45 protein-coding genes and 5 pseudogenes are annotated in these 43,293 nt (G+C 51.7%); 36 read left to right on the plus strand and 14 right to left on the minus strand.

Annotation, left to right across the window (positions count from 1 at the left end):
• Positions 1-125: 125 nt before the first annotated feature.
• The gene (locus C814_RS17945) at positions 126-323 is read left to right on the plus strand and encodes a hypothetical protein (protein WP_016315953.1); all 198 of its coding nucleotides are present in this window, start codon (positions 126-128) and stop codon (positions 321-323) included.
• 305 nt (positions 324-628) lie between these two features.
• On the plus strand, positions 629-2,320 hold the full coding sequence (gene mobQ / locus C814_RS17950; protein WP_031219872.1) for a MobQ family relaxase: 1,692 nt from the start codon (positions 629-631) through the stop codon (positions 2,318-2,320).
• A 43-nt stretch (positions 2,321-2,363) separates the two neighbouring features.
• Here the strand turns inward: mobQ and C814_RS17955 are convergent, their stop codons facing one another.
• From C814_RS17955 to C814_RS17965, 3 genes are read right to left on the minus strand one after another with little or no spacing between them, the layout of a single operon-like run.
• On the minus strand, positions 2,364-3,644 hold the full coding sequence (locus C814_RS17955) for an L-cysteine desulfidase family protein (protein WP_016316838.1): 1,281 nt from the start codon (positions 3,642-3,644) through the stop codon (positions 2,364-2,366).
• Between the two features lie 13 nt (positions 3,645-3,657).
• Entirely contained in the window at positions 3,658-4,542 is an 885-nt protein-coding gene (locus C814_RS17960) for a YitT family protein (RefSeq protein ID WP_016316839.1), read from the minus strand.
• Between the two features lie 22 nt (positions 4,543-4,564).
• Entirely contained in the window at positions 4,565-7,459 is a 2,895-nt protein-coding gene (locus C814_RS17965) for an insulinase family protein (protein ID WP_016316840.1), read from the minus strand.
• Positions 7,460-7,767: 308 nt separating this feature from the next.
• Between C814_RS17965 and C814_RS17970 the strand changes: the two genes are divergently transcribed.
• The 14 genes and pseudogenes from C814_RS17970 to C814_RS23135 all read left to right on the plus strand — a co-directional run.
• Positions 7,768-8,622 (plus strand): NAD(P)/FAD-dependent oxidoreductase, encoded by an 855-nt coding sequence (locus tag C814_RS17970; RefSeq protein ID WP_016316841.1) that lies wholly within the window; start codon positions 7,768-7,770, stop codon positions 8,620-8,622.
• A gap of 1 nt (position 8,623) precedes the next feature.
• Positions 8,624-9,544 (plus strand): trigger factor, encoded by a 921-nt coding sequence (locus C814_RS17975; protein WP_016316842.1) that lies wholly within the window; start codon positions 8,624-8,626, stop codon positions 9,542-9,544.
• A 12-nt stretch (positions 9,545-9,556) separates the two neighbouring features.
• Positions 9,557-9,874, plus strand: a complete 318-nt coding sequence (locus C814_RS17980) for a thioredoxin family protein (protein WP_016316843.1) — start codon at positions 9,557-9,559, stop codon at positions 9,872-9,874.
• Between the two features lie 105 nt (positions 9,875-9,979).
• Positions 9,980-10,459 (plus strand): hypothetical protein, encoded by a 480-nt coding sequence (locus C814_RS17985; protein WP_016316844.1) that lies wholly within the window; start codon positions 9,980-9,982, stop codon positions 10,457-10,459.
• 83 nt (positions 10,460-10,542) lie between these two features.
• The gene (locus tag C814_RS17990) at positions 10,543-12,282 is read left to right on the plus strand and encodes an ABC transporter ATP-binding protein (RefSeq protein WP_016316845.1); all 1,740 of its coding nucleotides are present in this window, start codon (positions 10,543-10,545) and stop codon (positions 12,280-12,282) included.
• A gap of 1 nt (position 12,283) precedes the next feature.
• Entirely contained in the window at positions 12,284-14,056 is a 1,773-nt protein-coding gene (locus tag C814_RS17995) for an ABC transporter ATP-binding protein (RefSeq protein WP_016316846.1), read from the plus strand.
• Positions 14,053-14,532: a hypothetical protein gene (locus C814_RS18000; RefSeq protein ID WP_016316847.1), complete on the plus strand. Its 480-nt coding sequence runs from the start codon at positions 14,053-14,055 to the stop codon at positions 14,530-14,532. The genes C814_RS17995 and C814_RS18000 overlap by 4 nt, the downstream gene beginning before the upstream one ends.
• Before the next feature lie 17 nt (positions 14,533-14,549).
• Positions 14,550-15,317 (plus strand): LytR/AlgR family response regulator transcription factor, encoded by a 768-nt coding sequence (locus tag C814_RS18005; RefSeq protein WP_016316848.1) that lies wholly within the window; start codon positions 14,550-14,552, stop codon positions 15,315-15,317.
• 277 nt (positions 15,318-15,594) lie between these two features.
• Positions 15,595-15,765: pseudogene (locus tag C814_RS23130) on the plus strand (recombinase family protein); the annotation flags it as partial.
• Positions 15,766-16,079: 314 nt separating this feature from the next.
• On the plus strand, positions 16,080-16,985 hold the full coding sequence (locus tag C814_RS18010) for a ParB/RepB/Spo0J family partition protein (RefSeq protein WP_016316849.1): 906 nt from the start codon (positions 16,080-16,082) through the stop codon (positions 16,983-16,985).
• Positions 16,986-17,042: 57 nt separating this feature from the next.
• Positions 17,043-17,543 (plus strand): hypothetical protein, encoded by a 501-nt coding sequence (locus C814_RS18015; RefSeq protein WP_016316850.1) that lies wholly within the window; start codon positions 17,043-17,045, stop codon positions 17,541-17,543.
• Between the two features lie 53 nt (positions 17,544-17,596).
• Positions 17,597-18,076, plus strand: coding sequence for a PcfB family protein (locus C814_RS18020; RefSeq protein ID WP_016316851.1), 480 nt, complete (start codon positions 17,597-17,599; stop codon positions 18,074-18,076).
• Positions 18,073-19,824: a VirD4-like conjugal transfer protein, CD1115 family gene (locus C814_RS18025; protein WP_016316852.1), complete on the plus strand. Its 1,752-nt coding sequence runs from the start codon at positions 18,073-18,075 to the stop codon at positions 19,822-19,824. Before C814_RS18020 ends, C814_RS18025 begins: the two co-directional genes overlap by 4 nt.
• Before the next feature lie 236 nt (positions 19,825-20,060).
• Positions 20,061-20,189: pseudogene (locus tag C814_RS23135) on the plus strand (Maff2 family mobile element protein); the annotation flags it as partial.
• Between the two features lie 369 nt (positions 20,190-20,558).
• On the opposite strand, the gene C814_RS18035 reads toward C814_RS23135, so the two are convergent.
• The gene (locus C814_RS18035; RefSeq protein WP_016316854.1) at positions 20,559-21,341 is read right to left on the minus strand and encodes a MerR family transcriptional regulator; all 783 of its coding nucleotides are present in this window, start codon (positions 21,339-21,341) and stop codon (positions 20,559-20,561) included.
• Positions 21,342-21,453: 112 nt separating this feature from the next.
• Between C814_RS18035 and C814_RS18040 the strand changes: the two genes are divergently transcribed.
• The 13 genes from C814_RS18040 (at position 21,454) to C814_RS18100 (ending at position 30,436) form a co-directional block, all read left to right on the plus strand.
• Complete coding sequence (locus tag C814_RS18040) at positions 21,454-22,305, plus strand: ATP-binding cassette domain-containing protein (protein WP_016316855.1); 852 nt, start codon at positions 21,454-21,456, stop codon at positions 22,303-22,305.
• Positions 22,302-22,949: a hypothetical protein gene (locus tag C814_RS18045; protein WP_016316856.1), complete on the plus strand. Its 648-nt coding sequence runs from the start codon at positions 22,302-22,304 to the stop codon at positions 22,947-22,949. The genes C814_RS18040 and C814_RS18045 overlap by 4 nt, the downstream gene beginning before the upstream one ends.
• 10 nt (positions 22,950-22,959) lie before the next feature.
• Entirely contained in the window at positions 22,960-23,409 is a 450-nt protein-coding gene (locus C814_RS18050; RefSeq protein ID WP_016316857.1) for a GNAT family N-acetyltransferase, read from the plus strand.
• 30 nt (positions 23,410-23,439) lie between these two features.
• The gene (locus C814_RS18055) at positions 23,440-24,096 is read left to right on the plus strand and encodes a DUF4097 family beta strand repeat-containing protein (RefSeq protein ID WP_016316858.1); all 657 of its coding nucleotides are present in this window, start codon (positions 23,440-23,442) and stop codon (positions 24,094-24,096) included.
• A gap of 155 nt (positions 24,097-24,251) precedes the next feature.
• Entirely contained in the window at positions 24,252-24,710 is a 459-nt protein-coding gene (locus C814_RS18060) for an RNA polymerase sigma factor (RefSeq protein WP_016316859.1), read from the plus strand.
• Entirely contained in the window at positions 24,685-24,885 is a 201-nt protein-coding gene (locus tag C814_RS18065; RefSeq protein ID WP_016316860.1) for a helix-turn-helix domain-containing protein, read from the plus strand. The genes C814_RS18060 and C814_RS18065 overlap by 26 nt, the downstream gene beginning before the upstream one ends.
• A gap of 653 nt (positions 24,886-25,538) precedes the next feature.
• Positions 25,539-25,934, plus strand: a complete 396-nt coding sequence (locus tag C814_RS18070; protein ID WP_016316861.1) for a plasmid mobilization protein — start codon at positions 25,539-25,541, stop codon at positions 25,932-25,934.
• Positions 25,906-27,537: a relaxase/mobilization nuclease domain-containing protein gene (locus C814_RS18075; RefSeq protein ID WP_016316862.1), complete on the plus strand. Its 1,632-nt coding sequence runs from the start codon at positions 25,906-25,908 to the stop codon at positions 27,535-27,537. Before C814_RS18070 ends, C814_RS18075 begins: the two co-directional genes overlap by 29 nt.
• Before the next feature lie 26 nt (positions 27,538-27,563).
• A complete protein-coding gene (locus tag C814_RS18080) occupies positions 27,564-28,085 on the plus strand; it encodes a DUF5720 family protein (RefSeq protein ID WP_016316863.1) in 522 nt (173 codons plus the stop codon).
• Positions 28,086-28,089: 4 nt separating this feature from the next.
• Positions 28,090-28,476, plus strand: a complete 387-nt coding sequence (locus C814_RS18085) for a cysteine-rich VLP domain-containing protein (RefSeq protein WP_016316864.1) — start codon at positions 28,090-28,092, stop codon at positions 28,474-28,476.
• Positions 28,477-28,615: 139 nt separating this feature from the next.
• Positions 28,616-29,326 carry a replication initiator protein A gene (locus C814_RS18090; RefSeq protein ID WP_016316865.1) on the plus strand — a complete coding sequence of 237 codons (711 nt, stop codon included), beginning with the start codon at positions 28,616-28,618 and terminating at the stop codon, positions 29,324-29,326.
• Positions 29,327-29,390: 64 nt separating this feature from the next.
• On the plus strand, positions 29,391-30,242 hold the full coding sequence (locus C814_RS18095) for an ATP-binding protein (RefSeq protein ID WP_016316866.1): 852 nt from the start codon (positions 29,391-29,393) through the stop codon (positions 30,240-30,242).
• Entirely contained in the window at positions 30,239-30,436 is a 198-nt protein-coding gene (locus C814_RS18100; protein ID WP_016316867.1) for a transposon-encoded TnpW family protein, read from the plus strand. The genes C814_RS18095 and C814_RS18100 overlap by 4 nt, the downstream gene beginning before the upstream one ends.
• 90 nt (positions 30,437-30,526) lie before the next feature.
• On the opposite strand, the gene C814_RS18105 is transcribed toward C814_RS18100, so the two are convergent.
• From C814_RS18105 to C814_RS18115, 3 genes are all read right to left on the minus strand, one after another.
• Complete coding sequence (locus C814_RS18105) at positions 30,527-30,895, minus strand: DUF4180 domain-containing protein (RefSeq protein WP_016316868.1); 369 nt, start codon at positions 30,893-30,895, stop codon at positions 30,527-30,529.
• A 409-nt stretch (positions 30,896-31,304) separates the two neighbouring features.
• Positions 31,305-32,255, minus strand: coding sequence for a DUF3658 domain-containing protein (locus tag C814_RS18110; protein ID WP_016316869.1), 951 nt, complete (start codon positions 32,253-32,255; stop codon positions 31,305-31,307).
• A 127-nt stretch (positions 32,256-32,382) separates the two neighbouring features.
• Positions 32,383-32,670 carry a hypothetical protein gene (locus tag C814_RS18115; RefSeq protein ID WP_016316870.1) on the minus strand — a complete coding sequence of 96 codons (288 nt, stop codon included), beginning with the start codon at positions 32,668-32,670 and terminating at the stop codon, positions 32,383-32,385.
• Between the two features lie 79 nt (positions 32,671-32,749).
• Between C814_RS18115 and C814_RS23140 the strand changes: the two are divergent.
• Positions 32,750-32,977, plus strand: a pseudogene (locus C814_RS23140) (recombinase family protein); the annotation flags it as partial.
• Between the two features lie 557 nt (positions 32,978-33,534).
• Here the strand turns inward: C814_RS23140 and C814_RS18120 are convergent.
• From C814_RS18120 to C814_RS18135, 5 genes are read right to left on the minus strand one after another with little or no spacing between them, the layout of a single operon-like run.
• Entirely contained in the window at positions 33,535-33,981 is a 447-nt protein-coding gene (locus tag C814_RS18120; RefSeq protein WP_016316871.1) for a DUF4624 family lipoprotein, read from the minus strand.
• Between the two features lie 33 nt (positions 33,982-34,014).
• On the minus strand, positions 34,015-34,815 hold the full coding sequence (locus C814_RS18125; protein ID WP_016316872.1) for a helix-turn-helix domain-containing protein: 801 nt from the start codon (positions 34,813-34,815) through the stop codon (positions 34,015-34,017).
• Positions 34,816-34,874: 59 nt separating this feature from the next.
• The gene (locus C814_RS18130; RefSeq protein WP_016316873.1) at positions 34,875-35,381 is read right to left on the minus strand and encodes a YcxB family protein; all 507 of its coding nucleotides are present in this window, start codon (positions 35,379-35,381) and stop codon (positions 34,875-34,877) included.
• Between the two features lie 49 nt (positions 35,382-35,430).
• Complete coding sequence (locus tag C814_RS0105365; protein ID WP_022788523.1) at positions 35,431-35,880, minus strand: DUF6194 family protein; 450 nt, start codon at positions 35,878-35,880, stop codon at positions 35,431-35,433.
• Between the two features lie 59 nt (positions 35,881-35,939).
• The gene (locus C814_RS18135) at positions 35,940-36,839 is read right to left on the minus strand and encodes a helix-turn-helix transcriptional regulator (RefSeq protein WP_016316874.1); all 900 of its coding nucleotides are present in this window, start codon (positions 36,837-36,839) and stop codon (positions 35,940-35,942) included.
• A 371-nt stretch (positions 36,840-37,210) separates the two neighbouring features.
• On the opposite strand from C814_RS18135, the gene C814_RS18140 reads away from it, so the two are divergent.
• The 6 genes and pseudogenes from C814_RS18140 to C814_RS18160 form a co-directional block, all read left to right on the plus strand.
• Positions 37,211-37,624 carry a cysteine-rich VLP domain-containing protein gene (locus tag C814_RS18140; RefSeq protein ID WP_016316875.1) on the plus strand — a complete coding sequence of 138 codons (414 nt, stop codon included), beginning with the start codon at positions 37,211-37,213 and terminating at the stop codon, positions 37,622-37,624.
• Between the two features lie 111 nt (positions 37,625-37,735).
• On the plus strand, positions 37,736-38,131 hold the full coding sequence (locus C814_RS18145) for a replication initiator protein A (RefSeq protein WP_022788524.1): 396 nt from the start codon (positions 37,736-37,738) through the stop codon (positions 38,129-38,131).
• Positions 38,132-38,304: 173 nt separating this feature from the next.
• Complete coding sequence (gene mobV, locus C814_RS18150; protein WP_016316877.1) at positions 38,305-39,246, plus strand: MobV family relaxase; 942 nt, start codon at positions 38,305-38,307, stop codon at positions 39,244-39,246.
• On the plus strand, positions 39,227-39,445 hold the full coding sequence (locus C814_RS24250) for a hypothetical protein (protein ID WP_236940279.1): 219 nt from the start codon (positions 39,227-39,229) through the stop codon (positions 39,443-39,445). The genes mobV and C814_RS24250 overlap by 20 nt, the downstream gene beginning before the upstream one ends.
• A 93-nt stretch (positions 39,446-39,538) precedes the next feature.
• Positions 39,539-41,050: a recombinase family protein gene (locus C814_RS18155; protein ID WP_016316878.1), complete on the plus strand. Its 1,512-nt coding sequence runs from the start codon at positions 39,539-39,541 to the stop codon at positions 41,048-41,050.
• A gap of 48 nt (positions 41,051-41,098) precedes the next feature.
• Positions 41,099-42,418 (plus strand): annotated as a pseudogene (locus C814_RS18160) (recombinase family protein); the annotation flags it as partial.
• A gap of 139 nt (positions 42,419-42,557) precedes the next feature.
• Here C814_RS18160 and C814_RS18165 read toward each other — a convergent pair.
• Together C814_RS18165 and C814_RS18170 are read right to left on the minus strand one after the other, a co-directional pair.
• A pseudogene (locus tag C814_RS18165) lies at positions 42,558-42,980 on the minus strand (recombinase family protein); the annotation flags it as partial.
• Positions 42,964-43,293, minus strand: a 330-nt coding sequence (locus tag C814_RS18170) for a DUF4368 domain-containing protein (protein WP_016316881.1), incomplete at its 5' end; no start/stop codon positions are given. The gene C814_RS18170 and the pseudogene C814_RS18165, both read right to left, overlap by 17 nt.

Below are 43,293 nucleotides of genomic sequence, written 5' to 3' on the forward strand. Positions count from 1 at the left end.
TTTACACAGGGAATTTGTATCTGGTGCTGTTTTTTGCCCTTTATGATACCAACTTGCAGAATTTTGGTGTCAAAATCAGGCGTTTCCAGTGCTAAAAGGCCAGTTAAGGCCGGGAAGGAGTTACTATGACGGATAATGAAAAGAAACTGATCCAGGCCCGACACCGTTTGGAAGAAGCTCAGGCCCGTGACCGTGTGAAGCAGCGCAAAGCCCGGACACGGCGGTTAATCCAGGAGGGGGCTGTTTTGGAAAAGGCTCTGCCGCAGACGGTAAGCATGAGCTTGAACGAGTTGGAAACATATCTGCACGAACTTACAAATTAAGTACGCAAAGCAGGAGCGTCCCGGTTCGCCGGGGCGCTCCGCTTTTCCCGGCCCGAAGGGCGCACTTACTCACCACCCGCTGCGCGGGCGGTGGTACTGCCTTCGGCAGTCGTGCGCTCTGCGAGGCGGATGCGGCCCCTGCGGGGGCCTGCCGGGAATGACTGCGGTCATTCCCGGTGCGTATGGAACAGATCGGCGCGCCGACCTGTTCCATACGCCAGCGAAAACCTGCCACTGGCAGCTTTTCACTGTTTACGGGGGACGTTGGACGAGGGACGGGAGACGAAAGACGGGGGTAATAAAAACTGGCAATTTATCATTTGGAGGCAAAGGTTATCAGCCGAGGTATAGGGCGTTCCGCTGTTGCGGCAGTGGCCTACATGAGCTGTTCCAGAATGTATAACGACTATGACGGGGTTCAGCATGACTACACCCGCAAGCAGGGACTTGTCTGGCAGCAAGTCTTTCTGCCAGATATGGCACCAGCAGAGTGGGCAGATCGGGAAGTTCTTTGGAACGCTGTGGAGGAAACGGAGAAAACAAAGGACAGCCGTCTCGCTCGTGAGTTTGTAGTGGCGTTACCGGTTGAACTGAACAAGGACGAGTGGATTACCCTACTTACTGAATTTATCCAGACCAATTTTGTAGCAGAGGGGATGTGTGCTGATGTGTGCATCCACGACACAGATGGACACAATCCCCATGCTCATATCATGCTGACCGTTCGACCGCTGACGATGGAGGGCAAATGGCAGCATAAGACGGAGAAGGAATATCTCTGTGTCAAAGGCGGTGAAGAACGTGGTTTTACTGCATCCGAGTTCAAACAGGCGCAGGCCAATGGATGGGAGAAACAGTATCAGTATAAGGTTGGCAAAAAGAAGATGTATATGGCCCCATCAGCAGCGCAGACACAGGGCTATGAGCGGGTATCCAAGTATCCAAAAAGCACCAAATACGGCAGACAAAATCCGATCTCTGCGCGTTGGAACAGCGAAGATCAGCTTGTCCTCTGGCGGACAGCATGGGCTGATGAGGTGAACCGGTGTCTGGAACGTTTCGGACACGATGAGCGCGTCGATCACCGAAGTCACGCCGAGCGCGGTCTGGACGAGCAGCCCACTATCCATGAGGGAGTAGCCGCCCGTGCGCTGGAACAGAAGGGCATTATTTCTGATCGCTGTGAACTAAACCGGCAGATTAAGGCGGACAATGTTCTGCTGCGGGAGTTGAAATCGCTGGTTAAGAAGTTGATGGATGCGGTAAAGAATACTGTTCCTGCCATTGCAGAGGCGATGGAAACTGTACGCCAGAAAATGATTATCTTCTGGTATCAGCTTTTGCATATTGGAGCCGGGAAAAAGCATTTTTCGGATACGCTCCAAGTCGTTCAATCAGACATCAAACGGTATGAGGATATAGTCAAACAGATCAAAGTAAAGGTTCGGGAGCGCCGGGCACTGTTGGAGGAAAAGAAAGCTACCTCAGCAATTCAGGTGTTCCGGCATCGGGAATTAGCACAGAAAATCTCCGGTTTGACAGAAGATATTGAGGAATTGAAAAGCGAGAAGGCCCTGCTGCTCAATCAGCTTAATTGTGCATACGATCATGGTATTGCGGAGATTAAGCAGCGCATCACATCTATGGAGAACTCTTTGAACAAGCTGGACCAGCAAGGGAAAAAGTATGTCGCTGAATTGGAAGCGGCATTGGCTCAGTATACCGAGCTGCAGCAACAGGCGGCGGATATGGATGCCATAGAACTGGATACCGCCTGTCACAGTATCCGGCCTAATATGGAGCACAAAACTGTCCAGCGGCTGCAAGCCGCCTTTGGAGTGAAATTTGATTCCAGAACGTTGGCGCAGAGCCGAAGGGATGTTGTCGAAATGTTGGATAAATCATCAGAACCGGTATCTATCCGCCGGACGATACAACAGTTACAGGGACAGCAGAATAAGCAAAATTATGAGAAAGGGTACATCCAGGAGCGGTGAGTTTTATGAGCTATATTGATTGCTACAGCCACAGCATCTAATATCATTTACACCGCTCAGTCATTATGGACAATATTGTCTGATCTGTCTGCCGCATTCCCTGCTGTGCCAAGATACCAATATTAGCGATGGTGTTATCCACGCCCTTGGTAACAATGCCGTCACCGCTCTTGAATTCCTGGTGATTCTTGTACATAGAATAGCCCAGGAGCCCTGCGTCCACACTGGCAGCGATCTTGGCGGCGCAGGAGGGCTTTGCCCCGTCGCAGATGGTGCCGCTGATCATAGCCACAGCGTTGACGATGGTGTGTGCAATGGCTTCATAGCTGCCGTCCAGCAGATAGGCAATCCCGGCCCCTGCCCCGACCCCCGCGCTGACTGCGCCGCAGTAGGCGGAGAGTCGGCCTATGCCGCTTTTCTGGTGGATCGTTACCAGGTCGCTGACCAGCAGCGCCCGGTACAGTTTCTCCTGACCGGTGCCCAAATGTCTGGCGTACCGTACCACCGGTACAGAAGCGGTGATGCCCTGGTTGCCGGAACCTGAGAGGATCACCACCGGCAGCTCACACCCGCTCATCCGGGCATCGCTTCCGGCGGCGGCCCACGCCCTGGCTTCCGTCTTGATGTCACTGGGGTACTCTGCCAGCATCACAGAGCCAATATTGGCTCCCCAGTCATTTTGCAGCCCTTCCTCCGCAATAGCTGTGTTGCAGTCGATCTGCCGGCGCAGCAGCGGCGCGATCTCCTCCAGTTCTGCCGTATTCGCAAAGTCCAGAATGTCCGCTACATTCAGGACACTCTTGTCCGTCAGACTGTCTTCGGTGGAATCTGTGACCGGCTTTTCCAGCAGGACCTCGCCGTCCCTTTCCTCCCGAACGATGTTGCTGTGGCTGTTTGCGATGTGTACGGAAGCGAAGTGTTCCCCAGCCCAGCCGGTCAATCGGATATCCAGCATCCGGGTGGTATCCGCGCAGGCGATTTCGATAGGGGTATCCTGAGAATAGGCCGCGATAGTCTCGTGCAGCTCCGCCGGAACAGACGAGATGACCTGTAAGGCTCTCTCCGCTGCACCAGCTATAATACCTGCGGCTATGGCCGCACAGATGCCTTTCAGTCCCCCGGAATTGGGAACCACAACGCTTTTCACATTTTTGATAATATTGCCGGAAACCTCAGCTCGTATCCGCTCCGGATTGGTACCAAGGATGTCACGGAGCCGGGCGGAGGCATAGGCCAGGGCAATCGGCTCTGTACAGCCCGTGGCGGGGACTAATTCTTCCCTTAAAATGGACAGATATGCCATTTTCTTTTCAGCAGTCAGCATAATTTTTCTCCTTTTACTTGATGGGACCTTCAGGTGATTCCACATAGATCCTTTCACTGGAGAACCCCTGACCTCGGACCTCCTTGATCTGCGTGATGGTCAGAAACGCATGGGGATCAACGGATTGGATCAGCGCCTGCGCGGCATACAGCTTCCGGGGCGGAATTACGCACAGCACACCTCGCTGGAGCGTTCTTGTCCGGCCTGTTTCAATGTAGACCATAGTGGTCCCGGCCTGCAGCTCTGTCAGGCATTTTTGACGGAGCTTCTCATATTGACTGGAGACTACAAAAAGCTGTGTCTGGGATTGCCCCAGAAGCATCACCCGATCCAATGCAATTGTCTCCACGACCAGCAGTACAACGCCGTATAATATTTGTTCCGGATCGGAAAACAGAGCTTGTGCGCCCATGATGACGATATCCGTCAGGTAGACCGCTGCAGAAACCGGGATATGCGTCCATTTATGCAGCACAAGATTGACCACATCGGTTCCACCGGTGGAGGAACCCACTCGCATAACCAGACCCACAGCGATACCCACCAGTCCGCCGCCCAGCAGGGCCGCCAGCAGTGGATCAGCTGTCAGCTGGTCAATACCTGGTATCCGCTGCGCCGCGCCCAGGAAGATAGGATAGAGCAGCGAACTGGCAATGGTGGCCACAACAAAACGCCACCCCAACACCGCCCACCCCAGCGCCAGAGCCATAAGATTTACGCACAAAACAATCGTTGCAGTGTCCAGCGGAATAAATCTTGCCAGAACGATGCCAACGCCGGTAGCGCCGCCCATAATCACGCCGCTGGGAAGAATGAACGCCGCCACCGCAAATCCCAGCAGTATATTCCCGGCCAAAATTGCGGAGCAAACCCCTGCCGCTTTTTTGAGGTGTCTCATTGCGTTATGCTCCTTTACCATGTCAAAGCACCGTCACGCAGTCCAGCAGCTCAGCGCATACGTCTATCTGCTGTTGAGAGCCAAGGATACAGACCGCACCTTGTGCTGTCAGCTTCTCCACAGGATCCGCCAGAACAGCCAGATCATCCGGTACCGTGGAGAGCATCTCGCGCCGGACGCGGCACAGGTCTCCGTGGGTGATCTGCCGCCAATAGCGGGCGTCAGCGGTTTTCCCCTTCATACGGGCTGTTAAGAGCGGGTCGGACTCCGCCGCCGCTCCAATGATCATGCCGGCAAGGTCTATATCTGCGATACCCCGCAGAAAGCCGGCGGAGGCGCGATAGCAATCCAAGGTTCGGGCGGCACTGGGGTCCCGATAGGAGAAAAATCCCGCAAAGCCGGTATCCCGCAGGATCATCCCTGTACCGTAGGCCCCACCCTGGACCCGCACGGTGTTCCACAAGTGGCCCAGAGAGATCGTGCGGCCCATGACCTTTGCCGTTCCGCTTCCTGCACCCTGGAAAATGCCGCCCGCAGCTGAAAAAGAAATGTCCGTTGGAATCACGATCCCCTCCCGTCTGGGGCCCCAGGGACGAATAGCCGCAGTGCCCGGAAGAACAAAGGCACCTTCCGGCAGGTTGCCGGACAGTATGCGGGCAGTTATCCCCACAGCCGTCTCGTTCCCGGCGGTAATACTGGCCGTCATACGCGCGCGGCAGAAGATACGCTGTGACAGAGCCTTCAACTCCTCTGCCAGAATGGGAAAGCGGACCGGGAAATCCCGCTCCAGCTCCGTCAGCCACCGGAGGAAGGTGATGCCGCCAGCCTGCTCCTGCACAGCGCCCTCAGCGGTGGAACAGGCGAGAACTCTGGACATGGCGGCGTTGTGTCCCGCCATCACAGCCTGCTCCGCCATAGCTGACCGATGCTGGCGCAGGAACACGAGTACCCGTTCGGGATCATCCCATCGCTGCCCCATCAAAAGCTCTGTCAGGAATGACAGGGCTTTTTCCAGCTTCGCGTCCAGGACGCTGCATGTGACACACAGGAACGTCCGGCAGCGGGTGGGAATGTTTTGCTGCCCATATGCCTCTACCGCGAATTGGATACTCCCGAACAGGGAGCGCATCTCCCGGTGGAGGTCCGCCAGAGCGTAGGCTGACGTATCCAAATAGCCGAACAGCCGGGCCATAAAGGACGCTTTGGTCAGTTCATCCGGGGCAAGATCATCCAGCGCAAAATAGAAATTCAAATAGGTGATCCCGTTCGTATGCAGTTCGTGGCACAGAAGTGTAATGCCCGCCGTTCGTTCTTCTGCGAAAGGCAGCTTCTCCGGTTCTGCCGGGACCTGCTCCAGGCGCAGCCTGGGGATGGATGCCAACTGCTCCGGCGTATCCGGCGCGGCCTGCCACGCGGCGATGGCCTCCTGATACCGGCGGATACCGGCGGCCTCCGCAGAGCTCCATCCTGACTGGACCGCGCTGAGGCGGGCTGTCTCCCGGGCCTGACGCTCCTGACCGGCTGTGTGAGAGGGACACATCAGCACCCGGCAATGGTGGGGATTTTTCAGCAGAATACGCTCCATCAGCTTTTCAAAATATCCATCTCCGCACTTTTGGCGCAGATCGCCAAAAAGCGTCCCTACGCTGAGATTTGCTGCCGGATCTCCGCCGTAGAGCCAGCTCTCCAGCACCTGAAAACCCAGCACAAGCCCCTGTGGCGTCTGCCCGTAATCACGCTGCCGGGCCTCAAACTCCAGCTTGTCCAGTGTGGCGAGGATACGCCGGTGATCCAACCCCTCCCGAACCAGCCGTTTCAATTCTTCTTGGATGGCGGCAGACACCTCGTCCATCCTGCCCTCATCTATATCCCGCGCCTCCAGCGTGACCCATGGCTGCTGGATGCCATCGTGAAGCTCCAGCCGGACATCCCGCGCCAGTCTGCCTTCCAGGAGCCGCCGCTTCAGCGGAGCCTGGTTGTCTCCGCAGAGCGCGTCCGACAGCGCCTGCAGCGCCGTCAGTGCCTCCCGGTCCCGGCAGGTACAGGCCACAAATCCATCCGCCAGTTTGGAGCGGCCTTCCGGGGTTTCCTGGGGGGACAGTTCGTAGCGGACGATAGCCAAGCCGCCATCTACAGGCTTTTGCAGCGGAATTGCCCCCGGCGCGGGGCGGCGCTCATAGCCGGAGAGATATTCGCTGTCAAGGATCGCGAGAATTTCCCCGATATTCAAACGGCCATCCAGGAATATGTAGGAATTGGAGGGGTGATAGAGACGTCTGTGGGCGGCGGTGAACGCCTCATAGGTCAGCTCCGGGATATGCTCCGGGTCGCCGCCGGAGACGAAGCGGTAGCAGGTATCCGGGAACAGGCAGCGGGTCATCTCGCGCTCCAGAAGAGCGTCCGGCGATGCAAAGGCTCCCTTCATCTCATTGAACACCACGCCCTTGCAGAAGGGTGCGCCATCCTCATCCAGTTCATAATGCCACCCTTCCTGACCGAATATCTCTGGCCTGGAGTGGAGCAGCGGGTGCAGCACTGCGTCCATATAGACCCGCAGGAGATTGATAAAATCCTGGTCATTCCGGCTGGATACTGGATAAAAGGTCCTATCCGGGAATGTCATGGCGTTCAAGAACGTATTGAGAGAGCTTTTCATCAACTCCACAAAAGGCTCCTTTACCGGGTAACGTTCTGAGCCGCACAGGACCGAGTGTTCCAAGATATGAAATATGCCTGTGTCGTCCCAAGGCTGGGTTTGGAAAGCGATGCCGAAGGTTTTATTTTCCTCCGCCCGCTCCAGCCAGACCAGCCGGGCCCCGGACTTCTGGTGTTCCATCTGCCAGAGGACCGCATCCAGCTCATCTACACTTTGACGGTCGAGAACGATAAAGCCTGAAAGGATATCATTCTTTTCCATAATGGGCCTCCCCTCATATGAGAAATTTCTTTTTTCTGTTTAGATGCCCACTATTATAAATATTTTCTGCGCTGGCGCAAGCAGGTGTGCTTATTCTGTCTAATTCCGGGCTAAATTGTCCTGCCCATGGTCTGCCGGTGTCAGCCGGTCCGGAATTGTCTCTGGCTTCCCCCAAAACAGAAGCGGTGACGGGTATACGCCATTGGTACAGAATAAACCATTTTCAGGGCAGAATCGGCAGCTGATATTGATTTTGCCCGGAAAACCTGTATTGTTAAGGCAGAAAAACACCAGGAGGGATGCAGCGAATGTACGATCTGCTCATTATCGGCAGCGGACCTGCCGGCGTTTCCGCCGCGCTGAGTGCGAAGGCGCGGAACTTGGACTTCCTCTGGTTCGGTTCCAGAGCGTTGAGTCCTAAAATCACGAAAGCCGAACGTGTCATAAATTACCCGGGACTTCCATCGATCACCGGCACAGAGATGCGCGATGCCTTCCTGCGTCAGACCGGCAGTCTGGGCATTTCTATTCTGGAGGAACGGGTGAACGCCGTTTACGACATGGGCGGATATTATACCTCCGTGGTCAACGAAAAAATGTACGATGCCAAAGCCGTCATCCTCGCCACCGGCGTATCCAGCTGCCGGGAAATCCCCGGTGAGAGCCGTCTGCTGGGCAGAGGCGTCAGCTATTGCGCCACCTGCGACGGGGGACTGTACCGGGGCAAACGGATCGCGGTGGTCTGCACAGACTCTTCTCTGGAGGAGGAGATCGAATTCCTGGCGGACCTGGCTTCGGAGGTATTTCTCTGTACCAGCTATAAGGATTGCGGCATCCGCCGGGACAATGTGCGGCACACAGTGGGCTATCCTATGGAAATCCTGGGGGAGAGCCGGGCTTCCGGCATCGTCTGCAATGGGGAGACGGTGGATGCAGACGGCGTATTCTGTCTGCGCTCCTGCGTGGCGCCGGCGGCTTTGCTGCCGGGACTGGCGGCGGAGGGCGGACACATTCAGGTAGACCGGCAGCAGCGGACCAACCTTCCAGGCTGCTTTGCCGCCGGGGATTGTACCGGGCGGCCCTATCAGTATGCCAAAGCGGTGGGCGAGGGCAACGTGGCCCTGCACAGTGCGGTAGAATATATAAAAAAGGCGGTGGTGTAGCATGAAATCACGAGTATTGCAGATAAAGGACTATCGGGAGGTGGATATAACGCCCCTGCTGAAGCCTTTCGTGCCGGATGAGGCAGCGCTGGAGACAGAGCTGCGGCGGCTGACCAATCCGTATGTCCGCTGGGAAACGGGAGAGACTGCTTCCGCTGGGGATCAGGTGGTATGCCGTCTGGTCTCGGACTGTCCCAGGTTCAACAAGGAGAAAGTCCGGTTCGTAGCTGGCAGCGGTATGTTCCATAAGGAGCTGGAGGCGCTGGTTATTGGCATGACAGTGGGAGAGGCCAGGGAAGCGGACCTGTCGGAGGGCAGGGTATCCCTCACACTGACGGGCGTGATGAACCGCGTGGTCCCAGAACTCAGTGATGAGATGGTGGAGAAGCTGGGCCTGGAGGGTGTGGACACTGTGGCGGACTACAGAGCCTATCTGCTGGCGCAGCAGAAGGATTCCGCTTTCCAGGATGCCCTCTATGAGCCCCAGAAACAGCTTATGGCGGAGGTAATCGCTGGATCAGAGTTTGTCCTCTGCAAGGAGGACTGGGCCGTCGTGGTGAATCGGGAGCTGGACCGCTGCCGGACGCTGTGCCGTCAGGAGGGTATGGTTTTGGAGGAGATGACCCCGGAGCAGTTCCGCGGACGCATTCCAGTGAAGAGCTACCACGAGCTGGTCGCCATGCTCCAATACGACGGCTGGGACAGCCTTTGCCGCTATCTGCTGGGCTGCTGGTACGCTCAAACCGATGGCTTCCAGGCCGGCGAAGCGGATTATGAGGCATTTATTGCAGACTATGCTAAAACTTGGCATGTCTCCGTGGAAAACGCCCGGGAAGCCAATCCCTATGAAACCTTTATTTTCAATGAATACGCCGGACACACCTACACGGTGTTGAAAAAATACATCAGAGAATTTTATTGAGGAGGACGTACCATGGCAATTCAAACTGCGGACAAGAACAATTTCAAGGATCTGATCAGAGAGGACTTCGTGATCGCCGATTTTTATGGCGCCACCTGCGTTCCCTGCAAGCTGTTCTCCAGAATTTTAGAGGACATTGCGGCAGAAATTCCCTTTCTGAATATCGTCAAGCTCAATACCACCGAGAATCCTGAGATCGCGGAGGAGTACGGCATCACTGCCGTACCCACCATCCATTTCTACAAGGACGGACAGCTGGTGGACAGCCATGTGGGCGTCATGCAGCCCCAGCCGGTGAAGGATGTCATTGCCCAATATATGTATACATAAAGCCGGACAGATCAGGCGGTCTTTCGGACAAAATCGACATGCACTCTTTTCCGCCTGTTCCGGGTATGCTATGATACGGCTATCAACAAAAGGAGGTCTCATTTCATGAAAAAAGCCGCGAAACGAACCCTCTGTACCCTTCTGGCGATTCTGCTCACGCTTGGTCTTGCCGCCTGCGGCGGCTCAAAAACCGTTGATCCGAAAACATGTACATATGACGAGATGGTGGACTATCTCACTGCCAAGGGCTACATCTCCAAGGATGCCGTCCCAGTGGATATGCTCACCACCATGGGATACCTCACCGACAACACCGGCGGGGAGATCCCCTTCGCCCCCTTTGCGGACAAGGCCATGGATTACGACGGACTGTGGCTGATGTGGTGGGATTCCGAGACGCCCTCTGAGGCGTACACCAGCTGTTTCCAGAATCTTGCTATGAACGGCGGTACGGTGGTCTATATGGGCGGAGCGGCTGTGCTGGAGACCGCTGCCTACAGTGGCAGCTTCGCAATCGTCTTTGCGGAGAACTATGCCCAGAAGGACGCTGTCATTGCTGACTTCCAGGCGCTTTCCCAGAAATAAGGACATAGAGACGCCCTACCCTATCCTGTATGGGATAGGGCAGAGGCGTTTCTCTGAAAGCACATAAGAGGAAGGAGAAATCAATGGAAACGAACGCAATTTTCCGAAAAAATTACGGCAGCTTCCGCCGCTTCTTCTCCATGCTGGGCAAGGCGGATTTGCCCTACCTGTGGATCATCGGCTATCTGGCGGCCAGCGCTGTCATCGCCAATGTGGGAGTCAGTTCCACCGAGTACAGCGCCGCCCTTTTCGCCGGGAACGTGGGCCTGACCGCCGTGGTGCTGCCCTATCTGTTCTATCAGGTCCTCTCCCTGATCCTGAGCTCTGTCTCTGGCCTCATCAACAACCTCTGCACTGCCCGCATGGACCGGAACCTGCGGCGGATGGTCTGGCGCAAGACGGTGAGCCTCCCGCTGCGGTTCTATGAAAACAACAACCCCAAGGAGCTGCTCAGCCGTATCACCACTGACATTTCCAGCATCAGCAGTCTGGTTATGAAGGTATTCCTTCCCATCTTCACCACCGCCTACTCCAGCTTTGTCATCCTCCGGAAGGTCTCCAGCTATGACGGTTCGCTGATGTGGTCCCTGCTGGCGGCGCTGCCGGTGAACATCCTCATCAGCTTTATCCTGAGCCGCCTGCAATTCGGCGTGCAGGACCTCATCAACCGCCGCAACGCCGAGCTGACCGCCTCCGTGGCGGAGCGGACCAACAACCTCATGCTCATCAAATCCATGGGTACTGAGGCGAAAGAGGCCGGTACCGGCGGGGAGCGGATGAAGGCCAGCTACCGCGCCGCCGGAATGAACATCTGGGTCACTGGCATGGCACTCCCCATCCGGGCCATTGCCAGTGTCCTGCAAACCATCGTCATCATTCTGGTGGGCCGGGGCTTCTACGCCTCCGGCGCGCTGAGCCTTACGGAGTGGATCGCTTATTATGGCTTTGCCGTTCAGCTGACCAATATCCTCAGCGCCTACTGCGGCTATTGGACCTCCTTCAAAAGCGCTCAGGGCGCGGTAGACCGGGTGAGCGAGATCATGGACGAACGGTCTGAGGATCTGGATGCGGGAGATGCTATGGACTCTCCCACTGGCGGCATCCATTTTGAGAAGGTGGCCTTCTCCTTTGGCGCGGAGCCGCTGTTCCAGGGTCTGGACCTGGACATTCCCGCCGGGCGGATCACCGCCGTAGTGGGGCCGTCCGGCTCGGGCAAGACCACCCTTCTGAACCTGATCGACCGCCTCTACCCCCTGGACGGAGGAGCGATCCGGATCGGAGGAAAGGATACCTCGGACTACTCCCTGGCGAGCTTCCGCCGGACCCTGGGATATGTGACCCAGGAGAGCGTCATGTACGCCGGGACGATTCGGGACAACCTGCTCCACGGCCTGGATCGGAAGCCGCCGGATAAGGAATTGGACGATGTCTGCGCCGCTGTGGGCATCCTGGAGTATGTACGCCGTCAGCCCTTGGGCTACGATGCCCCGGTGGGCGAGAGCGGAGCCAGCCTCTCCGGCGGGCAGCGGCAGCGGTTTTCCGTGGCCCGTGCGCTGCTGAAAAAGCCGGACTGCCTGCTGCTGGACGAGGCCACCGCCGCCATGGATATCGGCGGCAAGGCAGGCGTCTGGGCCAGCATCCGGCAGGTCATGGCAGGAAAGACCGTGGTCTATGTGGCCCACGACGCCCAGACCATCCGCAACGCGGACTACCTGATTGTCCTCCGGGACGGCAGAGTGGAGGCCGCCGGGGAGCGGGAGGACATTCTGGCCTCCGATCCCTACTGCCGGGAAATGATGGAAAACGGAGAGGAGGGACGCTGATATGAAGCAGAACGGCAGAGACAGAACGCAGCAGAAAGAGAAGTTTTCTTTCCGGTCCTATATCACGTTTTATACCCGCTTTCCCATCCCCTGGTGGCTCTTTATCGGCTCCCTAGTGTTCAGTCTCATCAATACCGAGGTTTTTCTGGCTATCTCCAAATATGTCATCCAGATCAACAAGGGCGAGCTTTACAACGACGTCATCATCGGCTACTCTCTGCTGACTGTACTCAACGCTGTGATCGCCATGCTCAGCAACCTCTGCGGCGAGTACGGCATCCAAAAGGTCACGCTTCGGGCCAGAAAGCTGCTGTGGGACAAGATCCTCCACCTGCCCATGCGGGAGGTGGAGCGCCGCCAGCCCTCGTCCCTTATCTCCGGCGTGGTCAACGACATCACCCAGGCCAGCAGCGTCATCTACATGATCTTCTCCACTGTGGCCTCCATCTATGGCTTCATCCGCTGCTGCGTGGAGATGGCCCGGTTCAACGCCGTCCTCTCCGCCTACATGCTGTTGCTTGTTCCCCTGGCCGTTGGGGTGTTCGCACTGGTAGGGCAGCTGCAATACCACATGATGCTACGGCGGTATGAGAGCCTGAACACTATGACGGAATTTTTCTCTGAGCATATCTCCGCCGCCAAGCATGTCAAGGCCCAGGCTATGGAGGGCCTGGAGATAGAAGAGGGCCTGCGGGCTATTGATGAGCGGTATAAGGCGGATATTTACTACGCCTTTATGGAGGTTTTACAGGTGTTTTCCAATACGCTGTACACCTCCATCGGAAAAGTCGCCATTGCCCTGTTTGGGTCCGACATGATCCGCAAGGGCCGGATGCCGGACACTGGCATCAACGATTTCAGCACCTACAAGGACCGGGTGGACCAGTACCAGGCGGAGGTCCTGACCCATTACCAGACCCTCAAGGGTACACAGGGTGCTATGCAGTACGTGGGCGTCCTTCTGGACGGTCCGGAAGAGGACCCGAATGCCGGGTACGATCTGCCAGGGAACCTGCCGGAGCGGGACATCGTGCTAGACCGGGTGAGCTTCGGCTATGTCCCCCAGCAGCCGGTACTCCACGACCTGAGCCTCACCATTCCCGCCGGAAAGACCACCGCCATCATCGGCAACAATGGCTCCGGCAAGTCCACTCTGCTCAAGCTGCTTCAAGGGATTTACCCACCGGACAGCGGACGGATATGGCTGGGGAAGTCCGCCGTGGACGAGGTGAAGCTGGCCCAGCTGCGCCGGCGGTTCGGCTGTGTCCTCCAGCACAACCCCTTGTTTTCCGGTACCGTCCGTGATAACATAGCCTACGGCGAGACCGGCGAGGTATCGGACGAGGCTGTAGTCCAGGCCGCAAAGCTGGCGGATGCGGACGGGTTCATCCGCCAGCTGCCCCAGGAGTATGGCTCCGATGTGGGCATGGGCGGGGCTCTGCTCTCCGGCGGACAGCGCCAGCGGGTGGCCATTGCCCGGACACTGCTGTCCGATCCGGACTATCTGCTCATGGATGAGGCCGGGGCCAGCCTGGACCACAAGAGTGATATGACCATCTACCGCACCATCCGGGAGCACATGAAGGGACGGACCATCGTGGTGGTGGCCCACGATATGCGCACAGTTATGGAGGCAGATCACATCATCGTTCTCAACAGCGGGTCCCTGGAGGCTGCGGGAACCCACGAGGAGCTGCTGAAAACCAGCTCCACATACCGCGCATACCTGGAACTTCAGGGGTGCGGCCTGGCGGGAGAGGAGGCCGGAAGATGAAGCGCTTTACGATCCTTTTTTCCATCCTGCTGGCGCTGGGCTTTGCAGGTGTGCTGGCTTATGTGGCCTCGTCGCCGGAGTTTGTTCCGCCTACAGCGCTGATTGGCGAGGGTGAGGACGCGGATGCCCCCATTTGGAACATGACGATAGAGGAACTCATCGCTGAAATCGCCGCCCAGGGGCTGATTGATGACCCATCCACTGCAATTTCCATGTCCAGCGACGGCCTTTGCACCGAGGCACGCCAGGTCAGTGGCGCGGAATTTTATTGGTGGGATCTGGACAACCTGAAGGAGGGCAGCATGGAGGAAACCTCCTACAAGAGTCTGAAGGCAGATGGGATTATCAACCTCTATGGCTCCGGACACATTACCAGCTGCGTTCACAACGGTCCCTTTGCGCTGTGGTTGGACCTCTACGAGGGGGACGCCAAGGCGCTGGAGCAGGCGTTCAAGGCTGTAGGACAGACGGAATAAAAGCGGGGTAGAAAACGATGATGGAGATGAAAGTACTGCTGGTGGACAGCGATCAGCAGCTGCGCGAGGAATTGGTCGTCATGCTGCACGCTTTCCAGTGCTTTCGGGTGGTCGGAACGGCGCAGACCTCGACGGAGGCCATTGAATATGTGCAGTCCAATGAGGTGGATATTATATTTGCCAACCACCAGCCAGCGGACCCCCGTATCACAGGAGTCGGGGAGTATTTGTCCGCCGTTCTGGGACAGAGCCATCCCCATATCCAGGTGGTGGTCTATTCCAACTCGGAGGAGTGGGCCTTCAACGCTTTCCGCTGCCAGTGCGCCGGGTATCTGCTGACGCCCTTTGATCCGCTGGCGCTTCAATCGCTGGTCAACCGCCTGCGGTACATTTTCGACCTTCAGCAAGCCAAGCGGGAGATATCCAACCGCAGCATCATGATCAAGACCCGCAGCGGCTATCAGCTTACCCGCATCAGTGATATTCTTTTCATTGAGCGCAGTAACCGGAAAAACCGCATCGTCACTATAGATGGCCAGGAGATCGCGCTGCTGGGGTACACTATGAACCAGCTGGAGGAAATGCTGGAGGGCTGCGGATTCTATCGCTGTTATCAATCTTTCATCGTCAATCTATCCCAGGTGGCGGCGGTCCGGGCGGACAATGAGGCGAAAAATTATGCGATCCGCTTCAAGGAGTATGAGGGGGAGATCCTGCTCAGCCGGGAAAAATACGCAGAGCTGGTGGCGCTTTTAAAAGGGCGGTATGCGGGGATCAATATCTGATGCTATGGATGAACCACAGCTTATAAGAAAAGCAAGGGCCTGCGAAAATATCTCAATTTTTTCGCAGGCCCTTGCTTTTCTATCCTGATTGCCCCTATCGCACATACTGTCCCTTTAGGGATATTTCCTTTTGATTTAGGACTTTTCGCCTAAAGTATCTGGTATAGTCAACTACGGTAATTATGAGAGTGTGGATAGCGATTGACTTCACAATTTGAGTAATCGTAGTGTATACGCTTAGCTGAAAATATAATAACGGTGAAATTATCCTTGACAAATCGCTTCTCAGAAGCGAATCCTTGAAGCCTACGCAAAACAGAACGGCTTTTCCAACCTCAAATGGTACACGGACGACGGATTCTCTGGGGCAAATTTCCAAAGACCCGGCTTCCAGTCCATGCTTGCCGACATTGAAGCGGGGCTTGTGGGAACGGTTATCGTAAAAGATGATTGTGTTATTTTAGAACTAAACTCAGAAAGCCCTGAAAACACGGGACTTTGTGATGTTAGTTCTGTTTTTTGACCCAAAACAGAGGATAACAAAAGCGCAGGGCGGCGCAAGGAGGGTAGGACGCCCATCAGACAAAGCAAGACTTCATAGAGCGGGTATCGCTGTCGGAGAAATCCGGCGGTCGGTATCCGCTCTTTTTTTGCGTCCGCAGACGGTTACATAGGCGTGTATCCTGCCCCATCTTGGGGGCTGGGTACACGCCTTTTTTCTTTTTCCCATAAACCCACATTGAGAAAGCGAGGTGAACACAAATGCCTAAAGCAAAGCCCAAAGAGCCGGAAGCGCAGACCGTGGCTGCGGCAGAAGCCGTGACGGAAACGGTACAGCGGTTCCCCCTCTCCGAGCTGCACCCCTTTGAGGGGCATCCCTTCAAGGTGCTGGACGATGACGCTATGGCGGAGACCGTGGAGAGCATCAGGATGGTCGGGATCGCTAATCCCCTCATCGTGCGCCCGGACCCGGACGGCGGGTATGAGATCATCTCCGGCCACCGCCGCCACCATGCCGCAGAACTGGCGGGACTGGATGCCATCCCCGTCATTGTCCGAGAACTGGACGATGACGCCGCCGTTATCATGATGGTAGACTCCAACCTCCAGCGGGAGAACATCCTGCCCAGCGAGAGGGCCAAAGCCTACAAAATGAAAATGGACGCCCTCCGGCATCAGGGACAGCGCACAGACCTAACTTCGCCGCAAGTTGCGGCGAAGTTCCGCGCCGATGATGAAGTGGGAAAAGGTGCGGGCGTGAGCGGCGATACCGTCCGGCGGTTCGTCCGCCTGACGAACCTGATCCCCGAAATCCTGGATATGGTGGACGAGAAGAAAATATCCATGACGCCCGCCGTGGAGCTGTCCTACCTGAAGCCGGAGGAACAGCGGAACTTCCTGGAGGCGATGGACTACGCCCAGGCCGCACCCTCTGTATCGCAGGCCCAGCGCATGAAGAAAAAGAGCCAGGAGGACGGCTGTACCCTGGAGGATATGTGCGGCATCATGGACGAGGCGAAGAAGGACGACATGGGGCAGATCGCGTTCAAGACCAGCGACTTGCAGAAGTTCTTCCCCAAGTCCTACACGCCCAGGCAGATGAGCGACACCATCCTCCGCCTGCTGGAACAGTGGCAGAGGCGGCGGCAGCGGAACCAGCAACGGTGACACGCCCCCTTTTGCGGGGCGCATTTTTTATGAAACGGAAAAGGAGCATCTACGCTTATGAACAGTATCCATTTTCACTTCAACGGTGATGTGAACATCAACCTGTCCCTGCCCGACAGCGCGGATAGGCCCGGCTACAAAAAGCTGGTGGACTCCCTGGAGGAGTACCTGCACGACGCGGCGGAGGAGGCCACCGTCACGGAGGCCGAGGCGGACTCCATCGTGATGGTGATGCGCCCGGACAAGACCCCGGAGGTCATGCAGGAGACCCAGTGCTGGGACGAGATCGAGAGCAAAGGCAAGTACGACTGCCTGGAGGTCGTGTCGGACGACGCCCTGGATGTGGCGGGGCTGGCGATCGTCTTTGACGGGCGGCGCGTCCTGAACCTGGGCAGGGAACGGTATCTGCTCGGCCCCGTGATCGTCTACAAGACCGATGAGGACGGGGACGGCGTTTCCCTCTCTGCGGAGGATGTGATCGCCGCCGTGGTCTACTTTGCCGACCATACCGTGACCCTCTACGCCGATGGGAAGGACTTCCCGGCGTTCCACATCTGAAACCAACGGCATCATACCTCCGGCGCCGTTTCCGCAGAAAGGGGGAATGAGATTTGCAGGAGGAAGTAGAGAACAGGACCGTAAACCTGATGATAAGTACCAGCAAACTGACCGGGCGGACGCTGGTGGCGGCGTTCCGCAAGTACGCCCAGCACCGGGCGCGGGTGAAGGCCGGCAGGGCGGCGGAGGGCGACCACGGAAAGATGACCGTGGAGAAGCTGATCCGCAAGGACCAGGGGGCGCAGCAGATCGACATCGCCAAGAGCGGCATCAAGGACTTTGAGCGGGTGCTAAACAAGTACGGCGTGGACTATGCCATCCGAAAGGATGTGTCCCAGGAGACGCCCCGCTTCATGGTGTTCTTCAAGGCAAAGGACGCCGATGTGCTGACCGCCGCCTTCAAGGAGTATTCCGTGAAGCTGTCCCAGAAAGAGAAGCGGCCCAGCGTCCTGAAAGCCCTGGCGCACCTGAAAGAGCTTGCCAAGTCCATCCCCTCCAAGGTGCGGGAGAAGAACCAGGAGCGTGAGCGATGAACCAGAAAACCAAGAAACTCATCATCCTGAACATCCCCTATGTGGTGATCGGGCTTTTCTGCACCAATATCGGGGAGGCGTGGCGCATGGCGGCGGGGACGGACATCTCCACGAAGCTGCTGGGCTTCTTCACCTCGATGGGGGCGGCGTGGGGGGACCCCATGCCCAGCCTGCACCCCTTCGACCTGTGCATCGGGCTTGCCATCGGCGCGGCGTTCCGGCTGGTGGTATATGTGCGGAGCAAGAACGCCAAGAAATACCGCTCCGGCGAGGAATACGGCAGTGCCAGATGGGGCGGGCCAAAGGACATCGAGCCGTTCGTTGACCCCGTGTTCCAGAACAACGTCATCCTGACCCGGACGGAGAGCCTCACCATGAACAGCCGCCCCAAGGACCCCAAGACCGCCCGGAACAAGAATGTGCTGATCGTCGGCGGCTCCGGCAGCGGCAAGACCAGGTTCTGGCTCAAGCCCAACCTTTTACAGTGCCATAGTTCGTATGTCATCACTGATCCAAAAGGGGGGATCGTCGAGGAGTGCGGGGCCGTCCTGGTGCGGAACAAGTACCGCATCAAGATTTTTAACACGATCAACTTCAAGAAGTCGATGCACTACAACCCCTTCGCCTATATCCACTCGGAGAAGGACATCCTGAAGCTGGTGACAACGCTGATGGTGAACACGCAGGGCGAGGGCAAGGGCGGGGACCAGTTCTGGGAGAAGGCCGAGAAGCTCCTTTACACGGCGCTCATCGCCTATATCCACTATATCGCGCCCGTGGAGGAGCAGAACTTCGGGACGCTCATCACCTTCCTGAACGCTATGGAAGTCCGGGAGGACGATGAGACGTTCCAGAACCCTATCGACCAGATGTTTGAGGCACTGGAAAAGAAAGAGCCGGACCACTTTGCTGTCCGCCAGTACCGGCTCTATAAGCTGGCGGCCGGCAAGACGGCAAAGAGCATCCTCATCTCCTGCGGCGCTCGGCTGGCTCCCTTTGACATCGCCGAACTGCGGGAGATCACCCGGTATGACGAGTTGGAGCTGGACACCCTGGGGGACCGGAAGACCGCCCTGTTCCTCATCATGAGCGACACGGACAGCACCTTCAACTTCCTCATCAGCATGATATACAGCCAGCTTTTCAATCTGCTGTGCGAGAAAGCCGATGATGTGTACCACGGGCGGCTCCCGGTCCATGTGCGCTGCCTCATTGACGAGTGCGCCAACATCGGGCAGATACCGAACCTGGAGAAGCTGGTGGCGACCATCCGAAGCCGGGAAATATCGGCCTGCCTGGTCTTGCAGGCGCAGAGCCAGCTAAAGGCGATCTACAAGGACAACGCCGACACCATCATCGGCAACATGGACACCCGCATCTTCCTCGGCGGCAGTGAGCCGACCACCTTGAAGGAGCTTTCCGCCGCCCTGGGCAAGGAGACCATAGATATGTTCAACACCGGGGTGAGCAAGGGCAGCCAGGAGTCCCACAGCATAAACTACCAACGGACGGGCCATGAGCTGGCAAGCGTGGACGAGCTGGCGGTGCTGGACGGCGGCAAGTGCATCCTCCAGCTCCGTGGCGTGAGACCGTTTTTGTCGGACAAGTACGACCTGACGAAGCACCCCAATTTCCAGTACACGGCGGACTGTGACGAAAAGAACCGCTTTGACATCGAGAAGTTCCTGGACCACCGGCTGAAGCTGAAGGCGAAGGACGAATTTGAAGTGATCGACGCGGACGGATGAGCGTCACGCCGTAAGGCCCCCTCTGCGGGGGCTTTTCTCGTATCCGAAGGGCGTTTTCCCCCTGCGTGGGACAACGCCCGCCCGTAATGAAGCTGCCGGCAAACATGATGATATGGGCAGGCATCCAACGGGCGGGCTGACCAGGCGGGGCGGCGGGCGCCCTTTTGTATCTTCAAAACCACTATGAACCGGGCGGGGCAAAGGCTCCGCCCACTGTCTTTAAGGAGGACAAAGTTATGGCATTTTTCAACAGTGCGATCGGTGTGTTGCAGACCCTCGTTGTGGCGCTGGGCGCCGGCCTCGGCGTGTGGGGCGCGATCAACCTTCTGGAGGGCTACGGCAACGACAACCCCGGAGCCAATGCTCATGTACGGTAAAGAAGCAAGCAACCGAAAACAAGAGATAGACCGCCAGCACCACACTATTCCGAACCAAAGACCAAAAGGCAAGCATTATGGAAATGTGCATAACAGGCTATGGAATCATGGATAACTCTATTCACAGAACATGGAAAAGCTAAAGTGCAGCTTTCCCACATTCTGCAAACAGAGTTACCCACAATTCCATAAGACAGCCAGTTATACACATTCCCACAATGCCGACTACGGCGAAATCTCACTCCTTTTTATATATTTCAAAACATATTTTCACTTGCTAAAACAAAATAATTCTCACTATTTTGCAAAAGTAGTGCAACGTGAGTAAAGGAGAACGAGCAGGCTATCTAAAACACTTTATCCCCCTATGAAAACTTGCAACTCGTAATCCCATTGTAAAATGCCCGACACGACTACGATTTGCACCATAAAAAACGGCTCTGCACTATATTCTGTTTTGGCGGTATAGATTAGTCTATCCAATGTGTTTTTTCGATTTTCTTCGGTACAGTTGGCGCATAGGTATTTCCCTTTGGGTAATATCTTTAATCCATCTATATCCGTGTAATGAATACAAACAGCAAAAAGTCTTGATATTCCTCTTTCGGTGTATATACCCGCCAAATCTTCAAAGGAGAATTGTTCTCTCAAAGTGGGCGTGACCTTATCATAAAAGTGGCTGAGATAATTCCACAGATTATCGAGCGTCGGTACTTCTAATGTGTCGGACAGTAAAATAACTCGTTTCGGTAAATCTTTGAGAAAAAAGCCTTTGAAATTTTGCTTTGCTTGCAGCTTTCTTTCATAATCCGCTTTAGCTGATTGTATTTTGGATTTGCTATTTTGCAATATTGCTATTTTTTCGTCAGCCTTTTTCTCTGCTTGCGTTAAAAAATCCACTATTTTTTCAAGTTCATCAAATTCCAACACTTTTTTTATCTCTTGCAAAGGTAAATCCATAAGCTGTAAAGCACGTACTGTATTTAGCCGAACAATATCCTGCTCCGTATAATAACGATAATTTGTCCATTCATCTTTTTTGCTCGGCTTGACTAATCCAATGCGGTCATAGTGCCGTAAAGTTTCGCTTGTTGTGTTGACAGCTTTTGCAGCTTCTCCAACCGAAAAAAATTTTTTCATTTTGGCTTTCTCCCTATTGACTTTTGTGTTGCACAAAGGTTTACAATCTATTTTAGCATAGGATTATGCGAAAATCAATGACTATACCAGAGCTTATAGGAGGAATGGCTACATGATAGCACTCGAACAGGTGACAAAACAGTACAGAGAGGCAACTGTACTAAAGAACATTACCCTTTCGGTTGACGAACCTGGGATTTATTGCCTGCTTGGCAGAAATGGCGCGGGCAAGACAACACTTCTCAAGTCGATTGCCGGGTATCAAAACATTACAGACGGTACTATTCACGTTGACGGTAAAAAGATAACGACTTCCACACTGGACACAGGCGTTAGCTATATTGAAAATTTTGCAAAACATTTTAATCTTCCAGTCCGAAAACTGCTGCGGATTGCTTCAGAAGTAAATCCAGACTATGATTACAGCTTCGCTTCGGAAATGATGGAGCGTTTTGAATTGGACGGGAAAAAGAAGTTCAATCACCTTTCACTTGGCATGAAAACAATGGTTTCAACGATTATTTGTCTGGGAAGCAACAAAAATGTTGTTTTGTTAGATGAGCCTGTCCTTGGCTTTGACGCAATTATGCGTGTGGAATTTTATGATATGCTGACGGAAAGTTTTCAGAAACACCCCCGAATTATTATTGTATCAACACATATCATTGAGGAAATCGCAAAGACAATTCAGAAGCTAATCATAATCGACAAGGGAAGTGTTCGCTTTTTCGACACATTGCAATCGGTTGAAACAAAAGCGTTCAGTGTTAGCGGACTTCAAAAAGACGTGGACGCTGCAACTCAAAACCTGCATACCATTGGGCAAGATACCGTCGGTGGTCTTGTAACAAGTTATATCTTTGATACGCCGCCGGAGCAGACCGCTTCATTAGAAATACGCCCGCTATCCTTGCAGGATTTCTTTATACAAATGGTAGGACATAAGGGAGGTACAGTAAAATGACAGCTATTTTTGCGATTGTAAAACGCTTGCTTGCAAGCAATAAAATCAGTTTCATTATAACGGCTCTTGTTGTGCTTTGCGCCACATCTTCTGGCGATGTGGTTCTAAGTAATGGAAATTACACTTGGCTGCTTGCCGTTCTAACTCCATTCTTTTTTGTGTTTTACGACTTTACGAAGCTGATACATCTGGGCGCAAGTAAAAAAGATTATTTTTACGGTTGTTTAATCAGCTATGGATTTTTGGCGTTTTGTATTTCGCTTGTCAACACAGCAATACATCTATTGATTGACCCTGCATATTCAGCGCAGACAGTTATCAATATGATGGACGTATGTAAATGGACAGAAAACGGGATTATTATTGCCGGATTACAACAAGTGTTTTTTCTGTTGCTTGCAATGGTTTTTCTCCATGTACTGCTATCTATGCAACCGTATTGGTATGGTTGGCTGGCAGACGCGGTTTTGGTTGCTATCATTTGTATTTTTACCCCGATTGTTTCGTTGAGGGGTATATTGGTTCATTTTTTCCAGATTACCATGTTTAACAGTAACGCACTTCTGCATATTGGTATCTGCCTGCTGTTAAGTGTCATGTTATCTTTTGGAGGGCTTGTGGTCTTAAAACGAAAGACTTTATAGGGGGAGGGCTATGATTAGAATAAAAGATATTGACGCAGACAATATCTTTGATGTGTGTGAGCTGACTACAAATCACAATGGCATTGGTACGACTATGGAGAAATATTTATGCTGCAACGCAGTTTCCATAGCGGAAGCAAAATACTTTTCAGAAATGTACCCCAATGCCATTTACAATAATAACGTGCTGATTGGATTTTTTATGTATAAACGAACAGAAAATCAGCCTGACCTTGCAATTCTATGCCGCTTTATGATAGATTACCGATTTCAAAATAAAGGGTTTGGTAAAAAAGCATTTGAGCATATTTTAAGAGGTCTAAAAATTCAAGGTGTTAGAAAGGTAGTTTTGATGATAGATGACACAAACAAAATCGCAAAAAAACTATACCTTTCTTTCGGCTTTCAGTTTACAGGTAAGATTGAAAAGAACGAATATTATTATGAGTTAGAGCTGTAAATGTGACTTATCAGATATGGAGGAATTACAATGAAAAAAATTATTTCACTTGCATTGTGTTTTGTATTAGGCTGTTTTGTTTTGGCGGGTTGTTCAGACAATAGCGAACCGTTTGAAGAAAAAAGCTATATACCAGATACGCAAATCAAAGAAATCAACCTTGATGTGCGGGATAGGGAAATTGAAGTGTCGCTATCAGAGGACGGACAAGTGCATATTCAATATTTTGAAAACAGTAAAGAGTATTACGATATTTCTGTTTCTGATGAAATATTGTCCATGACAAGTGCCAACAATAAGGAATGGAAAGATTACATTGGCGGGAAGGCTTCTTCGGAAAATAGGAAAATATCATTGCAGATACCAAACGAACTTTTAGATACTCTTACTTTGTCAACGACAAATGAAGATATATCGCTTCCCGCATTGACTGTAACCGGGAATATTAGCGTTTCTTCCAACGGTGGGAGCATTACATTTGAAAACTTAAATGTTGGAAGCACTTTGCAGCTAAGCGTCAAGAACGGGAATATTTCTGGAACGATTATAGGAAGCTATGACGATTTTGCGATTCATTCAAAAATCAAAAACGGTGAAAGCAGCTTGCCTAACAATAAAGACAGCGGCGAAAAAACGCTAAATGTATCCAGTAATAACGGTGATGTCAATATCGAGTTTGTAAGGTAAACAAAAGCAACCCCAGCCGGAGCAGTCAACGGTCAAGATAAACGGGCTATGCCCGCCGGTGACAGCCCCGTCCGGCTTCGCTGGTGGGTAATCAAGGGGCGACAGCAAAAAGAGCTGCCGCCCTTTCCAATTATTCAGAAAAGAGGTGATTTTCTATGACCGAATCAGAATATCAAGAACATATCCAGCACACACATAATGCCTTTTGTAAGATTGTCATTCGTCACGCTGCTATTGATATGGCGTTACGGCTACGGAAACAGTGGGGAAAGGAAATTTCCCTTGACTATCTGATGTTCGAAAAGTTTGTTCCGTTCAGTACCACGGATAATTATTTCGTTGAGCCGGAGCCTTGCGAGGAATACACTTTTACCGCTTGCGGGCAGACCGTTATCCTCTATGACGGGGAGCTTGCCGCCGCCCTCTCCCTCTTGCCGGAAAAGGCACAGGAGGAAATCTTTCAGTATTACTTCCAGCACAGGACACAGAAAGAAATCGGCGAGAGGTACGGACAGACCCGAAGCACAGCGGGGCGGCATATCCAGCTTGCCTTACAGCAGCTACGCCGGGAAATGGAGAAGCACACCTATGAAAGACCGACTTCTCCCCTATGAAACCATTATCAAGGCGCATGAGGGCGACCCGGAAGCCATGCAAGCCGTTCTTGACCGATACGCCGGACTTATCCGCTACTTCTCCTACATAAACGGACATTATAACGCCGATATGGAGAACTATATCAAAACCAAGCTGATTGAAAGTCAGATGAAATTTCAGCTTGACCGATAACTGAAAATTGAATAGCCGCCGCCCATCACAGCGACATACAGAAACAGGGAATCAAGAAAAGGTTTCCTGTTTTTTTGCGCCCATTTTTTCAAAATGCGGGCAGAATGGAAAGCCGCTAACGCTCTATTAGTGAAAAAAACAAAAGAAGTTCGGCGTTTTGGAACTTTGGCAGTATTGCGCCGTGAAAAAGGGAAATTCGATTTTGAAGCTGGCAAATCTGAAAGTTATCCGTGGAGGACGGGCGAAACGAAATTTTTCGGTTTTGTTTGGCAGTTTTTGATTTTCTTGTGGTGTGGGGAATGAAAAGAAAATGAAGAAATTTTTGAAAATCTCCGTCCATTTTGCCTTTTGCGGTTTTGTAGGTATTAGAGGGAGAATTATCGCCGCAGTTTTGGCAAAATCTCTCCCAGCGGCACTAAAGGTATTGCGAGGGAAATTTCCGCCAAGCGCAACAAACACGTCGCCGCATGACGGATAGTAAGCAGACAGCCCGGAAACCGCCACTTTCTAAGAGCAAGATTCTACCATAGTACCAAATTTCGCTTATCGCTCATTTTGTCCTATGGGAATCTTGTTGGGGTTGCCACCCCAAGCCCGCCTTTTGCGGCTTGCGCCGTTTGAATGAATCCACCCATGAAAGGAGGTTTACGACCATGAAAAGATACAACACGCCCCACCGAAGCCGGGTAATCAAGACACGCTTGACCGAGGAAGAATACGCCGAGTTTTCCGAGCGTGTCACCCTCTGTCAAATGAGCCAAGCCGAATTTATCCGGCAAGCCCTTACCAAGTCGAGGATATGCCCGGTGATTACCGTTTCCCCGGTCAATGATGAATTGTTATCTGCTGTTGGGAAACTCACAGCCGGGTATGGAAAGATAGGCGGGAATCTGAATCAGATTGCCCGCTGTCTGAACGAGTACGGCGCACCTTATAACACCCTCTCCAATGAGGTACGAGCCGCCCTGTCAGAGCTTGCCGCCTTGAAGTTTGAAGTCTTGCAGAAAGTAGGTGAAGCCGTTGGCAACATTCAAACATATCAGCTCTAAAAATGCCGACTATGGAGCTGCCGAGCAGTACCTAACCTTTGAGCATGACGAGTTTACCATGAAGCCCACACTGGACGGAAACGGGCGGCTTGTTCTCCGGGAAGATTACCGCATTTCCTCTCTGAATTGCGGTGATGAAGATTTTGCCATAGTGTGTATGCGCTCCAATCTGAAATACGGCAAGAACCAAAAGCGGGAGGACGTAAAGAGCCACCACTATATCATTTCCTTTGACCCCCGTGACGCAACCGACAACGGCTTGAATGTTGACCGGGCGCAGGAGTTAGGCGAGCAGTATTGTAAAGAGCATTTCCCCGGACACCAAGCGTTAGTATGCACCCATCCGGACGGGCATAACCACAGCGGGAATATCCATGTGCATATCGTGATAAACAGCTTGCGGATTGAGGAAGTGCCGCTATTGCCCTACATGGACAGACCAGCGGACACAAAGGCGGGCTGCAAGCACCGCTGTACGGACGCAGCTATGGAATATCTGAAAGCGGAAGTCATGGAGATGTGCCACCGGGAAAACCTCTATCAGATTGACTTGCTGCACGGGAGCAAGAACCGTGTCACCGAGCGGGAGTATTGGGCGAAGCGGAAAGGACAAGCCGCACTGGATAAAGAGAACGCTTCCCTTGCCGCCAAAGGAGAACCGCCCAAACAAAGCAAGTTTGAAACCGACAAGGAACGGTTGCGAAACACAATCCGCACCGCCCTGTCCTCTGCCGTTTCCTTTGAGGACTTTTCCGGGAAGCTGTTACAACAGGGCGTGACCGTCAAGGAGAGCCGGGGGCGGCTATCGTATCTCACCCCGGACAGGACGAAGCCAATCACCGCCCGGAAGCTAGGTGATGATTTTGACCGTGCCGCCGTACTGGAAACACTCACCCAAAACGCACAGAACGCCGCAAGAGCCGCCGAAAAGCCCCTACCCAAACAGGAATACCCCCGCAGCCTAAAAGACCGTTTACAGCGAGGTAAAGCCGATATAAACGCACCGAAAAATGACAGTGTTCAGCGCATGGTAGACCGGGAAGCAAAACGGGCAGAGGGAAAAGGCGTGGGATATGACCGCTGGGCGGCAGTCCACAACTTAAAGCAAATGGCGGCGACCATGAGCATTTACGAAGAATCCGGCTTTTCTTCCCCGGAAGAACTGGAAGCCGCCCTTGCTACTGCCAGCGCAGAACTGAACAGCGTCCATGCCGAACTGAAAACGACAGAAAACACTTTGCGGGAGAAAAAGGACTTACAGAAACAGCTATTGGCGTACATCAAGACCAAGCCTGCCCGTGACGGACTGAAAGCGCAGAAAACAGAGAAAGCCCGGAGAGCCTACCGGGAACAGCACGAAAGCGATTTTATCATAGCCGAAGCCGCCACCCGGTATTTCAAGGCACAGGGCATTTCCAAGTTGCCAGCGTCCAAAGCCCTACAAGCGGAGATTGAGCAGCTAACGAGGGAGAAAAACACCCTTTACAACGAGTACCGGGAAAAAAGGGAGCGCACCACAGAATTGCAGACCTTAAAAGGCAATATCGAGCAGATTTTGAGGGGCGCACCGAGCCAGCACAAAAAACAGGAACAGGAACGATAACAGAACAGCCACAAGGAGGTAACACAATGAGATTTACGAACAGCGAGCTTGAAATGATTTACCAGTACGCCGCACCCACCAAAGCGGAAACCATAGGCGGCATGAAAGAAACCGTACCCGTGATTAAGGATTTATTGACAAAGGTAATCATGGAGAAGGCCATAGAAAAACTGCAAAAGATACCAGAGCCGGAGTGCAGCCAGTTTATAGCCGACAACAAAGCCCGTTTCCTTGCAGGGCATGAGAACTCTATCCGGCGGCGGCTTGCTGAAGCAAAGGCACAGGCGAAACAGCCGGTAATGCAGGGGCATGACTTGACAGGTATGGAGCGTTTCCACCCGGAAACCCGCCACATGATTGTGCTTGACGTAAAGACCAGCGACAGCCCCGTAGGCTATCCGGGGGAACGCCACCGCTATTTCCTCTCTGATGAGGGCTACAGGAACGCAAGAGCCAGTGAAAAGCGTGGGGAAATCAAGATAACGAGCCATGCCGCCGTAGCCGCCGGGAAGCTGTACCCGGACAGGAAGCCGGAAAGGGAGCGTTGAGGGCATGGGCGCAAAGATACCGCAAATGGACTACCAGCAGCACAGAGCCGCCCGCCGCCTTGTGCATGAGTGCTGTAACTATGACGGCGGCAACTGTATTTTACTGGACGACGGCGAGCCTTGCGTATGTGTGCAGAGTATCAGCTATTCGCTTCTCTGCCGCTGGTTTCGGATTGCGGTGCTGCCGTTAGACGGGAAACTGGAAGCCGCTTTGCTCCACCGGGCAGACAGGAAACGCTGTACCGAGTGCGGCGGGTATTTTCTCCCCAAATCCAACCGGGGGAAATACTGCCCGGATTGTGCTGGACGCATGAAAAGAATCAGAGCCGCACAGCGCAAACGGAAACAAAGGCTGCTATGTCACGCTTTAGGAACTTTCAAACCCCCGTAAATCAAGGCTTTTCAAGCACCGCTCAAAGGGTATGCAATACTTTTATCCTTTACCCCCGGAAAAGCCGTTCTAATTGCGTAACAGACCCCACAGACAGGAGGTGAGAACCATAACCGATTACATCACAGCCGACACCACAATGCCCCGTTTTCTGCCCTATCCCTATTTTCTGCTGAAAATGGACTTATCCTATACGGCAAGGCTGCTCTATGCGCTGCTTCTTGACCGTTCCACCCTCTCACAGAAGAACGGCTGGCAGGACAGCGAGGGCAGGACGTATATTGTCTATCCCGTTTCGGAGATAACGGAAACAATGGATAAAGGCAGCACCACCATAAAAAGCGCACTGAACGAGCTGGACGCTGCCGGACTTTTGGTGAGGGAACGCCGGGGATTTTCCACCCCCAACCGCCTTTATGTGAAAGTGCCGACAGTGGTACAGGTTTCCGACCCTATGACAGCCGGAAAACCGACCCTCACAGAGCCGGAAAACCGTCCTACTGATAGCCGGGAAACCGACCCTCTGATAGTCGGAAAACCGACCCCTAACCAACTTACTATAAACAAACTAAAAGAGAACCAACGAAAAGGAGTGAGTGGGGAACCGCCCGCAGCCTTTGGCAGATATAAAAATATTTTCCTCTCTGAAAGCGAATATGCGGAGCTGAAAGGGGAATACCCGGACAGGCTGGAACGGTTCATTGAGGAAATGAGCGAGTACATGGCTGCTATTGGGAAAGAGTACGCCAACCATGCCGCCGCTGTCCGTATGTGGGCAGGACGTGACCGAAAAGGGACGGGGAAGAAAGGAATCCCCGACTATTCCTACAAAGAGGGCGAGAGCCTTTGACAACAACGATATAACGCCCCGTAAACAGGGCGTGGAAAAGACCATGAACAAGGAGGACGATTTTATGAGTGATTACGATAACGCTATTTTCCGGCTTGCCACAGCACAGGGAGCAGAGCCGGAGGACTACACGGGCGAGGACGGGCTTTTGTATTGCGGGAGCTGCCGCCAGCCCAAAGAAGCCTATTTTGCAGAGGGAAAGACGCTTTTCGGACGTGACCGCCACCCCAAAGAATGTGACTGCCAGCGGAAACACCGGGAAATGCTGGAAGCCACAGACCGGGAGCAGAAGCACCGGGAGGAAGTGGAACGGCTGAAAAGAAAGGGCTTTACAGACCCCGCCATGAAAAAATGGACTTTTGAGAACGACAACGGGAAATGCCCACAAATGGGAATGGCGCACTCCTATGTGGAGCTATGGGAGCAGATGAAAGACGAGAACCACGGGCTGATTTTGTGGGGGAAAGTCGGCACGGGGAAAAGCTATTTTGCCGGGTGTATCGCCAACGCCCTTATGGAGCGTGAGGTTTCCGTGTGCATGACGAACTTTGCAGCGATACTCAATGACCTTGCCGCCAGCTACAAAGACCGCAACGAATACATAGCCCGCCTTTGCAGCTTTTCCCTGCTTATCCTTGACGATTTCGGCATGGAGAGGGGAACGGAATACGGGCTTGAACAGGTTTACAACGTGATTGACAGCCGCTACCGAAGCGGAAAGCCGTTAATCGTGACAACGAACCTCACGCTGGAGGAATTGCAGAACCCGGAGGACACCGCCCACGCCCGGATTTATGACCGCTTAACGGAAATGTGCCGCCCCGTCTGTTTTACCGGGGAGAATTTCAGAAAAGCCACCGCACAGGCGAAAATGGAACGCCTTAAAACGCTGCTGAACAGAAAGGAGAGCCTATGACCGACACCCCAAACAGGAACACCGCCACTACTGCCCGCCGCCCGGATTGCGTCACCGAGGTACGCCGGGGAAATACCGTACTTGTGGTTTCCGGCTATTTCAAACAGGGAACTACCGCCACCGCCGCCGACAAAATGCTGAAAGTGCTGGAAGCGGAAAGCGCAGCCGGACAGCAATCACCGCACATGGCTTGAAACAGGCGTTGAAAAAGCGGTCATGCCGTGGAGCATGACCGCCTAAGCGTTGGGTTAATACACAACTTTTTGATACGGGGATTTTATCTCTCAAATGATTTCAGTTAATTTTTGAACTGCTTCTTCCTTTGTGGCAACAAAGAAAACGTCTTTCCCCTTGTTGCTCTCAAAGATAAAGTCTTTTAAAGGCTTGCTTGTGTAATGCGAAAAGTCGCCGTATATGGCGATTTTCCCGCCGTAATTGATATATTTTTGAAGAACTTCCCCAGCCAAGCCGCTGCTTAAAATGAAGAAATCTTCTGTTATCAGTTTTTTATCCACAACGATATGCTTCGTGCCTGCTTCGTAATTGGCAGACATAAGCAAGTCGAGTGCTGAATCAACATCAGTAATCACTTTGTTGTCGCTTGACACGATAGCAACTGTCTTGTTGTTGCAATCAATTTTTTCAAACTCCATGTCTGTACCTCTCTTTCCTTGAATTGCAGACAAAATCCCACGTTATCGCTGCTGGTAACGCTCTACGCATTATAGCATGGAGTTACGCTTTTTTCAACAACAATCATATTGCGACAATCATTGAATAAAAAATGTAATATTTAACGAATTGTAAAGTAGCAAAAAGGGCTGTACAGCCAGCCCCGCCCTATGGTATAATAAACCTACGGAATAGTGGGCTGGCTGTCGGAAACGGAGGACATTATGACAAGACAGACAACCCCAACACTCATTACCGCCCTATATCCGAGATTATCCCATGAGGACGAGCTGCAAGGCGAGAGCAATTCTATCAGCAACCAAGAAAACATTTGTCAAGGGGGATTTCACCCAAAAGATGAAATCCCCCCGATAAACTGAAAGTTCTCTCTTATGAAGCTCGGCGCACCTCATCCCGGTAGAAACCGTCACCCTTAGACACCGTAATCAGTTCGCCCTGGTCGAGCATTGCCTTGATGCGTTTGGCCAGACACCAGTCACCAATACCCAGTCGCTCACGGCCCAGTACCTCGCCGATGAGTTGGGCCACCCGGAAGACCCCATTGGGAATGTGGGCACGGATAAATGGATCGTAGAAATCCTCCCCCACACTGACCAGCCGCCCGTTGACCACAGCCCGTAGGGGGGCGTTCTCTTTCCGCAGTCCTGCCCACTCCATGGCAATAGCCCGGCGAACACTCTTGGGGATTTCCCGCTCCAAGGGAAGGAACGCCGCCCAGTCCCCTGGAACCAACTCCCCCCAGCTAAGACAGGACTGTACTGTACCGTCCTCCCTCGGCATCCACTGAGGCAGTTCTAAGGCGGTCACGGGGCAATCGAAGCTCCGAAGCAGCCAGCACACTTCGTAAAACCCACACAGGGACCAAGGTGCGGCGGGGCTGTACCAGATGCGTACTGCCTCGCCGTTTTCTGCCGTCTCCAACAGTCGTAACCGATCCTGCTGACGCTGCTCCCACATCTGATCACGCTGTTGGGCGTAGTCCTCAGGGGTACTGTCTGGGAGAGGGAAGTCGCCCCCCAACCAGGCGGTAAGCAGATTAAACCGAGCCTTATCCACATTGGGTCCGCTAAGGGGACCCATATCCAGACCGTAGGAAGGACACAGTACATCTCCAGGACTGCCACCCACAGGTCGTGCCCGACGTTTCTCCTCCTCCCACTGGGCCTTGAGTTTTGCCATGGCCCGCTCCTGTTCCTCCGGTGTGGTCTCGCCTTCTCCAAAAATGAACCCGATAGGTCCGTCCTCGCTATTGATGCAGGAACAGTGGGTAGCCAGCTTCAACGACCCGCGTTCGCTGTCGGAGAAAACAACCTGTAGCATGGTAAGACCTCCATATCAAACTCTTATTTATCGAATTGACACGAACCAAGTATACCATCACCGCAAGTAACTTTCAACCCCAGTTATAGATGCAGATAGTAGTAGCAAGCAATGCACCGGTATATACCTAGTGCAGCTTGTTGGTGTCCGAAGACCCCCAAGCCCCCGGTGCATCGGTGAAGCTCCGCCCGATGCACAAGCCGCCGTTGGCGTCTGCTGGCCTGTCCATACTGGGCAGGGAAGGGACGCTCGGCGGGTCTCCCTGGTCGAACGCACGACTGCCGCAGGCAGTACCACCGCTCGCTTGCGGGTGGTGAGTAAGTGCGCTCTTCGAGAGGACCGGCAGAGAGAACGGAGCGCCCAGGTCATCCCCGGACGCTCCCGCTTCGGTTCCCTCCTGCTGGTAAATCACCATCCCTCCATCCTGTGCCATTCTGCCACAAATGAACCGCAGTCAATGTAATGTAGTGGCTTGGTGAAACCACCCTTTATACATTACATCTCAGAAGCGAATCCTTGAAGCCTACGCCAAACAGAACGGTTTCCGCAATCTGAAATGGTACACGGACGACGGTTTCTCCGGCGCAAACTTCCAAAGACCCGGTTTTCAAGCCATGCTTGCGGACATTGAAGCGGGGCTTGTGGGAACGGTCATCGTAAAAGATATGTCGCGGTTAGGGCGAAACTATCTGCAAGTGGGAATGTACACAGAAACATTATGGACAAGGACACAAAAGGCAGACCATGAAATGGGGCTGCTGACAACAAATAAAGGTTGAATATCCGGCACAGGGAAAGTGCGGGATATTCAGCCTTTTTGTTGTTTGTTGGGGTTTCCAAAGGGGCTTGCCCCTTGGCACACGACTTTGCTTGCAAAGTGTAGTGTGTTATACGCTCTGTCAGCGTTGCTGCGAAAATGGGATTGCCACCGGGAAAGGCAATAGCATTTGGAGCGGCAGGAAAACAGGGCTGTGATTGCGTGACGTGGAGCCGCAAGCGCAAGACTGGTCTTATCAGCAGACAGGGCGTATATGGAACTTCCGTTCCACGCCGGACTATGAGACAAAGTGTCCCAAACGGATAGCCACACTCACAAAAAAGAAGACGGATTTTTCTCTCAAAATTGAAATGGGCAGGAAAGCCATTTTAGGGCTTTCCCGCCTTGACTACCCATCAGCAAAGACAGGCGGGACTGTCAGCGGCGGCGCATTTATGCGCCGTTCATCTTGACCGTTGACTGGCTCGCCTGGCTTTGCTATTTCCCCGATAGATTAGGAAATTATTTGAGTGGCTTTTCACGTTCTTGAACATAATCATTTTCAAAGCTAATAGAAATTATTGTATTTTTTATTCCTGTCCCTGTAAAACATACAGCATATTCGTCATCCTTTTTTAGATTGTCCAGTGAAATGGAAAAAGTAGTTAATTCAACTGCTCCGTCCCATGTATTACTCCATAAAATCTCATTTGTTTTATTGTTCTTGATTTCTAAAATTCCTTTTTCTCCATCCATTTCCAATTCACATTTTGCTGTCACATTCTCTAAATCATTTGATACACAAAATAGCTTTTCATTGATAAATGGTTCTGTATCATCATAATTTTCATTTAATTGCATTTCGATTTTTACACCATCTGCGGTATTGGCATTGGCTATGGAACTTTTGCATGATGTTAAGGCCGCCATACTAATAAGTGCAATACATAAAACAAGAATTTTCTTCATAAATACCTCCGCATACTTTGGTTTTCTGCTCTTTTATTTTCTCCCCCGCTGTGGGGTTGGATTTTTCAGCAAGTCCGATTTCTCCGCAATCTTTTTCAGCCACTTCTTTTCTTCTTCTGACAGCTTCTTCAAATTCAATTTGAGCTGTTTGCAGATAAAAGCCATAGATGCTTGCTCCATGTCATCGTCCTCGCTGGCGGCTTCGTCTGCGGCCTGCAACAATCCTTTCAGCGGGTTATCCTCCGGGACGCTGAAAAAATCGTCCTTGTGGGTTTCCCGCAGGTCAAATGCTATATTGTTTATGTCCTGCTGTATCACATAGCGGCAAAAGCTGTCATCGTCAATATGGGCGGCGATAAGCTGTCTTAACTGCGGGTCGGTCAAGCCGGAATTATGTTGCTTCATAATGGTTGCGCTCATAGCGTCCACAATGGCGTTTGCGCCCTGCACCTGCTTCCCGGCAATTCCATTCACATAAATTTCAAGGTCAGCCATCAGCCGGGGAAAATCCGGGTGCACCGCCAGTTCACACAAGAGGGAATTGTCTACCAACCCACTTTTCAATAGTTCAATCATATCATCACTCAAACACAGGTCTGCAAGATCGGCGTTTGGGTAATTTTTTGTTTCGGACAGCCCCAGCAGATAGTCGGCAGTCACGCGGTAAAATTTCGCCAGTTTGATAAGAGCATAGTGGCTGATATCCTTGAAGTCATCCGCTTCATAACTGCCCAGCGCAGACTTGGAGAGGTGCGTTTGCTCCGCAAGCTGTTCCAGTGTCAAGCCACGCTCCACACGCAGGTCTTTTAAGCGTTCTTGTGTGGATAGTTCCATGCTCTCCCTCCTTGTCCACTCTATAAAATAGGAAGTTGTTACATTGTGGGGTATGTTTATTATACATGTTTTGTTGTTTTTACTCTTGATTGTGTAATTTCTTCAAATAGTTGTTTTTCGTTTAGGTCTTTAAAAACTCTTTTTGGAATTAACGTATATATTCGTGGTGCTTGAATTAAATAATAAAAATCATGGCTTTCCCATAGTGCAGAGTAAATATCCCACTTCATTTCTGATTCAATGCTTTGTGTTTTAAATTTAATTGTTTCTTTTGAGAATACCAGCGTATATTCCTCATGATATTTTGCAGTTTGCTTGAATTTCAGTATAGGCATTAGAATATATAAATAGCTTCCCAATGCAGTTACAACAATTACCAATCCAAATATTAAAATACTAAATATGCTAAAAGAGGTGAACAGCATATAAACTACCGACAGCAGCAAAAATACAGTGACTAAAGCAATATCATATTTATGTATAATTTTACTAGAAATTAAATATTGCCTTTCTGCTCTTATATATTCACTTTGAGTATATTGAAATCTTAATTCTACTGTTTCCAAAAGTATACCTCCATTCGTTGTATAAATAATCTTTGTTACAACTTCGGATTTATACTTTTCTTTTCTTAAATTTTTCTACGGCATATTCATAAGCTTCTTGAATAAATGGTTTTAATTTTTCAAAGGTTTTATCTGACGGATTTAATACAGAAATCCAGCCCATCCAAGCATATACAGGATGTGGAATTATCTTATTTAATTCTGTGAAATCATAATTCATACTTACTATTTCTCCCGCACTTGGTCTTTTAGGTACATCACTAAATAATTCTATAAAAGTTTTTTTGCGAATTCCTAAATTAACTCTGTATACATTTTCTCTATCCAAATTTGAGCCGTTGTCATTATCTCCATCTTTTTCTTTTATTGTAAGTATATACACGCCTCTTTTTAAAACATGATTGGGATTATAAAATATTCCCTTTTCTCCCCAGCTATCTACCAAAACTGTATCTTTTAAATTTTTAAGACAATACTTTAATATTTCTTCTGGTTTCATATTTTTACCTTTCAAATTCTAATTCATCATGCTCTATACGAACTGGAATTTATAGCTATTCAAGCCGTTAGTATTACTGGAACAGCTATCCTTGCTCCCGTACTTGTATCTGCACCGAAGTTAAAACTTGGGGCTATATCATATGCGAATTTATAACCATATACCGCAGGATTGTATTTTCCTATCGCTGCATATGTGATTTCAATCGCCTTACAGAAGTCCTCTTCATTCTCGTATGGTTCACTTTGAAAATAAAGCATGATACATTCTGGAAGTTCCACTGTTTTATATGTTTCTGGAAGTTCTTTATCATAATCTAATGGCACTTCAACGCCTGCTGCTATCTTTGAAAAACCATTTTCGACTAATTTGTCTGGTAATTCAATCAAAGCAGCAGGTTCAAATTTTTCTGGAATACTATTTAGCAGACCTTCCCATTCACAGCCAACTTCTTCGCAATACGAAAAATAATCTTGTGCATGGTGTGACGGGAGATAAATCAACTTCCTTTTTTCACGTTCTTTAACAGTAATCATACAAAAACTTAAATCATTACCCATAAATAATTCCTCCTTATTTTTAAACAAAGCATAATAGTGACTAATCGGATATTGTATGAATAATGGAATAGCAATCTTTTTTTCACGATATACAGAGGGATTGATATGAAATTTTTTATAAAAGGAACGCGAAAATCCCTCGTGCGTTTTATAATGGCTGTTCAATGCGACTTCCAAAATTGTTTTTTTTGTATTCAATAATTCATTTGCGCTATCCGTTAAACAAACTGCACTAACATATTCTTGTAATGTTTTGTTCAGATACTTCTTGAAAATTCTGTCAACTTGTCGCCTTGAATACCCAATCTTAGAACAGATATCATTTATATTGAAATTAGCATCTTTATGATGTATGCGTATATAGTCCTGTATTTTCTGTACCGTTTCTATTTCTCTCATTCAATCATACCCACCTCTAATATACATAATTAACAACGTGCTTATCTTGATTTATTTAGACAAATTGTCATTTGTCGCTTTGCTGTTTCCATTCTACCACAATTCCGAGAGCGTGGAAATAGAAAGTTTTCCGGGCTGATTTCCGACATTATGGATATACGGGACGGGCGGTCATTTAGGTGTAGACTTATCTTAGTTCATCGATGAGCCGCACCTTGAAAACAGAATGACCGTTCGAAAGGCGTTTCCCGGCAGGGGAAGCAACGCAAGGAGCCAGTTTCGGGACAACTTGTCCCGAAGTCCGGGGAGCGTGCCAACGTCGGAAAACCTTTCGGAGAGAACGGCAGCGAAAAAGCAAATGGAGGAAACGCATGAGAGATAATCCATATAAACGACTGCCACCCATAGAGCGCAGACCGGACGGTTCCCTCTACTGCATGAACCCGGCGCAGAGGAAACAGGCAAACGCCCTTATCCGGCGGGAGTGCTGTAATTGTGAAAACGGGGCTTGTATCGCCCTTGGCGACTGGGACAGCCACACCTGCCCGCAGATGATTTCTTTCTCGGTCTGCTGCAAGTGGTTCCGTTGGGCGGTCTTACCACTTATGGGGACGCTGGAAGCGGCGATTTACCGGAATAAGGATCTGAAACGCTGTGAGGTCTGCGGCGGTGTGTTCGTCCCAAAATCCAACCGAGGGAAATACTGCCCGGACTGTGCCGCCAGAGTTCACAGGCGGCAGAAAACAGAAAGTGAACGGAAAAGGAGGTCGAGCGTGGACAGTTAGGGGCTGAAAAGTCCTTGATTTATAAAGCGTTCAGAGGGCAGAACCGGAAGAAGTGGTATAAAGTATCGCCCTCCCCTGAAAATGCCTTTCTAACCGTCCACAAAGCATACTATGACAAGCATGATTTATATTCATCAGCCAGGAAAGGCGTCCAGCTTCACCCGGCTCCCCAATTTTCTCTTTGAAGCGCCCACATTCCAGCCCTTATCCAACGAAGCAAAGCTGCTGTATGCCTTTATCCTGCGGCGGGCGGAGTTATCCCGGAAAAACGGGTGGGCGGACGAGTACGGTCGCATTTACCTGTATTATCCCATTTGCGAGGTGGTTGCCCTGCTCCATTGTGGGCGGCAAAAAGCAGTCAACACCTTGCGAGAGTTGCAGTATGCGGAGTTGATTGACATTAAGAAACAGGGCTGCGGAAAACCCAATCGCATTTATCCAAAATCTTATGAAGCGGTTTCAAACACCGACTTTAAGAAATCCGATTATGGTACGCGGTCGAATTGAAAACCGTACTCGACAAGTACGATAATCAATCCTCTTGAAGTACGGAAACTGGACGGTATATAGAAATACAAAGATTAAAACGATTGATTTATATCTATTTCATTCCTATCCTATCAGAGATAATTTTGGCGGGGAAACCCGCTGGAAAGGAAGGGAACGGGGAAAGGAGTTTCATGGCACAGCACGCAATTTTGCGGTTTGAAAAGCACAAGGGCAACCCGGCAAGACCGCTGGAAGCCCATCACGAACGGCAAAAGGAACAGTACGCCAGCAATCCCGACATTGACACCAGCCGGAGCAAGTACAACTTCCATATCATTAAGCCAGAGGGTAGATACTACCACTTTATCCAGAACCGCATTGAACAGGCAGGGTGTCGCACCCGCAAGGACAGCACCCGGTTTGTAGATACGCTGATTACCGCCAGCCCGGAGTTTTTTAAGAAGAAGTCCCCAAAGGAAATTCAAGCGTTTTTCCAGCGAGCGGCGGACTTCCTCATTGAAAGAGTGGGCAAAGAAAATATCGTGTCGGCGGTGGTTCACATGGACGAGAAAACGCCACACCTGCATTTGACCTTTGTTCCGCTGACACAGGACAACCGCCTGTGCGCCAAAGAGATTTTAGGCAACCGGGCGAATTTGACAAAATGGCAGGACGATTTTCACGCCTACATGGTGGAGAAATACACAGATTTGGAGCGTGGGGAAAGCGCCAGCAAGACGGGCAGGAAGCATATCCCCACCCGGCTGTTCAAACAGGCGGTTTCCCTCTCCAAACAGGCAAGAGCCATTGAAGTCACCCTTGACAGCATTAACCCACTGAACGCCGGAAAGAAGAAAGAGGAAGCCCTCGCTATGCTGAAAAAATGGTTCCCGCAGATGGACAACTTCTCCGGGCAACTGAAAAAGTACAAGGTCACAATCAATGGCCTTTTGGAAGAAAATCAGCAGTTGGAAGCCAGAGCCAAAGCCAGCGAAAGCGGCAAAATGCAAGACCGTATGGAACGGGCGAAGTTAGAAAGCGAACTGCACAATATCCAAAGACTGGTTGAGCGTATCCCGCCGGAGGTGCTGGCAGAACTGAAACGGCAGCAGCATTGCAGAAAGGAAAGGTGATTTTATAAGTAACAGTATCAGATACAAGAAAGAAACCGAAATCGTGACTTTTCAGGGAAAGGAAATCACGCTGGAAAATCTCTCCCCAATATTCACGCCGGAGCAGGAAGCGGAGAAACGCCGGGAGCTGGAACAGCAGCTTTATGAGGTGTTCCGCAAGTACGCCGACAAGCGGCAGAACGAGGAAGCCGGGGCGTAAGGTTTTCCGAAGCCATCGTTGATTTGCGGGGCTGCTGGCGGTATAATGAAACTGTCAGTAGCTCCGTTTCTTTTTTAGAAAAGGAGCGACAATATGGATAATCGAATAGACGCGATCTATGCAAGACAATCGGTGGACAAAAAGGACAGCATTTCCATTGAAAGCCAGATTGAGTTTTGCAAATATGAACTAAAAGGCAGTAACTGTAAAGAGTACAAAGACAAAGGGTATTCCGGGAAAAATACGGAGCGTCCAGAGTTCCAGCAGCTTATGAGGGACATCGAAAGCGGACTTGTGCGGAAAGTAGTGGTCTACAAACTGGACCGTATCAGCCGTTCCATTCTCGACTTTGCGAAGATGATGGACTACTTCCAAAAGTATGAAGTGGAGTTTGTGTCCTCTACGGAAAAGTTTGATACCTCCACCCCGATGGGGCGGGCTATGCTGAATATCTGTATCGTGTTCGCCCAGCTTGAAAGGGAAACCATACAGAAGCGGGTGCAGGACGCATGGCACTCCCGCTGTCAGCGGGGTTTCAAGATGGGAGGGAAAACACCCTACGGGTTTCGGACAGAGCCGTATGTGATGGACGGGGTGCGGACAAAGAAGTTGGTCATTGAGCCGGCAGAAGCGGCGTTTGTGCGGCAGATGTATGAAATGTACGCAGACCCGCAGGTGTCCCTGCATGACATTACAAAGAAACTGACAGCGGACGGTATGCGTACCTATCATGGCAGGCCGCTGTCGAGGGCAACTTTGAGCGTTATCCTACGCAACCCGATTTATGTCATGGCTGACCTCGACATATACGAGTTCTACAAAAGCCAGGGAACGGATATTTACAATAACGCCGCCGACTTTGCGGGGACAAACGGCTGTTATTACTATCAGGGCAAGGGGAACACCGAGGACAAACATAAACACCTGCAAGGGCAGACGCTGGTGCTTGCTCCCCACGAGGGCTTTATCCCCTCCGAACTGTGGCTAAAATGCAGAAAGAAGCTGCTTGCCAGCCATACCTACCAGCCCGCAAGGAAAGCCCGGAACACTTGGACAGCGGGAAAAATCAAGTGCGGAAAATGCGGTTATGCGCTCATGTCGGCACACTCCAACGGTATCCTCTATATGCGCTGTACCGTCCATGCGGACAGCGGGGCTTGTCCCGGCTGCGGGTGTGTGAAGTTGCACGAACTGGAAGCGGTTGTCTATGGGGCGATGGTAAAGAAGCTGAAAGATTTTAAGACGCTGACAGGACGGAAAAAGGCGGCGAAAATCTCCCCAAAGCTGACAGCGAAGCGGCTGGAACTGGCGCAGGTGGAGAGCGAGATTGAAAAGCTGCTTGACACGCTGACAGGCGCAAGCCCGGTTTTGCTCTCCTACGTAAACAGCAGGATTGAGGAACTGGACGCAAAGCGGCAGAGCATTTCCAATGAGATTGCAAAATTGTCTGCGGACGCTGTGCCAGCCGAAAAGATAGAAAGCATTTCCGGCTATCTGGACGATTGGGAAAATGTCAGCTTTGAGGACAAGCGGCAGGTAGTGGACGCACTGATAACCGTTATCCGGGCGACCAATGAGAAAGTAGAAATCGAGTGGAAAATCTGACGGGCTAACCTCCGGCGTACATTATCCTTTTGTGCTCTTGTCCAGAATAGTGACGTCATTTTCCCTTCCCTCGGATGCCGGTTCGTATCGGTTCTGGACTGCCTGGACAGCGAGGGGGACAACACCGATATGCTGCACTTCCGCAGTCTGATGAATGACTACCATCTCAAGGACCTGTCCAGCAAGGTCAAGTCAGTGCTTCATGCCAAGAAGAAAAGCGGCCAGTATCTTGCCGCCTACGCTCCCTACGGATACCGCAAGAGCGAGGAGGACAGACACAAGCTGGTGATTGACGGGGAATCCGCCGCTGTTGTGCGGCAGATATTCCAGATGCGTCAGTCCGGCATGGCCTATGGGAAAATCGCCGCCGCCCTGAATGAGAAAGGGATTCTCCCTCCCCGCTGGTACTGGGCGGTCCATTACGGAAATGGCAGCTGCAAGTATTCGCGGCTGTGGGCTTACGCAACCGTCCGAAGCCTTCTGAACGATGATGTTTATGCCGGTACGCTCACACAGAACTGCACCGGTTCCCGTTCCTATAAGGATAAGACCATGATAAGGAAACCGGAATCGGAATGGATTTCCCATGAGGGCGCGCACGAGGCGATTATCGGGCCGGAGCTGTGGGAGGCTGTCCAGAAAATCAATCAGGCGGCGAAACAGATTTCCGCTAACAATACGCCGCCCCAAGCATCTCTGTTTACCGGAAAGTTGGTCTGTGCGGACTGTGGGCATCCTCTGGTTGCCGCCCGCGAAACACAGCGCCGGAAAAATGGCACTGTCAAGCACTATACTTCTTATTTCTGCTCCCGGTTTGCCACTACCGGACATAGCGTTTGCTCATGGCACCGGATTTTTGAGATCAGCTTGAAAAACTTGGTGCTGAGTGAAATCCGGGCGCATGGAAAAGCGGTTGCAGCCGATGAAGCCGCTGTACTGGATAAGCTGAAACAGCACATCCAATCCGCAAGCGCCGCACAACAGGAGGATAGCCGACAGGAAATCAGCCGTTTGCGGCGGCGTTTGGAGGAGTTGGAACAGATCACCGCAAAACTTTATGAAGATAAGGTAAGCGGGGCAATCAGCGGCGATTCCTTCTCGGTTCTGATTCAAAAGAACGAGCAGGAACGCATCCAGAAATCGGAACGCCTGGACAGCCTGTTAGCCGGGGAACGGAAAGCCCAGCAGGACATCGCCAATATCCACCAGTGGGCCGGAACCATCCGGCAGTATCTGGACTTGCAGGAACTGAACCGGGAAATCATTGAGGAACTGATTGACCGCATTGAAGTTGGAGAACGGACCATTATTGACGGTCAAAGACACCAGGACATTAAAATTTACTACCGCTTTGTTGGGCTGGTGTGATCGGGCGAAAAAACGCCTGACCGCATCAGCAGCCAGACGAAAACATTCTGTAACAGTAGCGATATTTGATTGTTGCACACTGATTTGTCGAATTGGAGAGAAATTAGCAGTTTACCCCTCCCAAATGCCTCGTGTTCTTAAAAATGTTACGCAAGGGGGCAAAATCATTGTCGCCCTGTGCGCTGTCAACGCCGTCATTGATAGCAATAAAACGGACGTTTTTCTGTGGGAAAATCATTTCCGTATAACGGCCCACCTCCACAAAATCCCTGCCCAGGCGGGAAAGGTCCTTTACCAGAATCAGGTTAATCAGGCCATGCCTTGCGTCCTCCAGCATTTCCAAAAATCCGGGCCGCTGAAAATTGCCGCCGCTGTACCCATCGTCCTGATAGGTCTTGACCTCGATCCAGCCGTTGAGCATGACGAATTTGGAGAGGATTTCATATTGGTTCTCAATGCTCACCGATTCATCGCTGGGGATATAGCCCTTCGCTTTTGCGGAATTGGAGGCGTCATCCACACTCAGGCGGCAGTAGATACCGACTTTATATTGCTTCGCCATAATCCTGCCCCCTTTCCTGTGCCAGCGCCCCGTCCACATTCCCGACATAGCGGTAGTAGACCTTGACCTCACAAATCCGCTGCCCGTTGACCTTCTGGGTATCGCCAACCTCGATCCGGTCTACCAGTTCAAAGAGAATGGTTTCGTCCAGTTCCGAGATTTCGGTATAGCGCCGGATAATTTCCAGCCAGCGGTCGGTATCCACCTGGTTTTCCAGGTGCGCCCGGACTTTCCTTTCCAGTTCCGGGACTGCCTCCGCCTTTTCTGCCCGTTCCGCTTCATATTTCTGCATCAGGGTCTGAAATACCGTCTG

Source organism: Anaerotruncus sp. G3(2012), assembly GCF_000403395.2.
Taxonomy (GTDB): domain Bacteria; phylum Bacillota; class Clostridia; order Oscillospirales; family Ruminococcaceae; genus Anaerotruncus.

Excerpts from the sequence above, each read along its gene's own strand:
- C814_RS17945 (WP_016315953.1), top strand. The coding sequence starts at position 126 with ATGACGGATAATGAAAAGAAACTGATCCAGGCCCGACACCGTTTGGAA.
- C814_RS17955 (WP_016316838.1), bottom strand. The coding sequence starts at position 3,644 with ATGCTGACTGCTGAAAAGAAAATGGCATATCTGTCCATTTTAAGGGAA.
- C814_RS17960 (WP_016316839.1), bottom strand. The coding sequence starts at position 4,542 with ATGAGACACCTCAAAAAAGCGGCAGGGGTTTGCTCCGCAATTTTGGCC.
- C814_RS17965 (WP_016316840.1), bottom strand. The coding sequence starts at position 7,459 with ATGGAAAAGAATGATATCCTTTCAGGCTTTATCGTTCTCGACCGTCAA.
- C814_RS17970 (WP_016316841.1), top strand. The coding sequence starts at position 7,768 with ATGTACGATCTGCTCATTATCGGCAGCGGACCTGCCGGCGTTTCCGCC.
- C814_RS17975 (WP_016316842.1), top strand. The coding sequence starts at position 8,624 with ATGAAATCACGAGTATTGCAGATAAAGGACTATCGGGAGGTGGATATA.
- C814_RS17980 (WP_016316843.1), top strand. The coding sequence starts at position 9,557 with ATGGCAATTCAAACTGCGGACAAGAACAATTTCAAGGATCTGATCAGA.
- C814_RS17985 (WP_016316844.1), top strand. The coding sequence starts at position 9,980 with ATGAAAAAAGCCGCGAAACGAACCCTCTGTACCCTTCTGGCGATTCTG.
- C814_RS17990 (WP_016316845.1), top strand. The coding sequence starts at position 10,543 with ATGGAAACGAACGCAATTTTCCGAAAAAATTACGGCAGCTTCCGCCGC.
- C814_RS17995 (WP_016316846.1), top strand. The coding sequence starts at position 12,284 with ATGAAGCAGAACGGCAGAGACAGAACGCAGCAGAAAGAGAAGTTTTCT.
- C814_RS18000 (WP_016316847.1), top strand. The coding sequence starts at position 14,053 with ATGAAGCGCTTTACGATCCTTTTTTCCATCCTGCTGGCGCTGGGCTTT.
- C814_RS18005 (WP_016316848.1), top strand. The coding sequence starts at position 14,550 with ATGATGGAGATGAAAGTACTGCTGGTGGACAGCGATCAGCAGCTGCGC.
- C814_RS18010 (WP_016316849.1), top strand. The coding sequence starts at position 16,080 with ATGCCTAAAGCAAAGCCCAAAGAGCCGGAAGCGCAGACCGTGGCTGCG.
- C814_RS18015 (WP_016316850.1), top strand. The coding sequence starts at position 17,043 with ATGAACAGTATCCATTTTCACTTCAACGGTGATGTGAACATCAACCTG.
- C814_RS18025 (WP_016316852.1), top strand. The coding sequence starts at position 18,073 with ATGAACCAGAAAACCAAGAAACTCATCATCCTGAACATCCCCTATGTG.
- C814_RS18035 (WP_016316854.1), bottom strand. The coding sequence starts at position 21,341 with ATGAAAAAATTTTTTTCGGTTGGAGAAGCTGCAAAAGCTGTCAACACA.
- C814_RS18040 (WP_016316855.1), top strand. The coding sequence starts at position 21,454 with ATGATAGCACTCGAACAGGTGACAAAACAGTACAGAGAGGCAACTGTA.
- C814_RS18045 (WP_016316856.1), top strand. The coding sequence starts at position 22,302 with ATGACAGCTATTTTTGCGATTGTAAAACGCTTGCTTGCAAGCAATAAA.
- C814_RS18050 (WP_016316857.1), top strand. The coding sequence starts at position 22,960 with ATGATTAGAATAAAAGATATTGACGCAGACAATATCTTTGATGTGTGT.
- C814_RS18055 (WP_016316858.1), top strand. The coding sequence starts at position 23,440 with ATGAAAAAAATTATTTCACTTGCATTGTGTTTTGTATTAGGCTGTTTT.
- C814_RS18060 (WP_016316859.1), top strand. The coding sequence starts at position 24,252 with ATGACCGAATCAGAATATCAAGAACATATCCAGCACACACATAATGCC.
- C814_RS18065 (WP_016316860.1), top strand. The coding sequence starts at position 24,685 with ATGAAAGACCGACTTCTCCCCTATGAAACCATTATCAAGGCGCATGAG.
- C814_RS18070 (WP_016316861.1), top strand. The coding sequence starts at position 25,539 with ATGAAAAGATACAACACGCCCCACCGAAGCCGGGTAATCAAGACACGC.
- C814_RS18080 (WP_016316863.1), top strand. The coding sequence starts at position 27,564 with ATGAGATTTACGAACAGCGAGCTTGAAATGATTTACCAGTACGCCGCA.
- C814_RS18085 (WP_016316864.1), top strand. The coding sequence starts at position 28,090 with ATGGGCGCAAAGATACCGCAAATGGACTACCAGCAGCACAGAGCCGCC.
- C814_RS18090 (WP_016316865.1), top strand. The coding sequence starts at position 28,616 with ATGCCCCGTTTTCTGCCCTATCCCTATTTTCTGCTGAAAATGGACTTA.
- C814_RS18095 (WP_016316866.1), top strand. The coding sequence starts at position 29,391 with ATGAGTGATTACGATAACGCTATTTTCCGGCTTGCCACAGCACAGGGA.
- C814_RS18100 (WP_016316867.1), top strand. The coding sequence starts at position 30,239 with ATGACCGACACCCCAAACAGGAACACCGCCACTACTGCCCGCCGCCCG.
- C814_RS18105 (WP_016316868.1), bottom strand. The coding sequence starts at position 30,895 with ATGGAGTTTGAAAAAATTGATTGCAACAACAAGACAGTTGCTATCGTG.
- C814_RS18110 (WP_016316869.1), bottom strand. The coding sequence starts at position 32,255 with ATGCTACAGGTTGTTTTCTCCGACAGCGAACGCGGGTCGTTGAAGCTG.
- C814_RS18115 (WP_016316870.1), bottom strand. The coding sequence starts at position 32,670 with ATGGTGATTTACCAGCAGGAGGGAACCGAAGCGGGAGCGTCCGGGGAT.
- C814_RS18120 (WP_016316871.1), bottom strand. The coding sequence starts at position 33,981 with ATGAAGAAAATTCTTGTTTTATGTATTGCACTTATTAGTATGGCGGCC.
- C814_RS18125 (WP_016316872.1), bottom strand. The coding sequence starts at position 34,815 with ATGGAACTATCCACACAAGAACGCTTAAAAGACCTGCGTGTGGAGCGT.
- C814_RS0105365 (WP_022788523.1), bottom strand. The coding sequence starts at position 35,880 with ATGAAACCAGAAGAAATATTAAAGTATTGTCTTAAAAATTTAAAAGAT.
- C814_RS18135 (WP_016316874.1), bottom strand. The coding sequence starts at position 36,839 with ATGAGAGAAATAGAAACGGTACAGAAAATACAGGACTATATACGCATA.
- C814_RS18140 (WP_016316875.1), top strand. The coding sequence starts at position 37,211 with ATGAGAGATAATCCATATAAACGACTGCCACCCATAGAGCGCAGACCG.
- C814_RS18145 (WP_022788524.1), top strand. The coding sequence starts at position 37,736 with ATGACAAGCATGATTTATATTCATCAGCCAGGAAAGGCGTCCAGCTTC.
- mobV (WP_016316877.1), top strand. The coding sequence starts at position 38,305 with ATGGCACAGCACGCAATTTTGCGGTTTGAAAAGCACAAGGGCAACCCG.
- C814_RS18155 (WP_016316878.1), top strand. The coding sequence starts at position 39,539 with ATGGATAATCGAATAGACGCGATCTATGCAAGACAATCGGTGGACAAA.